The following is a 56,834-nucleotide window of genomic DNA, read 5'->3' as shown; positions in this document are numbered from 1 at the left end:
CTCACCGCGCGCGAGGCGTTCGGACGCTGCGCGCAGCCCTGGGAGGTGGCCAACGTGATCGTGTTCCTGGCCTCGGGCTACTCCTCGTACCTGACCGGAGAGGTCGTCTCCGTCAGCAGTCAGCACCCCTAGGACCACAATGGGTGCCGTGCCGACCAAGAAGAACCCCCAGGTGACCGCCTCCGCGCCGGAGCGCCGCCACGAACTCCTGCGCACTGCCGCCGAGGTCTTCGCCGAACAGGGGTACAACGCCACCACCGTCCGGACCATCGCCGACCACGCGGGCATGCTCGCGGGCAGCCTCTACTACCACTTCGACTCCAAGGAGTCGATGCTGGAGGAGATCCTGCGCACCTTCCTCGACGAGCTCTGGGACGGCTACGACACCGTCCTGGACGCCGGGCTCGGGCCGCGCGAGACGCTTCGGGCACTGGTCACGGAGTCGTTCCGGGAGATCGACCGGCACCGCGCGGCCGTCGCGATCTACCAGAAGGAGTCCAGGCAACTGGCGGCGCAGGAACGGTTCGCGTTCCTCGCCGAGTCGCAGCGCAAGTTCGAGAAGGCGTGGCTGTCCACGCTGGAACGCGGGGTCGCCGACCGGGTCTTCCGGGACGACCTCGACGTCCGGCTCACCTACCGGTTCGTGCGGGACACCGTGTGGGTCGCCGCGTCCTGGTACCGGCCGGGCGGACAGCACAGTCCGGAGGAGATCGCCGGGCAGTACCTGTCGATGGTGCTGGACGGGATCGCCGTACGCACATAACTCGCAGACCTTGCTGGGGAGTCGCCATGGCCGAGGCCTACATCGTCGAAGCGCTCCGCACGCCCGTCGGGCGGCGCGGGGGAGGGCTCAGCGGGGTCCACCCGGCCGACCTGGGCGCGCATGTGCTCAAGGAACTGCTCGCGCGGTCCGGCGTGGATCCCGCGGCCGTCGAGGACGTCGTCCTCGGCTGCCTGGACGCGGTGGGGCCGCAGGCCGGGGACATCGCGCGGACCTGCTGGCTGGCGGCCGGACTGCCCGAGGAGGTGCCGGGCGTGACCGTCGACCGGCAGTGCGGGTCCTCGCAGCAGGCCGTGCACTTCGCCGCGCAGGCCGTGCTGTCCGGGACGCAGGACCTGGTGGTGGCCGGGGGCGTGCAGAACATGTCGCAGATCCCCCTCGCCTACGCCACCCGGCAGGCCGCCGAGCCGCTCGGCTTCACCGAGGGCCCGTTCGCGGGCAGCGAGGGCTGGCGCGCGCGGTACGGGGACCGGCCGGTGAACCAGTTCGCCGGGGCCGAGATGATCGCCGCGAAGTGGGGGATCAGTCGGCGGGAGCAGGAGGAGTTCGCGCTGCGCTCGCACCGGCGGGCGGTGCGCGCGATCGACGAGGGGCGCTTCGCCCGCGAGACCGTGCCCTGCGCGGACGTGTCCGTCGACGAGGGGCCGCGACGCGACACCTCGGCCGAGAAGATGGCCGCGCTGAAGCCGGTCGTCGACGGCGGCACGGTGACCGCCGCCTGCTCGTCGCAGGTGTCCGACGGCGCGGCGGCGCTGCTGCTGGCCTCGGAGCGGGCGGTGCGCGAGCACGGGCTGACGCCGCGGGCGCGCGTCCACCATCTGTCGGCGCGCGGCGAGGACCCGATCCGCATGCTCACCGCGCCCATCCCGGCCACCGCCCACGCACTGAAGAAGACCGGACTCACCCTCGACGCCATCGACCTCGTCGAGATCAACGAGGCGTTCGCGCCCGTCGTCCTGGCCTGGCTGAAGGAGACCGGCGCCGACCCCGGCAAGGTCAACGTCAACGGCGGCGCGATCGCCCTGGGCCATCCGCTCGGCGCGACCGGCGCCAAGCTGATGACCACGCTCCTGCACGAACTGGAGCGCACGGGCGGGCGGTTCGGGCTGCAGACGATGTGCGAGGGCGGCGGTCAGGCCAACGTGACGATCATCGAGCGGGTCTGAGCACCGCCAGGGACTTCAGCACCGCCTCCGCCTCCTCGGTGATCCGCTCCACCAGCTCCGCGCACGAGGGCAGGTCGTCGATGACCCCGGCGACCTGGCCGGAGGCGATGACCCCGAGATCCGTCCGGCCGTCCACCATGGACGCCTTCAGCAGCATCGGCGTGTTCGCGGCCAGCAGGACCTGGCCCCAGGTCAGGTCCTTGCCCCGCTTCATGGCGAGGCCGTCCTGGAGCATACGGCGCCAGGTGAGTCCCGAGATCCGCCGGAAGCCGGCCGCGCGATGGACGGCCCGCAGGAGCCGGACGGCCCGGCCGGACCTCTCCAGGGCGTCGACCAGATCGGTGCGCAGCATCCGGTGGGGCAGGCCGTCGATCGCCGTCGTGACCGTGACGTCCCGGACGGCGGCCGCCAGATACCTGGCCTTCACCGCGTCCGGCACGGTCGAGTCCGACGTGAGCAGGAACCGTGTCCCCATGGCCACGCCCGCCGCCCCGTAGGCCAGCGCCGCGACCAGCCCGCGCCCGTCGAAGAAGCCGCCGGCCGCCACCACCGGGATGTCCACGGCGTCCACCACCTGCGGCAGCAGCACCGTCGTCGCCACCTCCCCGGTGTGCCCGCCGCCCTCACCGCCCTGCACGATCACCGCGTCCGCGCCCCACGCCGCGACCTTCTCGGCATGCCGGCGCGCGCCGACCGACGGGACGACCACGAGGCCGGCCTCCTTGAGGGCGTTGATCAGGTCACGTGAGGGGGCCAGGGCGAAGGACGCGACCCGCACCCCCTCCTCGATCATGATCTGCACCCGGTCGGCCGCGTCCCGCGCGTCCGCGCGCAGGTTGACCCCGAAGGGGGCGCTCGTGCGCGCCCCGACCTCCCGTATCGCCTCGCGCAACCGGTCGGGCGTCATCGTGGCCGACGCCAGGACGCCCAGCGCTCCCGCGTTCGCCGCCGCGGAGACCAGGCGGGGGCCCGCGACCCAGCCCATCCCGGTCTGCACGATCGGGTGCCGCACGCCGACCAGCCTGGTGAACGCCGTCTCCATCAGGCCCGCACCTCCCGGTCCCGGCCGTCCGCCGGGTCGAGCACCTCGCGGATCAGACGAAGCTCGTCCGGGGTGGGCGTGCGGGTCGCCGGTACCTCGGACGGGATCGTCAGCGCGAAGCCGGTCGCCGCCACGACCTCCTCGACGCTCACTCCCGGATGCAGGGAGGCGAGCCGCATCGAGTGGTCAGGGGTCGCGAAGTCGAGCACGCACAGGTTCGAGACGACCCGGCCCAGACGGTGGAAGCGCGCCGTTTCCGGATGGCGGGCGGCGCGGTCGTGGCCGACTCCGCACACCATGTCGACGCGCTCCACGAACACTCGGCGGGAGTGCCGCGGGATCCAGTAACTCGTAGGGTTGTTGAGCGTGTTGACCGGCGCGCCGCGCACCCCGAGCAGCTGCCGGGACGGCTTGGCCCAGTCGCCGACGCAGGAGATGTTCTGGTTGCCGAAACGGTCGATCTGGGCGGCGCCCATCATGACGTGGCGCCGGCCGCCGGTGACGTGGGCGAGGTGCCGGCGGTAGGGCAGCCAGCCCTCGGCGGCGCCCTCGGCGTCCACCAGCGTCGCCTCGCCGTCGGTGAGCAGCAGGTCGGGGGCGAAGGTGTGCCGCGCGAGCCGGGCACTGAGGGAGGGGATCAGTCCCATGGGGCTCGCGAGCACCTCACCGGCACCGCGCCAGGCCTCGGCGCAGGCGATCACGCAGTACTCGGCGCGGGTCGGTGCGGGGACGGGCGCGACAGCGGGCCCGGGCGTCGCCGGGTTCATGAGCGCTCCTCGTCGCGTGGACGCCCGCCGGTCTTCTCGTCGCGGGGGCGCTCCTTGTCACGCGGGCGCCCGCCGGTCTTCCCGTCACGCGGGCGCCCGCCGGTCTCCTCGTCGCGCGGGCGCCCGCCGGTCTCCTCGTCGCGTGGACGCCCGCCGGTCTCCTCGTGCCAGGCGTCGACGGCGGAGCGGTACGCCCGCTCGTCCCCGGTGAGGAACCGCGCGGCGAACTCCGGCCAGGGCGTGGTGGCGTAGTGCTTCTGGAAGGCCTCGTCCCGTGCGTGGTCCGGCGCGCACGACGTGAAGTGGGCGCCGCCGGGGGCCTCCACCACACCGGTCACCGTGTGCCGGGGGACGAGCAGTGTCTGGGGTGCCGCCTCCTTCGTCAGCTCGGCCGTGTCCACGATCCGCTCGCACGAGACGTACGCCGCCCCGGCCGCCGCGCAGAACAGGTCGTCGAAGTAGGGATCGGGGCCGAGGTACTGCCCGTTGCCCCGACGGTCGGCGCGGTTCACATGGACCAGGGCCGCGTCCAGGCGCAGGGCGGGCATGGCCACGAACGTCTCCCCGTCGTCGTACGGCGAGGTGACCGTGCGCAGAGCGGGGTTGACCCGCATGACGTCCGAGCCGATCCCGGCCCGCACCGGCAGGAACGGCAACCGGTTCGCCGCGGCCTCCAGTCCCCACAGGAACATCGCCTCGTCGACCTCCATCAGCGCGAACGCCCCCCGCTCACGCGCCGCGCGGTAGTGCGGTTCGAGCGGGACGGAGTCGAGGGTGGTGAAGGCCGCGACCAGCTTGCGGATCCGGCCGGCGGCGGCGAGCATGCCGACGTCCGGGCCGCCGTAGGAGACCACGGTGAGATCGGTGACGGAGGTGCGCAGCAGCGCTCTGACCAGTGCCATCGGTTTCCGCCGCGAGCCCCAGCCGCCGATGCCGAGGGTCATGCCGCTCTCCAGCCGGCTCACCGCCTCGTCGGCGCTCATCGTCTTGTCGGCCGCGGTCGACGTCACTGCGGTCCCTCCTTCGCTGCCGTACCGAACGTGCTCCGCACCCGGTCCGCGACCCCGCTGAGGCCGGCCTCGAAGGTGAAGCCCTGCTCGAACCGGTAGCTGCGGCGCACGTCGACGGGGTCGATGCCGTTGATCGCGGCCTTGGCGAGGCGCAGCAGCCGGCTGTCCTTCGCGGCGATCTCGCGGGCCAGCTCCAGGGCGGCGGCGTCCAGTTCCGCACCCGGCACCACCCGCCACACCGAGCCGTGCGCGTGCAGCTCGGCCGCGCTCGCCGTGCGGGAGGTGTAGTACAGCGCGCGCATGAGGTGCTGCGGGACCAGGCGGGCCAGGTGCGTGGCCGCGCCGAGGGCGCCCCGGTCGAGCTCCGGCAGGCCGAAGGTGGCGTCCTCGCTCGCCACGATCGCGTCCGCGTTGCCCACGAGCCCGATGCCGCCGCCGAGGCAGAAGCCCCGCACGGCCGCCACGACCGGGACCTCGCACTCGTACACCGCCGTGAAGGCCTGCGCGCAGCCGGAGTTGGCGCCGAGCAGGGCGTCGGAGCCCCGTGCCTGCAGTTCCTTGATGTCCACTCCCGCGTTGAAGCCGCGCCCCTCGGCGGTCAGCACCACACAGCGGACGCCCGGGTCCCGCCCGGCCGTGCGCACCGCGTCCGCCAGGGCGTACCAGCCGTGCACCGGCAACGCGTTCACCGGGGGGAAGTCGACCGTGACGACGCAGATCCCCTTTTCCGGGGACGAGGTGGAGACACCCATGGCCGCATCAGCTACCTTTCCACCAAACATTTGTTAGGTGTGACGCTTCGAAGCTAGCAGCCGCCGATAAAGCGGGGGAGCCCCTGTGGACAACACCGACCCTGTGGACAGTCCGCGGTCACCCGAGCTCCTCGGCCGGACCGTCGTCGTCACCGGCGGTACGCGAGGGGTCGGCGCCGGGATCGCGCGGGCCTTCGCCGCGGCCGGCGCCGAGGTCGTGACCTGCGCCCGACGGCCGCCCGAGGTCCCCGTGGCGGGCGCCCGGTTCGTCCCCCTCGACCTGCGGGAGCCCGCCGCCGTGCGGGACTTCTTCGCCGCCCTGCCCCGGCTCGACGTGCTCGTCAACAACGCCGGCGGCACGCCGTACCGGCTCCTGACCGACGTCGACGCCGAACGGCACGCCCGGGTCGTCGAGTTGAACCTCCTCGCCCCGCTGACCGCGTCGCTCGCCGCGTACGAGCACCTGCGGCGGGCGCGGGGGTGCGTGGTGATGATCGGCAGCGTCAGCGGGGGCAGGCCGTCACCGGGGTCGGCCGCGTACGGCGCCGCCAAGGCCGGGCTGGAGAGCCTCGCCCGGTCGATGGCCGTGGAGTGGGCGCCCGACGTACGGGTGAACACGCTCGTCGTCGGCATGGTGCGTACCGGCCTGTCGCATCTGCACTACGGCGGCGAGGACGGCCTCGCCGCCGTCGCCCGCACGGTTCCGCTCGGCCGGCTCGCCGCACCGGCCGACGTCGGGGCGGCCGCCGTGTTCCTGGCGTCGGACGCCGCGTCGTACATCAGCGGGGCCGGCCTGCAGGTGCACGGCGGCGGCGAGCGCCCCGCCTTCCTGGACGCCGCCACCGCCCACGGAAACCCTCAGGAGGGATGAGATGAGCGCGAGCCGCATGTGCGAAGGGCGCGTCGTGGTCGTCACCGGGGCCGGCCGGGGGCTCGGGCGGGCGCACGCACTCGCCTTCGCCGACGAGGGGGCGAGGGTCGTCGTCAACGACCTCGGGGTCGGGCTGGACGGCCGCCCCGGCGCCGGCAGTCCGGCCGCCCGGGTGGTCGCCGAGATCCGTGCGGCGGGCGGCGAGGCCGTCGCGCACGCCGGTGACATCGCCACCACCGAGGGCGCCGCCTCATTGATCGGGACCGCGCTGGAGACGTACGGCCGGCTCGACACACTGGTCGGCAACGCGGGCTTCCTGCGCGACCGGATGCTCGTCAACCTCGACGAGGACGACTGGGACGACGTCCTGCGCGTCCATCTCAAGGGGCACTTCCTGCCGTTGAAGCACGCTGCCGCGCACTGGCGGGCCGAGGCGAAGGCGGGCCGCACGCCCGCGGCCCGGATCGTCGCCACCAGCAGCGGGGCCGGGCTGCTGGGCTCGGTCGGGCAGGGCAACTACAGCGCCGCCAAGGCCGGGATCGTCGGGCTGACCCTGGTCGCGGCGGCCGAGCTGGCCCGGTACGGCGTGCAGGTCAACGCCATCGCCCCGGCGGCGCGTACCCGGATGACGGAGCGGACCTTCGCCGCGGCCATGGCGGCGCCGGGCGGCGGCTTCGACGCGATGGCTCCGGAGAACGTCTCGCCGCTGGTCGTCTGGCTGGGCTCGGCGGCGAGCGCGGGCGTCACCGGCCGGGTGTTCGAGACGGAGGGCGGCCGGATCACCGTGATGGAGGGCTGGTGTCCGGGGCCCACCGCCGACAAGGGGGCCCGCTGGGACGTGGCCGAACTCGACCAGGTGGTACGGGAACTGCTGGCCGGCTCCCGGACACCCGCACCGGTGTACGGCGCCACCACCCTCTAGTGCCGCGTCAGCCGGAGTTCGTCCCCGTCGCGACGTCCGGCACGCCCTCTCGCCGCACCGTTCGCACCGGACGCCGCTCCTCACGGGCGAACCCTGACTGACGCGGCACTAGGTGTCGCATTCCAGCACCGACCGGCACAGCGCGCACCGCGCCCGCACCCGCCCGCGCACCGGCACCCGGATCCGCTGGTGGCAGGTGGGGCAGGGGAACGACACCCGCAGCGGGCCGTCGGCGTCGGGGGAGAAGGCGTACGGCGAGCCCGGCGGGCCGCTCGGGGTGTGGTGGCTCTGGGCGTGGCGGCGGTCGCGGGCGTAGCGGCGGCGGCCGGCCCAGCCCGCCGCGGTGAGCGGTGGCTGCTGTGCGTCGTGACGGGCCAGCGTCATGCCCTTGACGTAGGCCGTGTACGCCTGCGGGCTGGTGAACCACGGCGAGGGGTCCTCATCGAAGACCAGGGCGCGCTTGGCGAGGACGTACCCGAACTCCTCGGGGGTCAGATAGCCGAGCTTCTGGCTGGAGTCCGCGTCCTCCCGGTAGGCGTCCAGGAGCAGCCAGCCCGCGCCCAGATACGTCGTCGCGGTGTCCGTGAGGATCTCGTTGTCGCGCGTGCCGGGGAACGACAGGTCCAGGCGATGCAGGTAGACATGCATGATCTCGTGCGCGAGCGCCGCGCCGATGTCCCGGCGGTGGGTGCGGAACCGATCGTTCAGTTCCACGAAGTACTCGGGACCCGCGGTGAGTTCGACGTTCGCCGCGTACTGCATCTCGCGGAAGCTGACGATCAGGCGGGCGTCCGGCAGTCGGTAGTGCCTCACCAGTTCCCGGGCCACGCGCTGGGCGCCCAGATACAGGTCGTCGGTGTCGCAGAAGGCCACGTCGGCCGGCAGGACGCTGACCCCGAACGTCTGGATCGTGTCGTACGACAAGCGCCGGTACAGCGCCGTCACGGCGGCCCGCACCGTCTCCAGGTGTGGGTAGCCGTGCTCGACCGGTCCGTCGTTCGCCACGCCCGTACCCCCAAGACGCCGTGAACCCGATTCCACTCTACGAGGGAGAGAGCGGAATTTCGCTCGACGGGTTGCGCGGGTCCTGCGTGAGATCAGTCCTTGTCACGGTGGCGGCCCGATCTTCATACTGGCGAGCCGCTCAATCCGCCACGAAGGGAAGTACGTTGACCCGTAACGCGACGACGAGAAGCGGTCTGACCCTGGTCAAAAGAGCCGCGGCGGCCGGTGCCGTCGCTCTCGCGGTCGCCAGCCTCCAGCCCGTCAGCGCGCACGCCGCGGACACCCGCGTCATCGGAGGCAAGCCCGCCGTACAGAACGAGTTCCCGTTCATGGTCCACCTCTCGATGGGCTGCGGCGGTGCGCTCTACAAGAAGGACGTGGTCCTGACCGCCGCCCACTGCATGGAGGGCTCCGGCAACAACACCCGCATCACGGTCACCGCGGGCGTCGCCGACCTCAACTCCTCCGCCGCGATCAAGGTCAAGTCGACCAAGGTCAAGGTGGCGCCGGGCTACAACGGCGTCGGCAAGGACTGGGCGCTGATCAAGCTCGCCCGGCCGATCGACAAGCCCACGCTGAAGATCGCCACCACCAACCGCTACAACCGCGGCACCTTCACCATCGCCGGCTGGGGCGACACCCGCGAGGGCGCGAACACCGGCACCACCAAGCTCCAGAAGGCCTCGGTGCCCTTCGTCAGCGACCGTGCCTGCAAGTGGCACTACGGCAGCCGCCTGACGACGAAGGAGGAGCTGTGCGCCGGCTACCAGAGCGGCGGCATCGACACCTGCCAGGGTGACTCCGGCGGCCCCATGTTCCGCAAGGACGACGCCGGCAAGTGGATCCAGGTCGGCATCGTCAGCTGGGGCGACGGCTGCGCCCGTTCCGGCGTTCCCGGTGTCTACACCGAGGTCAGCCACTTCGCGGCGGACATAGCCCGGGCCGCGAGCGCGCTGTAGGACGGCGGTTCGGTGGGGCGGCGGCGCGTGCCGGGGGTCCACCGAACACGCCTCGGGCACCGCGTCCCTCCAGGTCGGCGGCGAGAACGGCGACCTGGAGCGGCGCCGCGGAGCGGAACCCACCGCATGCGGGGCGACTGCCGGACGCGGGCGGGCGAGAGGCGGACGGGGACCGGCGCGAGGCCGTCGGCCGCCGAGGCAGGACCCGCACTTCACCGCGGCCGGACAGCTGCCCGCCGCGTAGGGTGGGCGCCCATGACCACCAGCAACACCACCCCCGGTGACGTGGACCCGGCCGTCCGCGAGGAGCTCTCCCGGCTGCGCGACAGCATCGACAACATCGACGCGGCCGTCGTCCACATGCTCGCCGAGCGGTTCAAGTGCACCCAGCAGGTCGGCCGCCTCAAGGCCCTGCACCGGCTGCCGCCCGCCGACCCGGCCCGCGAGGCACGGCAGATCGACCGCCTCCGCTCCCTCGCCGAGAGCGCCAAGCTCGACCCCGGATTCGCTGAAAAATTTCTCAATTTCATCATCGGCGAAGTGATCAGGCACCACGAGCGCATCGCCGAGGACACCGCGAACGCCGCGCCCCCGGCAGCCGATTGACCTCGGCGAACACGGCCGCCCCCGGCCGGCGCACGGTCCGTCCGGTGCGCCCCGCGCCCTGCACTGATCGTCAACCGGCCGCCACTCCCCGTCAGCACCTCGCATACTCTGGACTCCACGCCGGAGGGAGTTCGGGCATGGGGTCGGACGCCAAGATCCTCATCGTCGACGACCACGAGGACACGCTGTACGCGCTGGAGAGCGCCCTGGCCCCGCTCGGCTACGACCTGGGCCGCGCCACCAGCGGGGACGAGGCGCTGAAGCAGGTGCTCCGCGGCCACGTCGGCCTGCTGCTGCTCGATGTGCGCATGCCCGGCGTCAGCGGACTGGACGTGGTGCGCTACCTGCGCCGCCTGGAGCAGACCCAGCACATCCCGGTCGTCCTGCTCACCGGCTACGGCGCGGACCACGAGCTGACCTCCACCGCCTTCGGCCTCGGCGTCGCCGACCTGCTGACGAAGCCGGTCGACCCCTGGGCGCTGCGCACCAAGGTCCGCTACCTCTACGACGCCCACCAGCGCCACCAGGCCCTGGAGCGCGAGATCCGCGAGCTGCGCGCCCTCGACCGGCCGCGGGAGCGCGGGCGCCGCCGGGCGCACGGGGGCTCACCGGCGGCCGAGGAGTCCGCGGCGCAACCGGAGGAACCGGGCGCACGCCTGCCCGTCCAGCGCGACCGGCGCGGGTCGGCGGCGCCGACGCAGGACCACACGTAGCCACCCGGAGCCGCCCGCCCCTGTCCTGCCGTCACCGGCATCAGGCAGCATGTGATCCATGTCCGTACTCACGCGCGACGAAGCGCAGACCCGTGCCCAGCTCCTCGACGTCCGTCACTACCGGGTCGACCTCGACCTGACAGCGGGTGACGAGACCTTCGCCTCCCGCACGGTGATCGGGTTCACCGCGCGTACGGACGCGGACACCTTCGTCGAGCTGAAGCCCGCCGAACTGCGCTCGGTGACCCTGGACGGACAGCCCCTCGACCCCGAGAGCCTCGACGGCAACCGCCTGCTGCTGAAGAACCTCGCCGCCGGCGACCACGAACTGCGCGTCGACGCCGCCATGCGCTACTCCCGCACCGGCGAGGGCATGCACCGCTTCACGGACCCCACCGACGGCGAGACGTACGTCTACACCCAGCTGTTCCTGGACGACGTGCAGCGCGTCTTCGCCGCGTTCGACCAGCCCGACCTGAAGGCCGTCTTCGAGGTGTCGGTGACCGCGCCCGAGGGCTGGACCGTGCTGTCCAACGGCATCACCGCGCACAGCGGCGGCGTGTGGCGGGCCGGGCCGACCCCGCCGATCTCCACCTACCTCGTCGCCGTCGCCGCCGGCCCCTGGCACACGGTGCGCACCGAACACCGCGGCCTGCCCTTCGGCATCCACTGCCGCCGCAGCCTCGCGCCGTACCTCGACGCGGACGCCGACGAGATCCTCGACGTCACGCGCGCCTGCTTCGACCGCTACCACGAGAAGTTCGAGGAGCCGTACCCCTTCGACTCCTACGACCAGGCGTTCGTCCCCGAGTTCAACGCCGGTGCCATGGAGAACCCGGGCCTGGTCACCTTCCGCGACGACTTCGTCTACCGCTCCGCCGTCACCGAGACCGAACGCCAGACCCGGGCGATGGTCATCGCCCACGAGATGGCCCACATGTGGTTCGGCGACCTCGTCACCCTGCGGTGGTGGGACGACATCTGGCTGAACGAGTCCTTCGCCGAGTACATGGGCTACCAGACCCTCGGCGAGGCCACCCGCTTCCTCGGCGCCTGGACCGAGTTCGGCGTCGTCCGCAAGGGCTGGGGCTACGACGCCGACCAGCGCCCCTCCACCCACCCCGTCGCCCCCGAGTCCGTCGACGACACCGCCGCCGCCCTGCTCAACTTCGACGGCATCTCCTACGCCAAGGGCGCCTCCGCCCTGCGCCAGCTCGTCACCTGGCTCGGCGAGAAGGACTTCCTCGCCGGCATCAACACCCACTTCGCCCGGCACCGGTTCGGCAACGCCACCCTCGCCGACTTCATCGACTCGCTCGCCGCCACCACCGAGCGCGACGTGCACGCCTGGGCCGCGGCCTGGCTGCGCACCACCGGCGTCGACACCCTCACCCCGCGGATCACCAGCGGCGACAACGGCGTCTGCACGCTCACCGTCGACCACCACGGCAGCCGCCCGCACCGCGTCGCCGTCGGCCTCTACGACCACGACCTCGGCGACGAGGGCCGCCTCGTCCTGCGCGAACGGCTCGACCTCGACGTCCCGGACACCGGCGACCGCCCCCTCGGCAAGCGCCCCGCGCTGCTGCTCCTCAACGACGGCGACCTCACCTACGCCAAGGTCCGCTTCGACACACGGTCCTTCCGGACGGTGCGCGACGCGCTGTCCGGCCTGCCCGACCCGCTCACCCGCGCCGTGGTGTGGAACGCCCTCAGGGACGCCGTCCGCGACGCCGAACTGCCCCCGGCCACCTACCTGGAGACGGCCCGCGCGCACCTCCCCCACGAGACCGACCTCGCGCTCGTCCAGGCCGTCCTCGATTTCTCCGCCCGCCAGATCGCCGGCCGCTACCTCACCCCCGAGGAGCGCCCCGCCGCCCAGGCCGCCCTCTCCTCCCTCTGCCGCGACCTGCTGCGCCGCACCGAGGACGGCGACAACCCGGGCCTGCGTCTGCTCGCCGTCCGCCACTTCGTGGACGTCGCCGCGCATCCCGACACCATCGCCGCCTGGCTCGCCGACGGCATCGTCCCCGGCGGACCCGAGCTCGACCCCGAGCTGCGCTGGCGCGTCCTCGGCCGGCTGGCCGTGCTCGGCGCGACGGACGAGGCCGCCATCGCCGCCGAACTCGCCCGCGACCCCAGCGCCACCGGCCAGGAGGGCGCCGCCCGCTGCCGCGCCGCCCTGCCCGACGCCCAGGCCAAGCGGACGGCGTGGGAGGCCATGTTCACCCACGACGAACTGTCGAACTACCTGTTCAAGGCCACCGCCCAGGGCTTCTGGCAGCCCGAACAGGCCGACCTCGTACGGGAGTACGTGCCGCGCTACTACGAGGACGCCGTCGCGCTGGCGGCCCGTCGCGGCCCGGCCATCGCCGAGGCGGCGGGCGCCTGGGCCTTCCCCGCCCACGCCGTCGACCCCGAGACGCTGCGCCTGGGCGAGGAGTGCCTGCGTGCGGCGGACCCGGTGCCCGCGCTGCGCCGGAAGCTCACCGACCAACTCGACGACTTGGCGCGCGCGTTGCGCGTGCGGGAGGTGGCCGGCGCCGACCACAGGCCCTGACGCCGGTCCCCGGACCGTCCCTGGGGGCGGGGGAACACGCACACGCCACGTACGTACCCTCTTTCGGGTCGTTCTGCCGGTACGTTTCGGGCGCGTCGCCGCATCCGCGTACAAGCTGGGTCCATGCCCACGCCGCCCCTCGCCTCCGGCCCCGACGGCCCGGGCGCCCTGCGGCCGTTGCTCGGCACCGTGCTCGACGCGCTGGCCGCCGGCGGCCGGGCACGCGGCGGCCCGCTCCCCGCGGGCGGCCCGCGGGCGGTGACCGCGCGGATGCGGGACGCGCTCGGGGACGTCCTGCCGGACGAGGGCGACCCGGACGCCCTGCGCGTGCTCGTGCAGGCGCTCGCCGAGGGCGCCGCCGACCCGGCAGACCCCCTGTGCGCGGGCCATCTGCACGCCCCCCCGCTCGCCCTGGCCGCCGCCGCCGACCTCGCCGCCGGTGTCCTCAACCCCTCCCTGGACTCCTGGGACCAGGCCCCGGCCGCCTCCGCCCTGGAGTCCCTGGTCACGCGGGCGCTCGCGGCCGAGACCGGCGCCGCCGACTGCCTCGTCACGACCGGTGGCACCGAGTCCAACCTGCTCGCCGTGCTGCTCGCCCGCGAGGCGCACGGCGGCACCGTGCGGCTCGTCACCGGGGCCGGCGCCCACCACTCGCTCACCCGCGCCGCCTGGCTGCTCGGCCTGCCCGCGCCCGTGACCGTCCCCGCCCCGGACGGCACCCTCGACCCGGCCGCCCTCGACGAGGCCCTCACCCGTCTTTCCGGCCCGGTGCTGGTCGCCGCCACCGCGGGCACCACCGACGCCGGGCTCATCGACCCGCTGCCCGCGATCGCCGCCCTGTGCCGGGCGCACGGGGCCCGGCTGCACGTCGACGCCGCCTACGGGGGCGGGCTGCTGTTCAGCCGACGGCACCGCCACCGGCTCGGCGGCCTCGACGCCGCCGACACCGTCACCCTCGACCTGCACAAGCTCGGCTGGCAGCCGATCGCCGCCGGTCTGCTCACCGTCCGGGACGGCCATGACCTGGCCGGTCTGCACCAGCGCGCGGACTACCTGAGCGCGCCGGACGACACCGACGCCGGCTTTCCCGACCTGCTGGGCCGTTCCCTGCGCACGACCCGCCGCCCGGACATCCTGAAGATCGCCGTCACGCTGCGCGGCCTCGGCCGCAACGGACTCGGGGCGCTCGTCGACCAGGTGTGCGAGCGCGCCGAGGAACTGGCGGGGCTGATCGCCGCGCACCCCGGCTTCGAGCTGTACGACCGGCCCACCATCAGCACGGTCCTGTTCCGGCCCGCCCGCGCCACCGACGACACCGTGGCGGCCGTACGCCGAGACCTCCTCGGCCAGGGGCGCGCGGTCCTCGGCCGCGCCCGGCTGAACGGCCGGCTCTGGCTCAAGGCCACCCTCCTGAACCCCCGCACCCGGCCGGCCGACCTGGCCGCCCTCCTGACCCTGGTGGAAGGACACACCCCCCGATGACCCGCCCGACGAACCCGCCGACCCCGCCGCAGGCCACCGCGCACGTGAGCCCGTACGCCGCCGCGCAGGCGGTGTCCCACGAACCCCAGGCCCCCCGTGACGTGGTCGGCATCGGCATCGGCCCGTTCAACCTCTCCCTCGCCGCACTCGCCCACCCCCTGGCCGAGCTCGACGCCGTCTTCTACGAGCAGCGTCCCGCCTTCGACTGGCACCCCGGGCTGCTGGTCGACGGGGCCACCGTCCAGGTCCCCTTCCTCGCCGACCTGGTCACGCTCGCCGACCCCGCCAGCCCCTGGTCCTTCCTCAGCTACCTCAGAAGCTGCGAGCGGCTCTTCCCGTTCTACTTCGCCGAGCGCTTCCACATCCGGCGCAGCGAGTACGACTCCTACTGCCGCTGGGTCAGCGAGAACCTGCCCGGGCTGCGCTTCGGTCACCAGGTCGACGCGGTGCGCTGGAACGCCGACCGCGACGTCTTCGAGGTCGACTTCACCCAGCTCGACGCCGACGGGGAGGGCGAGTCCCTCGGCCGCACCTACACGAGGAACCTCGTGCTCGGCATCGGCTCCGAGCCGCACGTCCCCGATCCGCTCGCGCCCCTCGTGGAGGCGCCCGGCGTGCCCGTGATCCACGCCGCCGACTACCTCGAGCACCGCGCCGACCTGCTCGCCGCCGAGCACATCACCGTCGTCGGGTCGGGGCAGTCCGGCGCCGAGGTCTTCCTCGACCTGCTGCGGCACCGCCCCGCCGGCCGTGAGCGGCTGCACTGGATCGGCCGGAGCGAGGCGTTCGCGCCCATGGAGTACTCCAAGCTCGGCCTGGAGCACTTCACCCCCGACTACACGCGCTACTTCCACGCCCTGTCCGAGCCGGTCCGCGAGCAACTCGTCGCCTCGCAGGGGCAGCTGCACAAGGGGATCGACGCGGGCACCATCGCCGCCATCCACGACGAGCTCTACCGGCGCAACCTGGGCGGCGGCTGGCCGGACGCCGTCCTCACCCCCGGCGTGCTGGTCCGCACCGCCGGCCGGATCGCCACCACCCAGGTCGAGCTGCACCTGGAACACATCCAGCAGGGCACCCGCTCCCGGCTCACCACCCACGCCGTCGTGCTGGCCACGGGATACCGCGAGCGCTCCCTCGACCGTCTCCTCGCGGGCCTCGACCCCTATCTGCGCCGCGACAGCCGCGAACGCCCCCGGATCGACGAGGAGTTCCGCCTGGTGCTGGACCCCTCCGTGACCGGCACGGCATTCGTTCAGAACGCGTCGCTGCACACCCACGGTGTCGGCAGCCCCGACCTGGGCCTGGCCGCCTGGCGCAGCGCCTCCATCCTCAACGCGCTGACCGGCAAGGAGCCGTACCCGCTGCCGCACCGCACCGCGTTCACCAGCTTCGGACTGGAGCCGCAGCGCTCCCAGGTCCCGCCCGCCCGGCACCCGGGCACGCTCACCCCTCTGCGGGACGGGACCTGACGTACCCCGTTGGGCCGGTCCGGAGCGGTGCTCAGAGCACCGGCGTGCCGTCCCGGGTGAGCTTCCAGTCCGCCGACGCGAAGTCCTTCGGGTCCAGCACGCCCTTGGCGGTCACCCACTCCGCGATCCGGGTGCGGATCTCCGTCGACTCCGACCACAGCTCCGGCGCCGACGCCACGTGCGGGAACGCGCCGCCGCCGTTGGCCCGGTAGTTGTTCACCGCCAGCACGAACTGCTGGGCGTCGTCCAGCGGGGCACCGCCGAAGGACAGGTTCCGGATCCGCGACCCGGCCGGCTGGGCGATGTCGATCTCGTACGTCAGTCCCGACACGTAGTCGTAGTTGTAGTCCGGGCGGCCGCCCGCGTTGGTCAGCTTGTCCACGTCGACCGGCGCGCCGGCCGCCGTCTGCACGAAGTACTCCGCCGAGTACTCCAGGTACGCCCGCAGCTGCGCGCCCGTCATCAGCTTGGCGACCAGCGTGTTGTCGTACACGTACAGGCTCGACAGGTCCCGGATCGTCACCTCGCCGGCCGGGATCTCGGACGTCCGGGAGAACGGCGACGCCTGCGCGAGCACCGGCAGCGACGCGTGCCCGGTGCCGGCCAGGGCGGCCTTGACCACGTCCTCCTGCACCGTGGTGATGAGGTCGATGATCGGCGCGTCCGTGTAGCGGGCGTCGACCGTCGTCAGCGTGGCGGTGGCGGTGCCGACGACCTGGTTGACGTACTCCACGACCTTCGCGTGCTCGTCCGCGAGCAGCCGGGTGATCCGCGGGTCGTCCTCGACCGTGTTCGCGTTGCGCAGCGACGCCTTGACCGACGCGACCTGCCACCTGCCCCTGTCGAGGACCAGCTCGAAGTCGAACAGCGTGAGCCGCTCGGCGTAGCACAGCGGTTCGGACAGGACGACCGTCCTGCCGGTCCGCTCGTTGGTGACCAGCAGTTCCTCGATCTCCACGTGCGCGTGGCCGACCAGGATCGCGTCGATGCCGGGCACCTTCCGGGCCACGTCGGCGGCGGCGTTCTCGACGTGCGGCAGCTGGTCGCCGTAGGACGATGTGCCCGAGGAGCCGCTGTGCGCGGAGACGACGACCACGTCGGCGCCCATCGAACGCAGCTTCGGCACCCACTTCGCCGCCTGCTCCTCCAGGCCCGGGAAGACCAGCTTGCCCTGCACGTAGGCCTTGTCCCAGATCGCGATGCCCGGGTTCGTCAGCCCGAGCACGGCGACCTTGACCGGCGGGGCGCCCGGCACCCGGAAGGTCTTCATGAAGTACGGCGGGAAGGCGGGCCGCAGGGTCTTCGCGTCGACGGCGTTGGCGCCCAGCAGCGGGAATCGGCACTGCTGCTCGAACCGGCGCAGCGTCTCGATGCCGTAGTTGAACTCGTGGTTGCCGAGCGCCACGGCGTCGTAGCCGATGGCGTTCATCGCCTGCGCCATCGGGTGCACGGGGCCGCCCTCGGCGGTGATCGGGTCGACCTTCGCGTAGAAGTACGTGAGGGGGGTGCCCTGGATCGTGTCGCCGGCGTCCAGCAGCAGCGTGTTGCGGCGGCCCTTCTCCTCGCGCACCTGGTTCACCAGGGTCGAGACCCGGGCGAGGCCCTGGGCGTTGCCCGCGGTGTCGGAGTACTCGGCGTCCTTGAAGTAGTCCCAGTTGAAGACGTGGCCGTGCAGGTCGGTGGTGCCCATGACGGTGAAGGAGTACCGCTTGGGGTGCTTCCCGTGAGCCGGTGCCGCCTGCGCGGGAACGGTCGCCGCGCCGGCGACCGCCACCCCCGCCCCGGCCACGGCGGACTTCCTCAGGAACTTCCGGCGGTTCAACGGCATGTGCAGCACTCCCGGTCGGTCTGGAACCACAACGTCGGTCTGGAACAACAACGCGCGTAGATTCTGACCCGGACATGACCATCACCGACAGGCCCGGTACGTTGCGATCTGGTGACCGGCCGGAGTCGCACCCTGCGAGCGGTGACAGAGTGGGACGTATGACCTCACCCGCCGAGGAACCCCAGCAGCCCGCCGTCCCCTACGGGACCCCCGACGCCCCCCGCATCGCCGTCCGCGGTGAGGCCCGCCTGGAGGTCGATCCCGAGATCGCCCGCATCGGCATCACGGTGAGTGCGCGCGGCCGCGACCGGCGCTCCGCGCTCGACGACCTCACCCGCCGCAACGCCGGCGCCCTCGACCTGGTCAAGTCCTACGGCGATGCCGTGGAACGGGTGGAGACCGGCGCCTTCTCCATCACCCCCGAGCTCACCAAGCACGGGCGCGGCGAACGCATCCGCACCTATCACGGCGTCGTCCACGTCACCGCCGAGCTCACCGACTTCACCGCCCTCGGCGAGCTCACCTCCCGCCTCGCCGACCTCGACCTCACCCGTGTGGACGGGCCCTGGTGGGCGCTGCGCCCCGACTCGCCCGCCCACCGCGACGCCCGCCGGCAGGCCGTCCGTGAGGCGGTGCAGCGCGCCCGTGAATACGCCGACGCGCTCGGCACGACCCTGTCGGCGCTGGTGGAACTCGCCGACATCGGCGCCGAGAGCCCGCAGCCCTATCCGGCGGCCCCGAGCGGCCGGATGCGTTCCGTGGCCTACGCGGCGGCCGCCGAGGACGCGGCCGCGGCCCCCCTCGACCTCGAACCCCAGCGGCAGCATGTGCACGCCCAGGTCAACGCCCGATTCACCATGGTGCCGCCTCGACTGTGAGGAAATTCGGAAAAAAATACCTGAGTGAATACCTGACCGGAGCATGGCCCTTACCGACCGGAAAAGGGGCCTGGGCTGCGAAATGCTCATAGGAGCGCGCCCATGCACAATTCAACACTTGTCAACACCCCTTCACGCAAAGGTTGTTGAGTAGTCATGCCGGGCCAATTGTCTACCCGCCGGTAAGGCCTAGGCTCGCCTCATGCGCCGAGCAAAGATCGTCTGTACTCTGGGCCCCGCCACCGACTCGTACGACCAGATCAAGGCACTGGTCGACGCCGGAATGGACGTCGCCCGATTCAACCTCAGCCACGGTGGATACGCCGAGCACGAGGAGCGCTACCAGCGCGTACGCAAGGCCTCCGACGAGACGGGGCGCAGCGTCGGGCTGCTCGCCGACCTTCAGGGCCCGAAGATCCGGCTCGGCCGTTTCACCGAGGGGCCTGTACTCCTTGAACGCGGCGATTCCTTCACCATCTCCGTCGAGGACGGCGCGCGAGGCGACCGGCAGTCGTGCGGAACGACGTACAAGGGCCTGGCGGGCGACGTCACCCCCGGTGAGCGGATCCTCGTCGACGACGGCAAGGTGTGCCTCCAGGTCACCGAGGTCGACGGGCCCCGGGTGCACACCGAGGTCGTCGAGGGCGGCATGGTCTCCGACAACAAGGGGCTCAACCTCCCCGGCGTCGCGGTCTCCGTCCCCGCGCTCTCCGAGAAGGACGAGGCCGACCTGCGCTGGGCCCTGCGCACCGGCTTCGACGTCATCGCCCTGTCCTTCGTCCGCAGCGGCCGGGACATCGAGGACGTCCACCGCATCATGGACGAGGAGGGGCGCCGCCTCCCGGTGATCGCCAAGGTCGAGAAGCCGCAGGCGGTGGACGCCATCGACGACATCGTGGCGGCGTTCGACGGCATCATGGTGGCCCGCGGCGACCTGGGCGTCGAGATGCCGCTCGAACAGGTCCCGATCGTCCAGAAGCGGGCGATCAAGCTGGCCAAGCGGAACGCCAAGCCGGTGATCGTGGCGACCCAGATGCTGGACTCGATGATCGAGAACTCCCGGCCCACCCGCGCCGAGGCGAGCGACGTCGCCAACGCCGTCATCGACGGGACGGACGCGGTGATGCTCTCCGGGGAGACCAGCGTCGGGAAGTACGCCGTCGGGACGGTGCGGACGATGGCGAAGATCGTCGAGGCGGCGGAGGAGGACATCCTCGCCAAGGGCCTCTCCCCCCTGACCGAGCTGAACAAGCCCCGCACCCAGGGCGGCGCGGTCGCCCGGGCGGCTGCGGAGATGGGTGACTTCCTCGGCGCCCGGTTCCTGGTCGCCTTCACCCAGTCCGGCGACACGGCCCGCCGTCTCTCCCGCTACCGCTCGCCGATCCCGCTCCTCGCCTTCACGCCGGAGCCCGCGACCCGCTCGGAGCTGAGCCTGACGTGGGGTGTGGAGACCTTCCTCGGCCCGCACGCGGACTCGACGGACGCGATGATCGCGCAGGTGGACGAACTGCTGACCCGGTACGGCCGCTGCCGGCCCGGCGACACGATCGTCATCACGGCCGGCTCGCCCCCCGGAAAGACGGGAACCACGAACCTGGTCCGGGTGCACCACATCGGCGAGACCGCGCGCTAGGTGTACTCGGCCGGCGCGGCAGGCCCGAGGTGACAAGAGGCGGAGTCCCACCCGTGGGTGAGTCTCCGCCTGCTTTCGTGGTGCCGGGTGCGGGATTCGAACCCGCAAGCCCTCACGGGCAGATGTGTTTGAGACATCCGTGTATGCCATTCCACCAACCCGGCAGGACCGGCTGACGGAAGCATACCGGGTCACCGCAGGTCGCCGCCTCTAGGTAGGCTGCATACGCAGCAGTACTCGCCGGCCCGCACCAAGGAGCCCCCGTGACCGCCCCCGAGTCGCCCCAGCCCGCCCACGTGCCCGAAGAGGACAAGTCGCACGTGCCTCCGCTGACGACCCGAGTCGTCATCGCCGAGGACGAGGCCCTGATCCGGCTCGACCTCAAGGAGATGCTGGAGGAGGAGGGCTACACGGTGGTCGGCGAGGCCGGTGACGGTGAGCAGGCCGTGGAGCTGGCCCGGGAGCACCGCCCCGACCTGGTGATCCTCGACGTGAAGATGCCGAAGCTGGACGGTATCTCCGCGGCGGAGAAGATCACCGAGGAGTCCATCGCGCCGGTCCTCATGCTCACCGCCTTCTCGCAGCGCGACCTCGTCGAGCGTGCCCGGGACGCCGGTGCCATGGCGTACCTGGTGAAGCCGTTCAGCAAGAGCGACGTCGTCCCGGCCATCGAGATGGCCGTCTCGCGGTACACGCAGCTGAAGGAGCTGGAGAAGGAGGTCGCCGACCTCAGCCAGCGGCTGGAGACGCGCAAGCTGGTCGACCGCGCGAAGTCGGTCCTGCAGACCGAGTACGGGCTGACCGAGCCGGCCGCGTTCCGGTGGATCCAGAAGACGTCCATGGACCGGCGGATGTCCATGCAGCAGGTCGCCGAGGCGGTCATCGAGGACTCCGCGGAGAAGAAGGCGGCCAAGAGCTCCGACAAGGGCTGAGCCCACGAGCCGAACGAGGCCCGCGCCCCCTGTCGACCAGGGGACGCGGGCCTCGTCGTACGCGCCGAGGGCGCCGGAGGACTAGTCCTCGCCCAGGTACGCCTTGCGCACCGACTCGTCGTGCAGCAGGTCCTGGCCCGAGCCGGACAGCACGATGCTGCCCACCTCCATCACATGGCCGTGGTCCGCCAGCGACAGGGCCGCCTGCGCGTTCTGCTCGACCAGCAGGATCGTCGTGCCCTGCGACTTCAGCTCGGCGATCGTCGCCATGATCTTCTGCATCATGATCGGCGAGAGGCCCATGGACGGCTCGTCCAGCATGAGCAGCTTCGGCTGGGACATCAGGGCGCGGCCCATCGCCAGCATCTGCTGCTCACCGCCCGAGAGGGTGCCGGCGGCCTGCTTGCGCCGCTCCCCGAGGATCGGGAAGAGGTCGTAGGCGCGCTGGATGTCCTTCTCGATGCCGGGCTTGTCGTTACGCAGGAACGCGCCGAGGCGCAGGTTGTCCTCGATCGTCATGCGCGGGAAGATGTGCCGGCCCTCGGGGGAGTGGGCCAGCCCGAGCGAGACGATCTGGTGCGCGGGGGTCTTCTTCAGCGACTTGCCGTTGAAGCGGATCTGCCCGCCGACCGGCTTGAGCAGGCCCGAAAGGGTGCGCAGGGTCGTGGTCTTGCCCGCGCCGTTGGTGCCGATGAGGGTGACGACCTCGCCGGCGTCGACCTTGAACGAGATGCCCTTGACGGCCTCGATCTTGCCGTACGCGACCCGGAGGTCCTCGACTTCGAGCAGTGCGGTCATCGGTCGTTCTCCTTGCCGGACGACGTGCTGTCGGCCTTGGCCCCGGAGGCCTGTGCCTCGGCGGCCTCGACCTCCGCCACCTCGGCGGTGCCCGGGTCGCCCTCGAACGGCTCGCCCAGGTACGCGGCGACGACCCGCTCGTCGCCCTGGACGGTGGCGCTGTCTCCCTCGACGAGCTTCTCGCCCTGGACCAGCACGGCGACGCGGTCGCACAGGTTGAAGATGAACCGCATGTCGTGCTCGATGACGAGGACGGCGATGCCCTTGTCGCGGATGGCGAAGACCAGTTCCTCGGTGGCCCGGGTCTCCTGCGGGTTCATGCCCGCCGTGGGCTCGTCGAGCAGCAGCAGGCCCGGCTCGCTGGCCAGTGCCCGCGCGATCTCCAGCTTGCGCTGCTCGCCGTAGGGCAGGTTGCGGGCGAGGTGCTCCGCCTTGGACGCGAGGCCGACGAACTCCAGGAGTTCCATGGCGCGTTCGCGGGAGGCGGCCTCGGCCTTGTGGAAGCCGGGGCCGCGCAGCAGCGCGGACCAGAGGCCTTCCTTGGTGCGGGTGTGGCGGCCGACGAGCACGTTCTCCAGGACCGTCATGTTGGCGAACAGACGGATGTTCTGGAAGGTGCGGGCGATGCCCGCCGCCGTCACCTTGAAGGACTTCGGCGGCAGGACGGTGCCCTTGTAACGGACCTCGCCCTCGGTGGGGATGTAGAGGCCGGTCAGGCAGTTGAAGAACGTGGTCTTGCCGGCGCCGTTGGGGCCGATGAGGCCGACGATCTCGCCGCTGTTGACCTGGAGGTCGACGCCCCGGACGGCGGTCAGACCGCCGAACCGCATGGTGACGCCGCGGGCGTCGAGGACGGTCTCCCCGGTGGTGATGGTGTCGGTTGTCATGGGTCAGGCCCCTGCCTTGCTGAGGACTGTGGGTGCTTCCGTCTCTTCGTGGAACTCGAGCTGACGGCGCCGGTTGGGGATGAGCCCCTCCGGACGGAAGCGCATCAGCAGGACCAGTGCGAGACCGAAGGCGAAGAGCTGGTAGTCGCCGAGGAACTGGAGCTTGGCGGGGATGAGGTAGAGCAGCGCGGCGCCGACGAGCGGACCGCTGATCGTGCCCATGCCGCCGAGGACCACCGCGGCCAGCAGGAACGCCGAGTTGGGCGGGACCACGTGGGCGAACTGGTACTGCTCCGGCGTGACGGTGTAGGTCACATGCGCCTGGACCGTGCCCGCGAGACCGGCGAGCGCGGCGCCGAGGGCGAAGGCGATGAGCTTGACCCGGAAGCCGTTGATGCCCATGGCGAGGGCGGCGGTCTCGTCCTCGCGGATGGCGATCCACGCGCGGCCGATGCGGGAGTCGCTGCTGCGCCGGAAGACGACCACCACGACCAGCGTGATGAGCAGCATCAGCAGGAAGTAGTTGGCGAACCGCGCGATGGTGAAGCCCGCGATGGTGTGCTCCTGGCCGAAGTCGAATCCCAGGATGTTCAGGTTGGGGATCGACGAGATGCCGTTGGAGCCGTTGGTGATGTCCGGGCCGGAGGTGCCGTCCATGTTGAGGACGGTGATCCGGAAGATCTCACCGAAGCCGAGGGTCACGATGGCGAGGTAGTCGCCGCGCAGCCGCAGGGTCGGGGCGCCGATGATGACACCGAAGACCATGGCGACGGCGGCGCCGAGCAACGCCGAGGCCCAGAAGGGCAGCTGGATGTCGAACGGCGAGGAGGGCGAGCCGGAGACCATCGCCGCGGTGTAGGCGCCGACGCCGAGGAAGGCGACGTATCCGAGGTCGAGCAGGCCCGCGAGGCCGACCACGATGTTCAGGCCGAGGGCGACGGTGGCGAAGATCAGGATGTAGACGCCGATCGTCGCGTACTGGTCGTCGGACTGGGTGAACGGGAAGGCGGCCGCCGCGACGAACGCGCCGATCATCGTCACGTTGCGGTGCTTGCCGGTGAGCGCCGAGACGCGGCCCACGAGGCCGGCCTTGGCGGCCGCGGCGAAGCCGAAGCCGGCGGTGATGAGGAAGCCGACGAACAGCTCGTCGTACTCGGTGCCGATGCCGTACGTGAAGACGATCAGGCCGAGGGCGAGCGCCGCGACGATGACGAGGATCTCGGCGTACGCCGGCAGCTTGCGCGCCGGGGTCGCGGTGCCGGTGGCGAAGGAGGCCTTGAAGACGGCGAAGCCGTGCCGCCAATGGTGACGCAGTCGCTCCTGGGCGGTGTCCTCGGGGTCCGCCGGTTCCCGGTCCGGCCACGTGAACGGCAGGGCGAACGCGCCGAGTGCGGCGGCCAGGGTGGCGACCCCCGCGATCCAGGCGCCGGGTTCGAGGTTGACCAGTCCGCCGAGCTGGACCGTGATCGCGATGATCGTGTACCAGACGGTGGCGAAGGCGCCCAGCGCGGACAGCTTCAGGGCGCTGTCGGCGCCGGCGGGGGTGAGCCAGCCCAGGCCCTTGACGCCGTAGGAGGCGAGGCCGAACAGGGTGGTGAGGAGCCCGCCGACGAGGACGAGGACCTGGAGGCCGCCCGGGTAGCCGTAGACGGTGAGGTCACCGGGGAATTCGGACGTCCAGGTCCAGGCGAGGAAGGTCGAGACGATCGTCAGGACACCACCGGCGGTGGCGACGGCGCGACCGGCCTGCGGGGGGATTCCGATGAGTCCGGCGTGCTTGCCGGCGTCGACCTGGCGAGGGGTCTCCGGTGCTGTGGTCTGTGTGGTCATCGGTGGATCACGCCCTGTCCGCGACGCGCTCGCCGAGCAGACCCTGAGGCCTGAACAGGAGTACGAGGATGAGGAGTACGAACGCCCAGACGTTGGCCCAGGACTGGCTGCCGAACTGTTCCATGCCCGGGATGTCGGAGATGTAGGCGGTCGACAGGGCCTCGGCCACACCGAGGACCAGGCCACCGAGCATGGCGCCGTAGATGTTGCCGATACCGCCGAGGACCGCGGCGGTGAAGGCCTTCAGGCCGAGGATGAAGCCCATACGGAACTGGACCTCGCCGTACTTGAGGCCGTACGCGACGGCCCCGACGGCGGCGAACGCGGCACCGAGGGCGAACGCGACCACGATGATGCGGTCGGTGTTGATGCCCATCAGCTTGGCCGTGTCCGGGTCCTGCGCGGTGGCCTGCATACCGCGGCCGGTGCGGGTCTTCATCACGAAGTAGGCGAGGATCGCCATGCTGATCGGGGCCGCGACCAGGAGGAAGACGTCACCGGTCTGGATCGTGACGCTGCCGAGCTCGAAGGGGCCGCCGTGGATCTGCGGGAACGTGATGGCGGAGCGGGCGTCGGGGTACCAGGCCCACACCGCCTGCTGCAGCGCGAGGGAGAGGCCGATGGCCGTGATGAGGGGCGCCAGGCGGGGGGCCGTGCGCAGGGGGCGGTAGGCGAACCGTTCCGCTCCCACGGCGGCAAGGACGGCGACGATGATGCCTCCGATGAGCATCAGCGGGAGCGCCACCCAGAGGGACGTGCCGTCGGGCAGCACGTACAGGTAGACGGTGAGGGCGCCGAAGCCACCCATCATGAAGATCTCGCCGTGGGCGAAGTTGATGAGCTGGACGATGCCATAGACCATCGTGTAGCCGATGGCGACCAGCCCGTACATGGATCCTAGTAGCAGGCCGTTGACCAGCTGCTGCGGCAGTTCGTTCACCGCATGTCCTCCGAGACTTCGGATGATTCGTCGACAGGGGGCCGGATGCGAGTCCGCGCGGGGCGCCAGTGATGCAGCGCCCCGCGCGGCTCGGTCAAGTGGTGCGGGTGGGGATCAGCCCTCGTAGGTGCCGGACTTGGCGGCCTTCCAGGCGCCGTCCTCCACGGAGTACACGGTGAGCTGCTTGTTGGTGGCGTCACCGAACTCGTCGAAGGAGACCTTGCCGGTCACACCGTCGAAGGAGACACCCTGCATGGCCTCGGTGACCTTGGCGCGGGCGTCGTCCGGCAGTTCGCCGTTGTTGCCCTCGACGACCTGCTTGACGGCCTCGATGATGGCCCAGGCCGAGTCGTAGGAGTAACCGCCGTAGGCCTCGTAGGCCTCCTTGTAGCCCGCGGCGTCGTAGTTGGCGACGAACTCCTTGGCGGACGGGAGCTCCTCCACCGGGGCGCCGACGGAGGTGGCGAGGTCGCCGGTGCCGCTGGCGCCGGCCAGCTTGATGAAGTCGGCGCTGTAGATGCCGTCACCGCCGACCAGCGGGATCTTGGCGCCCGCGGCCTTGATCTGCTTGCTGAGCGGGCCGGCCTGCGGGTACTCGCCGCCGTAGTAGACGACGTCCGCGCCGGTGCTCTTGACCTTCGTGGCGACCGCGGAGAAGTCCTTGGTCTCGGGGTCGATGTGCTCGGTGCCGACGACCTTGCCGCCGAGCTTCTCGAACTCCGCGGAGAAGGTGGCCGCGAGGCCGGCGCCGTAGGTCTTCTTGTCGTCGATGACGAAGACCTTCTTCTTCTTGGCGTCGTTGTAGACGTACTGCGCGGCGAACGGGCCCTGGATGGCGTCCGTGGTCGCGGTGCGGAAGTACGACTTGTACGTACGCGCCTTCGAGGTCTGCCAGTCCGGGCCCTGGGTCAGCGCCGGGTTGGTGTTGGCCGGCGAGACCTGCACGAGCTTGGCGTCGTCGAAGACCTTCTGCATGGACTCGGCCACCGAGGAGTTCAGCGGGCCGACCACACCGAGGACGTCCTTGTCGGCGACGAACTTGGTGGCGTTCTGCTGGCCCGCGGAGGGCTGCGCCTGGTCGTCGAGGGCCTCGACCTTGAAGGTCACCCCCTCGACGTACTTCTCCTTGTTGGCCGTCTTGGCGGCCAGGTCCACGGAGTTCTTGATGCCCAGACCCAGAGCGGACAGGTCGCCGGTCAGCGGGGCGTCGATACCGATGACGACGGTGGTGCCGCCGCCGGAGTCCGAGCCGCCGTCCCCGTCACGCGAACCGCAGGCGGTGAGAGTGAGCGCTCCCGCCGCCAGAGCGGCGGTCATGGCGATGAGCGAACGTTGACGCACGATCAGTCCTTTCCCTGGCGCGGCGCTTCCCCGTGGAAGACGCCGAGTCGAGCGCTCGGGCCGAAGAGATGCCCAGTGACGTCGATTCCGACGGCGCGGTGACTGGCCGTGACTCTAAGCGTGTGCAGGGAACGTGGAGGAGAGTCTGACCAAGGCTGTGACGCTCTTGTTATGACACGACGTAATGCAGAGCGGTACTGAGCGGGTGGAAGCGCGGAATTCCGGCCGATTCGCCCAGTCCACATGATGAGACGTGCAGGACTGCCCGCTCTCCATCAGGAGTGTTTTCGATGTTTGGTGATGGCAAGAAGTCGTTGCCACAGGCTACTTGAAGAGCGGTCGAGAGGTCTTGCGCATAGCGCTCACCCAGGATGAAACTGTGTGCTTCCATTGCGCGCGTATTACGCAGGGTTACATCCAGGAAAGGGAGTCCGGCGTTCCGCGGCACTTTTCCGCAATCGGTGACCTTCATGGCGAGCTCGATCCTGTGCGGGATTCCGGTCCGCATACGGAAAGGCGCACGGGGATTCGCCGTCACCGAAAGCCCCTCGTACGGCTGGCTTATCCGGGTCACCGTCACGGGCGGGCCGGAGCGCGCGGTCACCGCCACCGTGAAGCGGAAGGCGACGGCCGGCCCACCGGCGGGAAGCGGGCCGACGTAGGCGAAGTGGACCGTCTGGGACGGGGGTGGCGGTTCCGCCGGGGGCGGGTCCTCGGGGCGGGTGGCGTGCAGGAGAACCCCGGCGGCCGCCAGGGCGGTGACCGCACAGGACGCGAGGAGGGCCCGGCGGCGCCGTGCGCACCCTCGCACCACGCGTCCCCGTGGACGCCCGGTTGCCGAGGGGGTGGGGGTCGGCTCCCACGCGCGTGTGCCCTCGCCCGGCTCGACCGGGCCCACGCCGCTCAACTCCACGGCCCCGCGGTGGGAATGCCGTCGCGGTACCGCTGCGCGCAGCGCTCCCGTGCCTGACGCCCGATCAACCGCTCGGCCGCCGCCCGGCCTTGGCGCCGCCGCTCGGCGCGGGCGGCGTCGACGACGTCACGCAGGATCTCGTACTGCCCGTTCGAGAGACCCATCGACTGGTAGTCGCCGTACGTGCCGTCGTCGAGGACCTCCCGGGACCAGTGGGTGATGATCCGGGCGCACACCTCGGCGGGCGGGGTGGTGCGCGGGGACGGCGCGGAGGGCGGTACGGCGGGACTGCGGGGGGCCGGACCGGCGCATCCCGTCAGGAGCGCGCCGGTCAGCAGTGCCAGCCCCAGGGCCGTCGGTCGGGTGGGTCTTCCCGCTGCCATGTGCCGACGCTACGGCGCCGCGTGCCGGGCGGGCAACGGCAAGGGAGCCGGGACGGGTCAGCCCGCCGCGCGCACCCGGTCGGCGTCCTTCGGGCCGGCGTCGCGCAGCAGGCACGTCAGCCGGGCGGTGCACACCCGGCGGCCGTCCTCGTCGCTGATCACGATCTCGTACGTCGCCGTGGAGCGGCCCCGGTGCACGGGCGTGGCGACGCCGGTCACCAGGCCGGAGCGGGCGCCGCGGTGGTGGGTGCAGTTCAGGTCGACACCCACGGCGATCTTGGAGATGCCGCCGTGCAGCATGGAGCCGACCGAGCCCAGGGTCTCGGCGAGCACGGCCGACGCGCCGCCGTGCAGCAGGCCGTACGGCTGGGTGTTGCCCTCGACGGGCATCGTGCCGACGACCCGGTCCGCCGAGGCCTCCACGATCTGCACGCCCATCCGCGTGCCCAGATGCCCGGCGGAGAACAGGGCGGGCAGGTCCACGCCGAGTGCCGCGTACTCGTCGATGACCTCTTGCGGGAACTTCACCTGGTGCTGCTCGCCCATCGGGACCGGCTCCGTTTCGTCTTCGGCGTCCTCGTCGGCGTCCTCGTCGTGGGACGCGCCGTGGTCGGGCGCGCCGCGATCCGGCGCGCCCTGCTGAGCAAACGCTCAGTCGGTCGCCGATTGTTCCAGACGGACCACGACCGACTTGCTGGCCGGGGTGTTGCTGACGTCGGCGGTGGCGTCCAGCGGGACGAGCACGTTGGTCTCGGGGTAGTAGGCGGCCGCACAGCCCCGCGCGGTGGGGTAGTGCACGACCCGGAAGCCGGGCGCCCGCCGCTCCACGCCGTCGGTCCACTCGCCGACGAGGTCGACGTACGACCCGTCGGCGACCTGGAGTTCGCGGGCGTCCTCGGGGTTCACCAGCACGATCCGGCGGCCGTTCCTGATGCCGCGGTAGCGGTCGTCGAGGCCGTAGATCGTGGTGTTGTACTGGTCGTGCGAGCGCAGCGTCTGCAGCAGCAGCCGGCCCGCGGGCAGCTTCGGGAACTCCACCGGCGCGGCGGTGAAGTTGGCCTTGCCGGTGGCCGTGGGGAAGCGCCGCTCGTCGCGCGGCGCGTGCGGCAGCGCGAAGCCGCCGGGACGGGCCACGCGCGCGTTGAAGTCGTCGAAGCCCGGCACCACGCGCGCGATGCGGTCACGGATCGTGGCGTAGTCCTTCTCGAACTCCTCCCACGGCGTGGCGCTCTCCTCGCCGAGCACCCGGCGGGCCAGCCGGCAGACGATGGCCGGCTCGGACAGCAGATGGCCGCTCGCGGGCTCCAGACGGCCGCGGGAGGCGTGCACCATGCCCATGGAGTCCTCGACGGTCACGAACTGCTCGCCGCCGCCCTGGAGGTCGCGCTCGGTGCGACCGAGGGTGGGCAGGATCAGCGCCCGCGCGCCGGTGACGACATGGCTGCGGTTGAGCTTCGTCGACACGTGCACCGTGAGGCGGGCGCGCCGCATCGCCGCCTCGGTGACATCGGTGTCGGGGGAGGCCGAGACGAAGTTGCCGCCCATGGCGAAGAACACCTTCGCCTCGCCGTCGCGCAGGGCGCGGATGGCCCGTACGACGTCGAAGCCGTGCTCGCGCGGGGGAGCGAAGCCGAACTCCCGCTCCAGGGCGTCCAGGAAGGCGGGTGCCGGGCGCTCGAAGATGCCCATGGTGCGGTCGCCCTGCACGTTCGAGTGGCCGCGCACGGGGCACACGCCCGCGCCGGGACGGCCGATGTTGCCGCGCAGCAGCAGGAAGTTGACCACCTCGCGGATGGTGGGCACGGAGTGCTTGTGCTGGGTGAGTCCCATGGCCCAGCAGACGATGGTGCGCCGCGAGGCGAGCACCATGTCGAGCGCCTCCTGGATCCGCTGCCGGTCCAGGCCGGTCGCGGTGAGCGTCTCGTCCCAGTCGGCGGCCCGGGCGGCCGCGGCGAACTCCTCGTAGCCGTGCGTGTGTTCGCGGACGAACTCCTCGTCGACGGCGCCCTCGGTCTCGACGATCAGCTTGTTGAGCAGGCGGAACAGGGCCTGGTCGCCGCCGATACGGATCTGCAGGAACAGGTCGGTGAGGGCGGAGCCGCTGGTCAGGCCCTTGGGCGTCTGCGGGTTCTTGAACCGCTCAAGGCCCGCCTCGGGCAGCGGGTTGACACTGATGATCCGCGCGCCGTTCGCCTTCGCCCGCTCCAGGGCGGAGAGCATGCGCGGGTGGTTGGTGCCGGGGTTCTGGCCGGCCACGATGATCAGATCGGCCTGGTGGAGATCGTCCAGCAGGACGCTGCCCTTGCCGATGCCGAGGGTCTCCGACAGGGCCGAGCCCGACGACTCGTGGCACATGTTCGAGCAGTCGGGCAGGTTGTTCGTGCCCAGTTCGCGGGCGAAGAGCTGGTAGAGGAACGCGGCCTCGTTGCTGGTGCGCCCCGAGGTGTAGAAGACCGCCTCGTCGGGAGAGGCGAGGGCGGTGACCTCCTCGGCGACGATGTCGAAGGCGCGCTCCCAGGAGACCGGCTCGTAGTGCTCGGCCCCCTCCGGCAGGTACATGGGGTGCGTGAGCCGGCCCTGCTGGCCGAGCCAGTAGCCGCTGCGGTGCGCGAGGTCCGCCACCGGGTGCGCGGCGAAGAACTCCGGGGTGACCCGGCGCAGGGTGGCCTCCTCGGCGACCGCCTTCGCGCCGTTCTCGCAGAACTCCGCCTTGTGGCGGTGGTCCGGCTCGGGCCAGGCGCAGCCGGGGCAGTCGAAGCCGTCCTTCTGGTTGACGCTGAGCAGCGTCAGCGCGGTGCGCCGCACACCCATCTGCTGCTGGGCGATGCGCAGGGTGTGCCCGATCGCCGGGAGCCCGGCCGCCGCGTGCTGCGGTTCGGCGACCTGCGGCGCGTCCTGAACCGGGTCGGCCTTGGGCGGCTTCGTTGCCATCGCCCGCTCTCCTTCGCCTAGCACGTGTGAGCTATGTCTCCGATCCTCGCACGTGGCGATGACAGCGGGGGAGGCCGGTCCCGGGGGAACGCGATCACCGTCGCCGGTGCGTGGCGGGTCCCGTCCTCGCGTTCCGGTGCACGGCGGGAGGCCGGAGCCGACCGTCGGTGCGTGGCGGGAGGCCGGGTCCGACTGTCGGTGGGGCGTGGCAGGATCGGGGACGTGGCAGAGACAGCATCGAAGAAGACCGACAGCACCCCCGGCGACAGCCGCCCGCGCCTGATGCTCATGGACGGGCACTCGCTGGCGTACCGCGCGTTCTTCGCGCTGCCCGCGGAGAACTTCACGACCGCGACGGGTCAGCCGACGAACGCGATCTACGGCTTCGCGTCGATGCTGGCCAACACGCTGCGCGACGAGGCGCCCACGCACTTCGCGGTGGCCTTCGACGTCTCCCGCAAGACCTGGCGCTCCGAGGAGTTCACCGAGTACAAGGCGAACCGCTCCAAGACCCCGGACGAGTTCAAGGGCCAGGTCGAGCTCATCGGCGAGCTGCTGGACGCGATGCACGCCCCGCGCTTCGCGATCGACGGGTACGAGGCGGACGACGTGATCGCCACGCTCGCCACGCAGGCCGAGGCCGAGGGCTTCGAGGTGCTGATCGTCACCGGCGACCGCGACTCCTTCCAGCTCGTCTCCGAGCACACGACGGTGCTCTACCCGACGAAGGGCGTCTCGGAGCTGACCCGGTTCACCCCGGAGAAGGTCTTCGAGAAGTACGGATTGACGCCCGCCCAGTACCCCGACTTCGCGGCGCTGCGCGGTGACCCGTCGGACAACCTGCCCGGCATCCCCGGCGTCGGTGAGAAGACGGCCGCGAAGTGGATCAACCAGTTCGGTTCCTTCGCGGAACTGGTCGAGCGCGTCGACGAGGTCAAGGGCAAGGCCGGGCAGAACCTGCGCGACCACCTGGAGGCGGTGAAGCTGAACCGCCGGCTCACCGAGCTGGAGCGGCAGGTGGAGCTGCCGAGGACGGTCACGGACCTCGCGCGCGCGCCCTACGACCGCAAGAGCGTCGCCATGGTGCTGGACACCCTGGAGATCAGGAACCCCTCGCTGCGCGAGCGGCTCTTCGGCGTCGACCCGGGCGCCGAGGAGGCCGAGACGACGCCGGTCGTCACCGAGGGCGTGGAGGTGGACGGCACGGTGCTGGGCACGGGCGAGCTGACGCCGTGGCTCACCGAGCACGGCACGGGCGCGCTCGGCGTCGCGACCGTCGACACCTGGGCCCTGGGCGCGGGCTCGGTCGCCGAGGTGGCGCTCGCCGCGCCCGGGGGAGCGGCCGCCTGGTTCGACCCGGCCGAGCTGGACGAGGCCGACGAGAAGGCGTTCGCGGCCTGGCTGGTCGACGCCGGCCGGCCCAAGGTCTTCCACAACGCCAAGGGCGCCATGCGGGTCTTCGCCGAGCACGGCTGGACCATCGAGGGCGTCGCCATGGACACCGCGCTCGCCGCCTACCTGGTCAAGCCGGGACGCCGCTCCTTCGACCTGGACGCGCTGTCGCTGGAGTACCTGCACCGGGAGCTGGCCCCCGCCGCCGCGGCCGACGGACAGCTCGCCTTCGGCGCGGACGACGGTGCCGAGGCCGAGGCGCTGATGATCCAGGCCCGTGCCGTCCTCGACCTGGGCGAGGCCTTCGAGGGCCGGCTGGCCGAGGTCGGGGCGGCGGACCTGCTGCGCGACATGGAGTTGCCGACCTCCGCCCTGCTGGCCCGGATGGAGCGCCACGGCATCGCGGCCGACCGCGCCCACCTGGAGGCCATGGAGCAGATGTTCGCCGGTGCGGTGCAGCAGGCCGTGAAGGAGGCGCACGCGGCGGCCGGGCACGAGTTCAACCTCGGCTCGCCCAAGCAGCTCCAGGAGGTCCTCTTCGGTGAGCTGGCGCTCCCGAAGACGAAGAAGACCAAGACCGGCTTCACCACCGACGCCGACGCCCTGGCCTGGCTCGCGACGCAGACCGACAACGAACTGCCGGTGATCATGCTCCGGCACCGTGAGCAGGCGAAGCTGCGGGTCACGGTCGAGGGCCTGATCAAGACCGTCGCGGGTGACGGCCGGATCCACACCACCTTCAACCAGACGGTCGCCGCGACGGGCCGGCTGTCGTCGACCGACCCCAACCTGCAGAACATCCCGGTCCGCACGGACGAGGGCCGGGCCATCCGCCGCGGCTTCGTCGTCGGCGAGGGGTATGAGTCGCTGATGACGGCCGACTACAGCCAGATCGAGCTGCGTGTCATGGCCCACCTGTCCGAGGACGCCGGCCTGATCGAGGCCTTCACGTCCGGGGAGGACCTGCACACCACGGCGGCCTCGCAGGTGTTCGCGGTCGAGGCGACGGCCGTGGACGCGGAGATGCGCCGCAAGATCAAGGCGATGTCGTACGGCCTGGCGTACGGGCTGTCGGCCTTCGGCCTCTCCCAGCAGCTGAACATCGAGGCGGCGGAGGCCCGCGCCCTGATGGACGCGTACTTCGAGCGGTTCGGCGGCGTGCGGGACTATCTGCGCCGCGCCGTCGACGAGGCACGGGCGACGGGGTACACGGCGACGCTGTTCGGGCGCCGGCGCTATCTGCCGGACCTCAACAGCGACAACCGCCAGCGGCGCGAGGCGGCCGAGCGGATGGCCCTCAACGCGCCCATCCAGGGCACGGCGGCCGACATCGTCAAGATCGCGATGCTCAAGGTCGACGACGCGCTGCGCGAGTCCGGGCTCCGGTCCCGTCTGCTCCTCCAGGTGCACGACGAAGTCGTCCTGGAGATCGCCCCCGGCGAGCGCGAGGCGGCGGAGGCGCTGGTCCGCCGCGAGATGGCGGGCGCGGTGGAGCTCCGGGCACCGCTGGACGTCTCGGTCGGCGTGGGACCCGACTGGGAGTCGGCGGCGCACTAGCGGCCCGACGTCCCGCCCGATGCCTCCGGCGCCTCTGCCGGAGGCCTCGTTCGCGTCCTGCGGCTGCCCGTGGCTGGGTCGCCACCGGGTGCGGCGGACACCGCGGCGCCGACGCGTGGGCCCGGTCCGGCCCTGGCGCGCGGCGGCACGGGGCCGCGCCGCCGCCGGACGGTCCCGGCTCAGCCCCCGCCGCATGCCGTCGGCGCGGTGGGCTTCCGGCGAGGTCCCTCCGCGCACGGCGTGCGGTGCGCCGTCGGTGGATGGCCCCTGACGGGGGGCATCCCGGTACGCGACGGCCGTCCGGCGGCGGCTCGCGGCCATCCTTGCGGGGCCCTGACGGGGGAAACCCCGGCACGCGAGGGCCGTCCGGGGCGGCTTGCGGCTGCCTGTGCGGGGCCCCGGACCCCTGCCCTGTGGGTTGTCCGTCCGGCGGCGGCTCCCGTCCGCCCCTGCGATGCCCTGCCGTGGATCCCCGCTCGGTGAGTTGTGCGGCGGCGGCTCCGATTCGCCTGTGCGGGGCCCCGTACCCCTGCCCGGTGGGGTTGTCCGTCCGGCGGCTTGCGGCTGCCTGTGCGGGGCCTGCCGGGACCCCGCCGGGGTCGTCCGGCGGCGGCTCCCGTCAGCCCGGGGCCCTGCCGGGTCCCCGCTCGGTGGGTTGTCCGGCGGCGGCTCCGGTCGCCTGTGCGGGGCCCCCGCCCGGTGGGTTGTCCGGCGGCGGCTTGCGGCCGCCTGCGCGGCGGTCTCGCCCCGAACCCCGCCCGGACGGTCGTCGCCGGTTCCAGCAGCGTGTGGGGCCCCGCCCCGGACGCCCGCCCGGGTCGTCCGGCGGCGGCGTCGAGCCGCCCCTGTGGGGCCCCAGCCCAGACCGCCGCCCGGGGCGTCCGGCGGCGGCGTCGGCCCGACCGTGTGGGGCCCCGCCCCGGACGCCCGCTTGGGTCGTCCGGCGGCGGCGTCGGGCCGCCCATGTGGGGCCCCGTCCCAGACCCCGCCCCGGTCGTCCGGTGACGGCTCCCGGCCGCCCCGGTCGGGCCCCGCCCGGGACCCCCGTTCCTCGCACCCTCCTCGGAGAGGCCTTCACCCGCGTGGCCCCCGCGGAAAAGCCCCGCGGTGCTCGCGCCCGTCAAGATGCCGCCATGGGTATACGCATGCTCAGCCGCCGGACGGCCCCGGCTCAGCCCCCGCCCGCGCCCCAACCGCACGCGCCCGGCGCGAGCACCGCCCGCATCCCTCTGGGCCCGGTGAGGGCCCTGTGTCATGCCGCGGGGGATCTCCGCCGCCGCGCCGCCGTCGACTGGGAGAGACGGAAGACCGCCGCCTTCCGGCCCTGCGACACCGCCGCGTGGCGCCTGTGGGCCGAGCTGGCCCGCAACTACCTGGCCCTCTGCCTCACGCTGCTGCCCCGCGCCCCGCGCCCGCCCCGCACGTTCACCGTGTTCGTCGCGCCACTCCCCACCGCCGCCGGAGTGATCAAGCCCCCTGACGGCTCCGGTCCCGCTCCCTGCCGCCGCCTCCCGAACCGCTAGCGGCGCGGGCCGGCCGCCACAGCCGCACGGCCACCGCGTACGCGGGTACCGCGAGCGCCAGCCCCGCCCCGGCGCCGAAACACAGCGTCGGGATCAGCTCCCAGGGCTTGGCCGAGGACCCCCAGTACGCCCACCACCGCGCCGCCCGATGGGCCGCCGCGAGCAGTGCGCAGCCGCCGATCACCAGCGCGGCGAGCCACCGGTCCCGGACCGGCAGCACGGGAACACCCACCGGCTCGGCCGCGGGCGTCCGCCGCAGCGCCACCGCCACGAACACGGCGATCACGACGGCGGCCACCGCGGAACCGCCGTACTGGAGGTACCAGTACAGCGGGGCGCCCGCGATCTCCTCGCCCAGCACGGGAAACAGCCGCATCCCCCACCGGCCGGGATGCGTGAACGCGTCCCAGACGACGTGCGTGAGCCCGCCGAGCACGGCGGACACGTACCACCACGCCACCAGAGCGGGCCGTACGCGCCCGCGCGGCGCCCCGCAGCGCACGAGCGCGGCCACCCGGCGCCGCCGCCGGCTCGGCAGCAGCGCCACCAGGGGTTCACGCACCAGCAGCCAGAGCCACACCAGCGCCCAGGTGATGAGCACGTCGACCGTGAACACCCCCGCGAAGGAGTGGGTCACCGCGCCGAACTCCATCGCGCCGGACAGCACACTCGCCAGGTAATAGGTCATGTCGGGCGCGAAGGACCCGGCGACGAGTACGGCCGGCACCAGTGCGCCACGGCCGGTTCCGTCCGGGCGGACGACGGGCAGCACGGCTGCCGCATGACTGAGGGTGAACGGCAAGGGTGCTCCCCACGACGTGCGTTGACGTCCCAGTATCCGTGAGCGCGCGTCGTCCCGGTGCGGGGGCCGAGGCCCCAACGCCGTATGGCCAAGCGGTGAAGAGCAGGCGGGAACGGGTGACCGCGCGAACGAAGTTGCCGTAGGGTCGCACGGGTTGACGTACGGGGAGTGCGGCGTCGACGGAGCGGTGGCAACAGGGCATATGCGGGCGACTCGGACGCCCACGGGAGGGGTTCACTTCATGGCGGCGCATTTCGGCAGGAGGCTTCGCAAGGGCGCGGCGAACACCGCCGTCGCGGCGGCTGTGGCGGCGGCACTGGTCGCCTCCCAGGCCCCGGGGGTCGAGACCGACGACGCCGGCAGACAGAGCACCACCGGCACCCAGCCCTCGCCGGACACGCCCACGGACGACAGCGCGACCGGCAACTCGCCGTACTACACGGACCTGCCGCCGCTGCAGAGCCCGAGTCCCGCGCCCACCGTCGGCCCCACCGCCGACCCGGCCGTCACGGGTGACGCCGCCGCGGGCATCCCCGCGACCGTCCTCGACGCCTACAGGAAGGCGGAGGCCGCCCTGGGCGAATCCAAGCCCGGCTGCAACCTGCCCTGGGAACTCCTCGCCGCGATCGGCAAGGTCGAGTCGGGCCAGGCGGGCGGCGGCAACGTCGACGCCGCCGGCAACACGATCACCCCGATCCTCGGCCCCGCGCTGAACGGCGAGGGCTTCGCGCACATCAGCGACACCGACAACGGCGCGTTCGACGGCGACCACACGTACGACCGGGCCGTGGGCCCGATGCAGTTCATCCCCACCACATGGGCCTGGGCGGGCCGCGACGGCAACGGCGACGGGACCGCGAACCCGAACAACATCTACGACGCCGCCCTCGCCGCCGGTCACTACCTGTGCCGTTTCGGCTGGGACCTCTCCACCGACGACGACCTGCGCCGCGCGATCCTCAGCTACAACAACTCCACGGACTACCTGAACACCGTCCTGTCCTGGCTGGAGTTCTACCGCAAGGGCACGCACGAGATCCCCGACGGCACCGGCCCCCTGCCCGGGAACCGCAGCGACGTACCGGGGGCGAGCCCGTCGCCCACGCCGCCGCGCCACCCCGGGACCGGCTCGCACAGCCCGTCGCCCAAGCCGCCGTCGTCCAGGCCGCCGTCGGGCGAGCCCTCCACGCCGCCGGAGCCCAAGCCGCCGGTGACCCCGCCGACCGCCACCGACACGGTGCACCACCTGGAGGACGGGGGCACCGCGCAGCTCACGGCGATGGCGGGGGACGCGTTCGCCGAGCGGGTCAGCACCCGCGCCGAGAGCAAGGTGGGCAAGGGCGTCGCCAAGGTGCGGGTCCGCTTCACGATCGTCGGCGACACCGACGCCACCTTCACCGGCGGTGAGAAGGTCGCCACGGTGGTCACGGGCACCGCGGGTGTCGCCGTCGCGCCGGCCCTGAAGGCCGGCGAGAAGACCGGCTCGTTCACCGTGCGGACCACGGTCGTCGGCCGGTCCGTCCCCGGCGTCGACTACACCGCGACCGTCACGGCCCGTGCCGCGGACGCCCTCGCGCGCACCGGTGACGCCCCGCTGACCTGCCCGGTGGGCGGCGAGTTCGCCGACCAGGTCGAGGTGAAGGCGACGTACCAGGGCGCCGCGGCGGACGGCGTGGCCGTCACGGCCACCCTCATCAAGTCGGTGCTCGACCCGACCGAGAACGACAAGGGCCCGTACTTCAAGGACGCCGAGGGCAATCCCGTGCGCACCCTCACGGCCCTGAAGACGGACGCGAACGGCCTGCTGAAGCTGCCCAAGCTGTACGCGGACGACAACGCTGGCTCGTACATGCTCCGCCTCACCACCGAGGGCGGCGCGACGCTGAACGTCCTGCTCGACGTGAAGGCGGCCGAGACGCCCGCGCCCAGCCCGTCCGCGAGCCCCGGCGAGTCGGCGTCCCCGAGCGCCTAGCTCCCCGCTCCGCACGCACCCGACGGCGGCGCCCCTCCCGTAAGGGCGGGGCGCCGCCGGCGTGTGCGACGTGTTCTCTTCTCGCCCGCTCGTTGCTACGGTGCCGGATCTGACGAACTATCAGCTCCAGCTCGTCCGGAGGCACGCATGCGCGCCCTGATCGCCGCCGCGACCGGTCTCGCCGTCGCCGTCGCCCTGGTGCTCACGATCACGGCCATGGGCGCGCCGACGGGCGGGACCTCCCCGAAACCGCTGCTGACGACGGTGCCCGCACACCCGTGACCCCGGCGGAGGGAGACCGAGATGCGCCGCAGGACCAGCCTCCTACTGCTCGCCCTCGCCGTGTTCTTCGCGGCGCTCTCCCCCCTGCTGCGCTGGTACGCCTTCCCGCGCCTGGCCAAGATCCCGCCGAACCAGTACCAGGAGATGGTCCTGGAGGCGAAGGACGCCACCCTCCTCGACTACGGCACCATGCGGGCCCGCAAGGTGCCCAAGGTGACCATCGTGCAGACCCTCAAGGGCAACGTGGAGGCCTCCGAGCGGATCGAACGGACGGCGGGACGTGACGTCGTCGTCTGGGACGGCCTGTCCTATGTCCAGGGCCCCGACGGCGAGATGGTCTCCCGGATCCCCGAGCGGTACATCTTCGACGCCCACACCCAGGAACCCGTCCACGCCACCGGGGAGACGGTCGACGGCGACCCCGTCCGGCGGGAGGGCATCGAGTTCAAGTGGCCGTTCCTGACGGAGAAACGGAACTACGAGTACTTCGACGCGCAGGCACGGGTCACCGCACCCATCCACTACAAGGACACCCGGACGTTCCGCGGCGTCGAGGTCTACTACTTCGAGCAGACGATCCCGTGGACGAAGGTCCCGTTCCCCAAGGTCATGCCCGTGGCGGGCATCACCCCCGAGTCCGTCGCCGCGACGGGCACGACGCGCTGGTACACCACGGTGCGCAGGTTCTGGGTGGAGCCACTGACCGGCGCCCCCGTCTACGGCGAGGAGATCCACAAGGAGGAACTCCGCGGCGGCACCCTGCTCGGCGACCGCGACAGGGTGACGGCGTTCGCCGGCCACGTGAAGATGCGCGAGGACTACATCGACCACACGGTGGACCTGGTCGACTCCCAGCGCACCCTCGTCCTGCTGCTGACCTCGTACCTGCCCTGGGGCTTCCTGACGGTCGGCGTCCTGCTGCTCGCCCTCTCCCTTTACCTGGAGGCCCGTGCCCGCCGCCCCGACGGCCCCGCCCCCGGACGGACGACGGAACCGGAACCGGTCACCGCCTGAGCCGCGCGTTGGTGTGCCGGGTCGGCTCGGCCGTGGCCGGGTCCTCGGGCCACGGGTGCTTGGGGTATCGGCCACGCAGCTCCGCCCGTACGCCCTTGTAGCCGTCCCGCCAGAAGGAGGCCAGGTCGGCGGTGACGGCGGCCGGACGGCCGGCGGGGGAGAGCAGGTGCACCGTCACGGGGACACCCGCGAGGACGGGCGAGCGCTGCGCCCCGAACATCTCCTGCAACTTCACGGCCAGGACGGGCCGTTCCGGATCCCCGTAGTCCACCCGGATCCTGGACCCGCTCGGCACGGTGATCCGCTCGGGGGCGAGTTCGTCGAGCCGCGCCGCCTCCCCACCGGCCCAGGGCAGCAACCGGGCGAGTGCCTCCCCGGCGTCGATCCTGGCGAGATCACCCCGCCGCCGCGCCCGGCTCAGCTCAGGCTCGAGCCACTCCTGCACGCGCGCATGCAGCGCCTCGTCCGACACGTCCGGCCACGGTTCCCCGAGGTGCGTCCGCACAAAGCGCAGCCGCAGCCGCAGCACCTCCGCGTCCGGGGACCACCGCAGCAGCCCGAACCCCTCCCGCCGCAACCCCTCCACCAGCGCGTCCCGTACGAGGCCGGGAGCCGCCTCGGACAGCGGACGCACCGCCAGCTCCACCGCCCCGAGCCGCTCGACCCGCCGCGCGACGACATCGCCGTCGGCCCAGTGGACCTCCTGCGCCTCGGTGCGCAGCGCCCCCGCGGCCGAGCCGGCGATCCCCTCGTCCACCTCGGCGGCGAGCCGCACGCGCGCGAGCCCCCTGCCCAGGGGCCGGTCGGCCACCGCGACCGCGAGCCAGGACGCGCCCCGCAGCGGTGAGGCCTCCCCGACCTCGGCCCGGGTCCCCGAGACCATGAGATACGACCCGCCCTCCGCCCTGGCGACCCGCTCGGGGAAGGCGAGGGCGGCGACGACCCCGGCGGCCACCGCGTCGACGTCCCCGTCCGCCGGCCGGGGGCGACGGGCGGGCGGTCCGGCGGACTCGCCGAGAAGTCCGCGCAGCCTGCGGACCTCGGCACGCCACCGGCCGGCATAGGCGTCACCGCCACGCCGCGCGGTCCGCAGGGCCGTGGCCAGATCGTCCCCGTACTCCCGAGGGGGTTCCTCACTGAGCAGGGCGACGACCTCGGCGGACCGCTCGGCCCCGACCTCCGCGGCCGCGTCGAGCAAGGCCCGCCCGAGCCGCGGGTGCAGCCCCAGCCGGGTCAGCCGCAGCCCCCGTTCCGTCGCCCGGCCGCCGGAGTCGACGGCCCCCACCGCGCGCAGCACCTCCCGCGCGGCCGCCATGGCACCGGCCGGCGGCGCGTCCAGCAACGCCAGCCCGGACGCCTCCGGATCGCCCCAGCAGGCCGCCTGGAGCGCGAACGCCGTCAGATCGGCCACCTGGATCTCCGGCGCCGGGAAGCGCGGCAGACGGGCGTCCTCGGCCTCCGCCCAGCACCGGTACACGGCCCCCGGCGCTTCGCGCCCGGCCCGCCCCGCCCGCTGCCGCCCGGCCGCCTGCGAGGCCCGTACCGTCGTCAGCGCGCTCAGCCCGCGCGCGTGGTCCACCCGCGGCTCACGCGCCAGCCCCGCGTCGACGACCACGCGGACCCCGGGAACCGTCAGGGACGACTCGGCCACCGCCGTCGCCAGGACCACCCGGCGCCGCGCCCCCGCCGCCAGCACCGCGTCCTGCACGGCAGCGGGCGCCCGCCCGTGCACCTGGAGCACCTCGACGTCCCCCAGGTCCCCGAGCTGCCCGGCGACCCTCGCGATCTCCCCGACACCCGGCAGGAAACACAGCACGTCCCCCGTCCGCTCGGCGAGCGCCCGCCGCACCACCGACGCCACATGGCCGAGCAGCGCCGGATCGACCCGCATGCCGTGCGGCGGCCGTACGGGGCGCGCGGGCGGCGCCCACACGACCTCGACCGGGTACGCGGCGCCCTCCGCCGCGACCACGGGGGCGCCGCCGAGCAGCCGGGCCCAGCCCTGCGCGTCGGTCGTCGCCGACGCGGCCACCAGCCGCAGCTCCGGCCGCAGCGCCTCCCGTACGTCCCACAGGAACGCCGCCACCGTGTCCGCGTCCAGATGCCGCTCGTGGCACTCGTCGAGGATCACCACGTCGACGCCGCCGAGCTCCTGGTCCCGCTGGAGTCGTTGCAGCAGTACACCGGTCGTGACGACCTCCACGCGCGTGTGCGGCCCGATGACGCGTTCCCCCCGCACGGTGTAGCCGACGCGCTCGCCGACCTCCTCGCCCAGCAGCCAGGCCATCCGCCGCGCCGCCGCCCGGGCCGCGATCCGCCGCGGCTCGGCCACGACCACCCGCCGGGCCGGCCCGGCGCCGAGCAGCCCCGCCAGCGCGAGCGGCACCAGCGTCGTCTTCCCGGTGCCCGGCGGCGCGACGAGGACGGCCGTGCCCGGCCCCTCCAGGGCCTCGCGCAGGGGCGGGAGAGCGGTACGTACGGGCAGCGCGTCCAGGGCGTCGTAACGGATCACGCGCCCCAGTGTCGTACGACCGCGCGCACCCTCCCGCGCGCGGGAGGGTGCGTGGGGCACGCGGGAGGTGCGTGGGGCAGGGGGGCGGGTCTCAGTCCCGTTCGCACACGAAGATCGCCGTGCCGGGGATCAGGTTCCCGCGCAGCGGCGACCAGCCGCCCCACTCGGAGGTGTTCCAGGCCGGCCACTGCGGCTCCACCAGGTCCACGAGCCGGAACCCGGACGCCACGACGTCCCGGACCCGGTCGCCCAGCGTCCTGTGGTGCTCGACGTACACCGCCCGGCCCTGTTCGTCCTGCTCCACGTAGGGCGTGCGGTCGAAGTACGACCCCGACACGCTCAGCCCCTCGGGACCGGGCTCGTCCGGGAACGCCCAGCGGATCGGATGGGTCACCGAGAACACCAGGCGGCCACCCGGCCGCAGGGTCCGCCGCACCTCGCGGAGCACCATCCGCGGGTCCGCCACGAAGGGCAGCGCCCCGTACGCCGAGCACGCCAGGTCGAAGGAGGCGTCCGCGAACGGGAGGGCGGCCGCGTCGGCGCACACCAGGGGGAACGCCCCGCCGATGCGCAACGCATGCTGGAGCTGGCGGTGGGAGATGTCCAGGGCGACCGGGTGGGCACCCTGCGCGGCCAGCCAGCGCGCGCACTGGGCCGCGCCGGCGCCGATCTCCAGGACGTGCTTCCCCTTGAGCTCCTCCGACGGGCCGAGCAGTTCCGCCTCCACCTCGTCGAGGCCCTCGGGGCCCCATACGAAACGGTCGTCGCCGAGGAACGTGCCGTGCTCGGTCTGGTACTCGTCCGCGTTGCGGTCCCACCAGCCCCGGTTGGCCCGGGCGCTCTCCGTGACATCCGCGGTACGCCGGGTGGCTTCCGGCTCGAACGCTTCCGGCTCTTGGATGATCGGCTCCCTCGTCGTAATGTGCCGTCCAACCCGTCCCGGGGGTGGCGCGGGAGGGGCGCGTCACGGCCCGCGTGGCCTCAGACGACAGGTTTTGTGCCGGTTATGGGGTGATCCGCCCCGGGTGTGCGCCTTCGCGCATTGACCCTGTCCGGCTGCCCCCGTATGCTACAAGTTGCGCTGCGGGCCTGCGCACCTCAGACGTAGCAGGCTGCGCTCGCATCTGTTGTATGTCCCCTCGGTTGTCGAGGCGCTGCCACCTTTTCCCGGTGGGGCGCTTCCTTGGCTGTCCGGCTTCTGCAGAGCGAAACGGGCTCCCGGCGTAAGCAGTACCTACGACTTCAATGTCCGTACCGGAGCCCTTTCCCACATGACGAGCAGCACCGAGACCACCGCCACCACCCCGCAGGTAGCGGTCAACGACATCGGTAACGAGGAAGCCTTCCTCGCCGCGATCGACGAGACGATCAAGTACTTCAACGACGGCGACATCGTCGACGGCGTCATCGTGAAGGTCGACCGGGACGAGGTCCTGCTCGACATCGGTTACAAGACCGAAGGCGTTATCCCGAGCCGCGAGCTCTCGATCAAGCACGACGTCGACCCCAACGAGGTCGTCGCCGTCGGTGACGAGATCGAGGCCCTCGTCCTCCAGAAGGAGGACAAGGAAGGCCGCCTGATCCTCTCGAAGAAGCGCGCCCAGTACGAGCGTGCCTGGGGCACCATCGAGAAGATCAAGGAAGAGGACGGGATCGTCACCGGTACCGTCATCGAGGTCGTCAAGGGTGGTCTCATCCTCGACATCGGCCTCCGCGGCTTCCTCCCGGCCTCCCTGGTCGAGATGCGCCGTGTCCGCGACCTCCAGCCCTACGTGGGCAAGGAGCTCGAGGCCAAGATCATCGAGCTGGACAAGAACCGCAACAACGTGGTCCTGTCCCGCCGTGCCTGGCTGGAGCAGACCCAGTCCGAGGTCCGCCAGACGTTCCTCACGACCCTCCAGAAGGGTCAGGTCCGTTCCGGCGTCGTCTCCTCGATCGTCAACTTCGGTGCCTTCGTGGACCTGGGTGGCGTCGACGGTCTGGTCCACGTCTCCGAGCTGTCCTGGAAGCACATCGACCACCCCTCCGAGGTTGTCGAGGTCGGCCAGGAGGTCACCGTCGAGGTCCTCGACGTCGACATGGACCGCGAGCGCGTCTCCCTGTCGCTGAAGGCGACCCAGGAAGACCCGTGGCAGCAGTTCGCCCGCACCCACCAGATCGGCCAGGTCGTGCCCGGCAAGGTCACGAAGCTGGTTCCGTTCGGTGCGTTCGTCCGCGTGGACGAGGGCATCGAGGGTCTGGTGCACATCTCCGAGCTGGCCGAGCGCCACGTGGAGATCCCGGAGCAGGTCGTCCAGGTCAACGACGAGATCTTCGTCAAGGTCATCGACATCGACCTCGAGCGTCGTCGCATCAGCCTCTCGCTGAAGCAGGCCAACGAGTCCTTCGGTGCCGACCCGGCCTCGGTCGAGTTCGACCCGACCCTGTACGGCATGGCCGCGTCGTACGACGACCAGGGCAACTACATCTACCCCGAGGGCTTCGACCCCGAGACCAACGACTGGCTCGAGGGCTACGAGACCCAGCGCGAGGCGTGGGAGGGCCAGTACGCCGAGGCGCAGCAGCGCTTCGAGCAGCACCAGGCCCAGGTCATCAAGTCCCGCGAGGCCGACGCCGCCGCGGCGGCCGAGGGCGGCGACGCGGCGGGTGCGGCTCCGGCCGCGTCCGGCGGTTCCTACTCCTCCGAGGGCCCGGACAACTCCGGCGCGCTGGCCTCGGACGAGGCGCTTGCCGCGCTGCGCGAGAAGCTGGCGGGCGGCCAGAGCTGAACGCTCACCGCTGAGGCTTAGCCGATAGCCAAGGGCCCGTACCTTCGTGGTACGGGCCCTTGGTGTTGCCCGGGCTGGGTCCTCGGTGTCTACAAGGGCGCGAACTCGGCTCCTTCGACGATGTGTTCGCCGGCTACGGCTTGCCCTGATCTTGGCGCGGCGGACGGGAATGCCCGTCCCGTGGGTGGCGTTGTCGAGAACGGACACGAGGAGGAGCGGTCACTGTGCTTGATCCGCAGGGTTTGTACACGTGGGAGCCGAAGGGGCTGGCCGTCGTCGACATGGCGCTCGCCCAGGAGTCGGCCGGACTTGTCATGCTCTATCACTTCGACGGATACATCGACGCGGGCGAGACCGGCGACCAGATCGTCGACCGGCTCCTCGACGCCTTGCCCCACCAGGTGGTCGCCCGTTTCGACCACGACCGGCTCGTGGACTACCGCGCCCGACGCCCGCTGCTGACCTTCAAGCGCGACCGTTGGACCGACTACGAGGAGCCCACGCTCGCCGTCCGGCTCGTCCAGGACGCCACCGGAGCGCCCTTCCTGCTGCTGTCCGGTCCCGAGCCGGACGTCGAGTGGGAGCGCTTCGCGGCGGCCGTGGACCAGATCGCGGAACGCCTCGGCGTCCGCCTCGCCGTGAACTTCCACGGCATCCCCATGGGCGTCCCGCACACCCGCCCGGTGGGCATCACGCCGCACGGCAACCGCACGGACCTCGTACCGGGCTACCCCAGCCCCTTCGACGAGGCCCAGGTGCCCGGCAGCGCCGAGTCCCTCGTCGAGTACCGCCTCATGCAGGCCGGGCACGACGTCCTGGGCGTCGCCGCGCACGTCCCGCACTACATCGCCCGCTCCGCCTACCCGGACGCGGCGCTGACCGTCCTGGAGGCCATCACCGCCGCCACGGGGCTGGTGCTGCCCGGCATCGCGCACGCGCTGCGCACGGAAGCCCACCGCACCCAGACGGAGATCGACCGGCAGGTCCAGGAGGGCGACGAGGAACTCACCGCGCTCGTACGGGGGCTGGAGCACCAGTACGACGCGGTCGCGGGGGCGGAGAGTCGCGGCAACATGCTCGCCGAGCCGGTGGAGATCCCGTCCGCCGACGAGATCGGGCAGGAGTTCGAGCGGTTCCTGGCGGAGCGTGAAGGGGAGAACTGAGCCGGCCGGCGGCCGTGCCGCGGGGCGTCCACGCAGGGTGCCTCGGTTGGCGTTGCCGCGGGGTACTTCGGTTGGCGTTGCCGCGGGGTGCTTCGGGGGCGTTGCCGCAGGTTCCTTGGTGCCGGTGGGTGCCACCGCACCGGCTGGCCGTATCCGCACCGGCCGGGTGTACCGGCACCGGCAGGGCCTAAGCTTCCGCTCATGCTGAAGGTGGGCCTGACCGGCGGGATCGGCGCCGGCAAGAGCGAGGTGTCGCGGCTGCTCGTGGAGTGCGGAGCCGTGCTGATCGACGCGGACCGCATCGCGCGCGAGGTGGTCGCGGCGGGCACGCCCGGTCTGGCGGCGCTGGTGGAGGCCTTCGGCGAGGAGGTGCTCGCACCGGAAGGCGGACTGGACCGGCCGAAGCTCGGCTCGATCGTCTTCTCCGACCCGGAGAAGCTGGCCGTCCTGAACTCGATCGTGCATCCGCTGGTGGGAGCCCGGTCCCGTGAGCTGGAGTCCGCGGCCGCCGAGGACGCCGTCGTCGTCCACGACGTACCGCTCCTCACCGAGAACGGCCTGGCGTCGCTGTACGACCTGGTGATCGTCGTCGACGCGGGACCCGAGACCCAGCTCGACCGGCTCGTACGGCTGCGCGGCATGACCGAGGAGGACGCCCGCGCGCGTATGGCCGCCCAGGCGACCCGCGAGGAACGCCTGCGGATCGCGGACATCGTGATCGACAACGAGGTCCCGCTGGAGGAGCTGCGGGAGCGGGTCACGCAGGTGTGGGCGGAGCTGGTCCGCCGGGCACACGCCTCTCAGGGGTGACCGACGGCTGCCCCGGGGAATAGTGGTCACGGGGGCGGGCGTTGAATCGGTGCAGTAAGGGAAGGACTCTGCCGTGCCCGAGACCAGCGGTTCGACCGGACGTTCGCCGGAGACGCATGTCATCGACTACCGCGCCGCCGAGCAGCTGCTCGCCGCGCGCGATCCGCGGGGCGCGGTGAAGCTGCTCGACCCCGTGATCGCCGCCCACCCCGAGAACACGGCGGCCCGGCTGCTGCGGGCGCGCGCGTTCTTCGCCGCCGCGCAACTGCGCCCCGCGGAGCTGGAGTTCACGATCGTCCTGGAGCGCGAGCCGGACAACGCGTTCGCGCACTTCGCGCTCGCTCGAACCTATGAGCGGCAGGGACGGCCCGATCAGGCCAAGCGACATTTCCGGCTGGCGGCCGCGCTCGATCCGAATCCGGAGTACCTGAAGGCCGCGCGCTTCGACGGGTAGGTCGGGCCGGCCTGGCGGAGGCGTCCGGGTTGCCTCAGACGTCTTTGGTGTCTCCGTTGTCTCTGTTGTCTCCGGTGTTGTTGGTGCCTCTGGTGCCTCTGATGCCTGAGGTGTCTGAGGTGTCTGTGGGTGGCACCGTGCGGCCCTCCACCGGTCGGTAGGGCGGGACGTCCCGGCCTGGCTGGAAATGCGGCCCCTCGCGGATGTGCCGGACGATGACCGCCAGATCGATGGTGATCACCAGCCACAGCACGCCGCAGGCGATGGCCCATCCCGGGCGGCCGACCAGCAGGAAGGCGACCGTTCCGAAGATCGCCCAGGCCAGCCCCCACACGCTCAGCCAGAACCGCGCCCGCAGCGCACTGCGCGCGGTCGTCGGCTCACTGCCCGTTCGCATCGGGGTCATCACTCCTCACTCGCAACGTACTCTCCGGTGCGTCCGTACTCCAGGCGCGCGGGTGTCGAGGCGTGTGGCTTGCCGGGCAGGAGGCCCGGCCCGGTGTAACCGGTGTGACCGCTGCGCTCACTCGAACGGGTGAACTACGGGTGGGTGGGAACGGCTGTGCGGAGGCGGGCCGTTGGGCGGGCATGGAGCTGAAAATGCGAGCGGGACATCAGGGGACGGGACCGGGGGCGATCACGCCGGACGGGTGTGCGGTCGAGCTCTACTCACGGCTTCCGGTGGGGGACGAGGCGGAGGTCGTCGCCGGTGTGGTGCCGGCAGGGTCGCGCATCCTGGAGCTGGGCTGCGGGGTCGGCCGGATGACCCACCCGCTGCTGGAGCGGGGTTACACGGTCACGGCGGTGGACGAGTCACCGGACATGCTGGAGCGCGTTCGCGGGGCGCGCACGATATGCGGCCCCATCGAGGAGCTGGACCTGGGGGAGAGGTTCGACGCGGTGCTGCTGGCGTCGTTCCTCGTACACACCGGGGACGAGAAGGTGCGGCGTGGTCTGCTGGGGGCCTGCGTGCGGCATCTCGCGGAAGACGGCTGCGTGCTGATCCAGCGGGAGGGCGAGGACTACCACACGAACGTGCCGCGTGAGCGGGTCGACCCGAGTGGCTTCACCGTGCGGATCGTGTCCTCGGTGCCGCTCGGTGACGGCACGAACTCGGTGCACGCGGAGTACGACTTCCCGGACGCGGCGTGGACGCAGACGTTCCGGGCCCGGCCGCTCACCGAGGAGGAGTTCGAGGCCGCGCTGGGGGAGGCGGGCCTGAGAGTCGAGGCGTACCTGACGGAGGATCGGGTGTGGGTGAAGGCCGTGGCGGCGCAAGGGGGCTGAAGCGGGGGAGCGGACGAAGTGGTGAGCGGGATTCCGGCCGAAGGGCGATGAGTTCCCGACCCGCGGTGGGTCTGACCTGTGACAGCAACGCACCCCGCTTCGCACAGGAGAACCCCATGTCCGAGACCACCGCGTCCGTAGCCTCCGTCACGTCCCCCGCGTCCGTCTCGCCCACTGCGTCAGCTTCTGCGTCGTCCGTCGTGGTGGCCGAGTCCGCGACCGCTCGCGGGCGGCGGGCCCGTATCGCCCTGCGGGCCCTCCAGGTGGTCCTCGCACTCTTCTACGCCGCCGCGAGCGCGCTGCCGAAGCTGATCGCGCACTCCTCGGCCACGGGGACCTTCGCCGACATGGGCTGGGGCGACGCCGGGATGTACACCATCGGCGTCCTGGAACTGGCCGGTGCCGTCGCCCTGTTGGTGCGGCCGCTTCAGTCCGTCGCGGCGATCTCGCTGGGCGCGCTGATGGTGGGCGCGTTCATCACGCAGCTCACGGTGTTCGACGGGCAGAACGCGGCGACACCGGTGATCCTGCTGGTGCCACTCGCCCTGATCGCCTGGGCGCGGCGGGGACAGAACACGGATTTGCTGCGGATGCTGCGGCGACGGGAGTGACGCGGACGACGGGGGTGACGAGGCCGACGACGGCGTAGGTCAGCGCCCTCCGGTACGGCCGCCGCGACCTCCCGGCCGGCCGGAGCCGCCGCCCGGACCGCCTCCGAGCCCGCCCGTGCCGCCCAGTCCCCCGAGTCCGCCAGGGCCTCCGCCCAGACCGACCGAGCCGCGACCGCCGGGACTGCCCTTGCCGCCCGGCTTTCCCCGGCCACCGGCGCCGCCAAAGCCACCAGAACCACCCAGCCCTCCCGGTCCGCCCGGTCCACCCAGCCCTCCCGGTCCGCCCGGTCCACCCAGCCCGCCCGGGCTGCCCGGCCCGCCTGGAACCGCTGGGCCGCCGAGGCCGCCCAGGCCCCGCAGGCGCTCCAGTTCGCGGCGGTCGCGCTTGGTCGGGCGGCCCGCGCCGCGGTCTCGGACACCGGCGGGGGCGAGGACCTCGCGGGGCGGACGCGGTGGGCTGTTGTCGACATAGCACTCGACGGCGACCGGGGGGCCGACCCGCTTGCGGATCAGCCGCTTGACGACGACGACACGCTCCCAGCCCTCCTGCCGGAGCCGTACCTCGTCGCCGACGCGTACCGCGTGGGCGGGCTTGACCCGCTCGCCGTTCAGCCGCACGTGCCCGCCACGGCAGGCCGCCGCGCCCTGGGAGCGGGTCTTGACCAGCCGTACGGACCAGATCCAGCTGTCGATGCGGACGCTCTCGCCGTTCGCCGGACCGGCGGCCCGTGCGGCGGCGATCGCCGCGGCGGTCGCGGCGGCGGCCTGGGAGTCGTCGGCGCCCTGAGCCTCGGCAGCGCCCTGATCTCCTGCGGCGCCCTGATCCTCCGGGACGGCTCGGTCGTCCGGGGCTGCCTGCTCCGCGAGGGAGGCCTGGGTCCGCGCGGCGGCCTGGCCCTCTCGGGTTCGGGAAGTCCCAGGGGCAGGTTCGTGGGCCGGAGCCGGAGACGGGGCCTCGTTCGGCGTGTGCCGGCTGGTCCCGCCGCTGCCCGCCTCGTCCATGCGATCGGAAGCCATGCCCCCGACCATAGCCCCCCTGGCCCGGTGCGCTGGAGGGCTTTTCTCCGGCCCGGGCCCTGGGCGGCGACCGAGGCGGTCGACACGGCACCGGGGCACGGATCTACGGTGGACGCATGGAGAGCAGCGTCCCCGCCGGCCTCGCCGGCCTCGATGAGCGGATCGCGGGGTGTCGGGCCTGCCCTCGGCTGGTCGCCTGGCGTGAGGAGGTGGCCCGTACCAAGCGCGCCGCCTTCGCGGACTGGACGTACTGGGGACGCCCGGTGCCGGGCTTCGGCCCGGCGGACGCCCGGCTGCTGATCGTGGGCCTCGCCCCGGCGGCACACGGTGGCAACCGCACCGGCCGGATGTTCACCGGCGACCGGTCCGGGGACGTGCTGTACGAGGCGCTGTACGACGTGGGACTCGCGTCCCGGCCCACGTCGGTGACGGCCGACGACGGCCTCGAACTGTACGGCGTGCGCGTCACCTCGCCCGTGCACTGCGCGCCGCCCGCCAACAAGCCCACGCCCGGGGAACGCGACACCTGCCGGCCCTGGCTGGTCCAAGAACTGGGCCTGCTGCGGCCGACGTTGCGGGCGGTGGTCGTGCTCGGCGCCTTCGGGTGGCAGGCGGCGTTGCCGGCGTTCGCGGCGGCGGGCTGGGTGGTTCCGCGACCCAGGCCCGTCTTCGGGCACGGCGCACGGGTGAGGCTGGCCGCGCGGGCCGAGGGCAGCGACGACCCCGCCGTCACTGCCCCACCCCCCGGCCGACCGTCCGCCCTGGACCTCTTCGGCTGCTTCCACGTCAGTCAGCGCAACACCTTCACCGGCCGTCTCACCCCGAAGATGCTGAGGGACGTGCTGAGCGAGGCGGGACGTACGGCAGGTCTGGCGGTGCGCGACCGACGGACCGGGACCGGCCGGAGCTGACGGGAGGGGCCGTCCGTTGTCAGGGCCGCCACACGTACCGGACGTCCGGCTCGCTCTCCTCGTTGCCGCTGCCGTCGGTGCGTTCGACGGCGACGAATCCATGGCGCTCGTAGAAGCGGTGGGCGGGGGTGTTGACCTGGAAGGTCCACAGGGTCAGGCCGTGCGGGCGGCGCTGCCGGGCCATGTCCAGGAAGCGGTCCCCGACGCCCCGTCCGCGCCAGTCCGGATCGAGGTAGAGCTGGGAGAGCTGGTCACCGTCGAGCACCATGACGCCGATGAGGTCCTGCGCGGTCTCGGCGACCCAGGTCTCCCGCAGCGGTACCACCACGTCCCGGAAGTGCGACCGCACCTCGTCGTCGGAGCGCGGGCGGACGACCGTCGGCAACGCGGCGGCGAACGACCGCAGCCAGACGTCCGCGGCGGCCCCGGCATCGGCCGCCACGGCACGGCGGAGCACGACCCGGCTCACCCTGAGGACCCGTCGGGGACGACGGCCGTGGCCGTGATCTCCACCAGCTGTCCCGTGTACCCGAGACAGGCCACCCCGAGAAGGGTCGACGAGTGCGGACCGGCGCTCAGCCCTGACGCCTCGACGACCTCCCACACGGCGGACAGCATCGCGGGCTCCCCGCTCACGACGTACACCTCGGTCGACAGCACATGGGCCAAGTCACTGCCCACGGCCTGAAGTTGCTCCTCCAGGTTGGCGACCACCTGCCGCGCCTGCCGCACGGCGTCCCCCTCCCCGACGAGCTTCCCTTCGGCGTCGAGAGGTACGGCCCCGGCCAGGAAGGCGAGCTTCGTGCCGGCCTCGACCACCGAGGCGTGCGAGTAGGTGGGGGGAGGGAAGAGGGAGGGGACGGTGACGCGCTTGATCACGTGCTCGCTCCTGAGGACGACGGGGCGTACGGGCATACAGCTGCTGCCCTTGGACACCGACCGCCCAGGGCCTTCGGCACCGGCGTTCGGCGACCGATCCGCCGATCATCCGCGCCCGCACCGGCGCACGCACCCCAATTTCTCGGAACCGTGGCTCACGACTCCGTACGCTGCGCCCATGCCCACCCCGACCGACGACACCACGTTCCTCGACACCACCGCCGACCGCCTCGCCTCCCTCCCCACCGTCCGGGCGGTGGCCCTCGGTGGCTCCCGTGCCCAGGGAACCCACCGACCCGACAGCGACTGGGACCTGGCGGTCTACTACCGCGGCCCCTTCGACCCGGCCGACCTCCGGGCCCTCGGCTGGGAAGGAGAGGTGTCCGAGGTCGGCGAGTGGGGCGGAGGCGTGTTCAACGGCGGCGCGTGGCTCACGATCGACGGGCGACGGGTCGACGTCCACTACCGCGACCTCGACGTCGTGGAGCGGGAGTCGGCGCAGGCCGAGCAGGGCCGGTTCCGGGTGGAGCCACTGCTGTTCCATCTCGCCGGCATCCCCACCTATCTGGTCGTCGCCGAACTGGCGATCAACCAGGTCCTGCGCGGACAGGTGCCGACTCCGGTCTCGTACCCGGAACCACTACGCCGCACGGCGAGCCACCGCTGGTACGGCACCGCCCGCGCCACCCTCGCCTACGCCAAGGCCCACCACGCCCCGGCCGCCCGACTCACCGAGACGACCGGCGCCCTCGCCACGGCAGCCGTACAGACGGGCCACGCCGTCCTGGCGGCACGGGGTGAGTGGGTGACCAACGAGAAACGCCTGCTGGACCGGGCCGGGTTGCGCGGCATTGACGGTGTGGTCGGCGGCCTGGCGGCCCGGCCCGATCGATTGGGCCAGGCAGTCGCCGACGCCGAGTCGTTGTTCGAACGGACGGTGGACGCGGCGGGCATTGATGGGTGACCTCTGGCGTCAACTCCAGGGTCCGGCCGCTCCGTCAGCATCCGGGAACGTCACGCCGACGTGTGAATTCGCCCTGCTCCGCTTGGCTGGAAGCTGACCTTCCTGGGCTCCGGGTGGCGAGTGCCCGAGCCGTTGCTCGCGGGCAACCGGCCATCGCGGTGGCCGTACGGCGGAGCGTCGAGACGCCTCGGCCCCCCACTTGGCACGCCGGTGCTGTGCCTGGATCTCTCCAGTCCCTGGGCTTTCCTACGCCGCTTTCCGGTCGTTCTTGATGCATTCCGCCACATGTACAGTCCGGCTTCCGCCAGAAGGCGACGTACGACGTGCGCAGACGCGACAGGAACACGGGGAGACACATATGAAGAAGGCCCTGCTGACCACTGGGCTGGCCGCCACTCTGGTCGTGGGGACGGCTGTGCCGGGAATGACTATTTCCGATACCGGTTCGACGACGCTGCCCGGCACGGGTGCGAAAGTCGTGGCCAATGCCTGGCACTGCAACGCCTACGCCGACAAATGCTCGTTCAAGACGTCCACCAAGACCACGAAGGGTGGAGCGAAATACAAGGTCAGCAAGATCACCAATGTGGCGACGGTGAAGGCCAACGGATGGCAGGCCACTCTCTCGCTGAGCCCCAGCGGCACACAGGTCAGTGAGAACACCCGCCAGGTCAGCTGGACCAACCAGAACACGTGGATCGCCGACATCAGCGGCATCGCCGATCCCGGCGGATCGATGAACACGAGCATCACGACCTGCTCCGACGGAGGGGCCTTCAAGGCGGGCGTCAAGGCGTTCGCTTCCGCCTGTGCCAACGACTGACCGGCGGTCCGACGTGAAGAACGGCCTTCGCCGTCCCGGGGAACAGAAGCGTCGTCGCACCCAGGTGCTCGCCGGCGTCGCAGTGGCGGTAGCCGCGGTGCTGGGCGTCGCGATGCTGGCCGGCGGGCAGGTCGAGCGACCCGGCCCGCCCGGAGGTGACCTCGCCGAGCAACTCGACGCGTTGCGCGGTGCCAATGATCTCGTGCGTGCCTCACGTGCCGATGCGGGACGGGACCCCGCGCTGTATCCGACCGCCTACGGCCGTCTGGAGGCCGCCGTGCCGGGCGGCCGGACCGGCGATCCCGTGCCGGCGGTCCGCCTCGCGGCCCTGGCGGATCTCGCCCGGACCGACATGCTGGACACGCCCGCCTGGCGCGCCCATTACGTGTGCTTGTCGCTGTCCGGATCCTCGGGACCCGGGGGCTCCGGGCAGGATGCGGCCGGCGTCCTGACCCGGGCCGGACTGCGCGAGCGGGCCGAGCGAGAAGCCCACGCGTACGTACGAGCGCCGGATGCCGCAGACGACGCCCCGACCTCGCTCGCCACCCGCGCGGCGTTTCTGAGCACCTTGACGTGCCTGCACCGCGAGAGCGAGGTGTCACGCGCCGACCTGGACCGCCTTGCGGCGGACACCGCTCGCGCCGACCAGCCCGTACCGGTGCTCTACGCGGTCGAGGCCCTGCGCGCGGTCGGCGTACACGGGCAGGCGACACGCGCTCTCCGCGACGCCGACGTCCGGTTGGAGGGCGGCTGCGCCGTCCTCGACCCGATCCAGCGAGCGGCTCTGGCCCTGTTGCGGCAACGGCTGCCGGAGCCGACACGCACGTGTCTCCAGCTCGCGTTGCGCGACCCGGACCCTCAGACCCGGTGGCTGGTCCGGCGTGCGCTCACCATCGGCGCGTCCGAACCCGCCTCCCTCCCCGCTCCGGTGAGCAGCGTCCGGTCCGACGGCCTCGTCGCCAAGTCCCCGGCCCAGTTGGGGACGCTCACCGCCACCTACAACGCCGCACGCGCCCTGACGGCACGTGCCCAGCAGGTACAGGCGCCGGGTTGGTTGAAGCAGCGGCTGCGGAAAATGGGGGCGGATCGTCGTCTCGATCCGTCCGACCGGGTCCTGCTCGCCATGACGTGCCACCGGCTGGCACTGTCCTGTGGGCCGCAGGCCGAGATGGGCGCGGAGGAGGCGGGCGGGCTGACGGTCCCGGCACGCCTGACGACGGAGAATCAGCGCGGCTGGTACGGCGCCATGGCCGCGCGCGCCGAGTTCGGACTCGGTTGTCGTCGAACCTCCGTCGCCCTGCACCCGGACGAAGGCCCCACGCTCTCCTCGAATTCGCTCCGCATCGTCGGCCTCCTGGCCGACGCGGGCTGTGCGGACCAGGCGGCACGGCTCACGGAGGGGACCGACCTCGTGGCACAGGCTCGCAAAGCCCTGTCAGACGGTGATCTCGTGGCCGCGTCCGACGCCGTTCAGGCAGCACTCGTCTCCGACCAGCGCATCCCGCAGGGCTTCTGGGATGAACTCCCCGGCCTGATGAAGCCGTATCGCGACGCAGGCTTTCCAGATCTGTACGCCCCCTCCCCGGGCGCTGCCGCCTCCGCCGAGGCGACAAGAGCGGCGTACTACCTCCTTGCGTGAGGGGTCACGGCCCGCGGGTTCCGGGCCCCGATCCACCCGAGCTTCCTGTCAGAAGGGCACCCGTCGTATGACAACCTCCCCACCGCCGGACACCGTCCCCCCGCCTGCCGTCGAGGCGGAGGGCCTCGCCTTCACCTATGCCACCGGCGCCGGACTCACCCGCGTCGACCTCACGCTGCGGTCAGGAACCATGGCCGCGGTCGAGGGACCTTCAGGTTCCGGCAAGAGCACTTTGCTCGCTCTGCTCGGTCTGATCCTTTCACCGGCCGAAGGCTCGCTGCGTATCGCCGGTACCGACACCGGGTGCCTGGCCCCGTCGGAGCAAGACCTTCTGCGCCGGCGTTCGATCGGCATCGTTCTCCAGGACCTGGGGCTGCTGACGTTCCTCAACGCGTGGGAGAACGTCGCCGCCGCCTTCGGCCCCCGCCTGGACCGGCACCGTACGGCTGCCCGCGATCTGCTCGGCGACCTCGGTATGGAGCGACTCGCCGACTCTCCGGTGAGCGAACTGTCCGGCGGCCAGCGGCAGCGAATCGCCGTCGCCCGTGCCGCCGTGAAGGCACCGGTGCTCGTGCTGGCCGATGAACCGACTTCGGGGCTCGACCCCGAAAGCGCTCGGACCGTGCTGAGTTCCCTGCGGTCATGTGCCCAGCGCGGTGCGGCGGTGCTGCTCGTCACGCACGACTCCGCGGTCGCCGCGAGTTGCGACCGTCGCCATGTGCTCGACGCCGGAGTGCTGTCGGCGGGCAGCGAGGAGACCGTCGGCAGCGAGTCGGCGCGCAAGGACGCACGTCGTGCGGAGAACGCTCGCAAGGAGAAGCTCGGATGAGCCGCTGGAGTCTCTACACCTGGAAGCGGGACGGGCGTTCGCTGCGCAGGGCCGTGCCCGCCCTTGCCCTGCTCGCCATGCTGCTCACCGCCTCCGCCGGAGTGGCGGGCGGTGCTGCCGGGGCGGTCGAGCGGGACGTCCTGGAATCCGGTGGGCTCACTCAGATCGAGCTCTCCTCGTTCGAGGGCGATGCGTCGGTGCGGTCCCTCACCACGACGGCGCT

49 protein-coding genes, 1 tRNA gene and 3 pseudogenes (2 of these 53 cut by a window edge) are annotated in these 56,834 nt (G+C 72.1%); 31 read left to right on the top strand and 22 right to left on the bottom strand.

The window, feature by feature from the left end; all coding sequences use genetic code 11:
* The 3 genes in view from ACZ7LV_RS07100 to ACZ7LV_RS07090 are tightly spaced (at most 26 nt apart) and all read left to right on the top strand, a layout consistent with a single transcriptional unit that may run on beyond the window.
* A protein-coding gene (locus ACZ7LV_RS07100; protein ID WP_471936603.1) for an SDR family oxidoreductase crosses the window boundary here: on the top strand, positions 1-132 show its end. Its footprint begins 654 nt before the window's first position; only the last 132 of its 786 coding nucleotides appear in the window; its start codon lies off the left edge, out of view; it ends in the stop codon at positions 130-132.
* 16 nt (positions 133-148) lie between these two features.
* On the top strand, positions 149-763 hold the full coding sequence (locus ACZ7LV_RS07095; protein ID WP_471936601.1) for a TetR/AcrR family transcriptional regulator: 615 nt from the start codon (positions 149-151) through the stop codon (positions 761-763).
* Positions 764-789: 26 nt separating this feature from the next.
* Entirely contained in the window at positions 790-1,947 is a 1,158-nt protein-coding gene (locus ACZ7LV_RS07090) for an acetyl-CoA C-acetyltransferase (protein ID WP_471936599.1), read from the top strand.
* On the opposite strand, the gene ACZ7LV_RS07085 is transcribed toward ACZ7LV_RS07090, so the two are convergent.
* From ACZ7LV_RS07085 to ACZ7LV_RS07070, 4 genes and pseudogenes are all read right to left on the bottom strand, one after another.
* A complete protein-coding gene (locus ACZ7LV_RS07085) occupies positions 1,931-2,989 on the bottom strand; it encodes an NAD(P)H-dependent flavin oxidoreductase (RefSeq protein WP_471936597.1) in 1,059 nt (352 codons plus the stop codon). The genes ACZ7LV_RS07090 and ACZ7LV_RS07085 overlap by 17 nt on opposite strands.
* Positions 2,989-3,756: a CoA-transferase subunit beta gene (locus ACZ7LV_RS07080; RefSeq protein ID WP_471936596.1), complete on the bottom strand. Its 768-nt coding sequence runs from the start codon at positions 3,754-3,756 to the stop codon at positions 2,989-2,991. The genes ACZ7LV_RS07085 and ACZ7LV_RS07080 overlap by 1 nt, the downstream gene beginning before the upstream one ends.
* 158 nt (positions 3,757-3,914) lie before the next feature.
* Positions 3,915-4,739 (bottom strand): annotated as a pseudogene (locus ACZ7LV_RS07075) (CoA transferase subunit A); the annotation flags it as partial.
* Between the two features lie 23 nt (positions 4,740-4,762).
* Entirely contained in the window at positions 4,763-5,518 is a 756-nt protein-coding gene (locus ACZ7LV_RS07070; protein ID WP_471936594.1) for an enoyl-CoA hydratase family protein, read from the bottom strand.
* A gap of 85 nt (positions 5,519-5,603) precedes the next feature.
* Between ACZ7LV_RS07070 and ACZ7LV_RS07065 the strand changes: the two genes are divergently transcribed.
* Entirely contained in the window at positions 5,604-6,389 is a 786-nt protein-coding gene (locus tag ACZ7LV_RS07065) for an SDR family oxidoreductase (RefSeq protein WP_471936592.1), read from the top strand.
* A gap of 1 nt (position 6,390) precedes the next feature.
* Positions 6,391-7,311, top strand: a complete 921-nt coding sequence (locus ACZ7LV_RS07060) for an SDR family oxidoreductase (RefSeq protein ID WP_471936590.1) — start codon at positions 6,391-6,393, stop codon at positions 7,309-7,311.
* 108 nt (positions 7,312-7,419) lie between these two features.
* Here ACZ7LV_RS07060 and ACZ7LV_RS07055 read toward each other — a convergent pair whose 3' ends face one another.
* Complete coding sequence (locus ACZ7LV_RS07055) at positions 7,420-8,316, bottom strand: hypothetical protein (RefSeq protein ID WP_471936588.1); 897 nt, start codon at positions 8,314-8,316, stop codon at positions 7,420-7,422.
* Between the two features lie 164 nt (positions 8,317-8,480).
* Between ACZ7LV_RS07055 and ACZ7LV_RS07050 the strand changes: the two genes are divergently transcribed.
* The 6 genes from ACZ7LV_RS07050 (at position 8,481) to ACZ7LV_RS07025 (ending at position 16,108) form a co-directional block, all read left to right on the top strand.
* The gene (locus ACZ7LV_RS07050) at positions 8,481-9,275 is read left to right on the top strand and encodes a S1 family peptidase (protein WP_471936586.1); all 795 of its coding nucleotides are present in this window, start codon (positions 8,481-8,483) and stop codon (positions 9,273-9,275) included.
* 255 nt (positions 9,276-9,530) lie between these two features.
* Positions 9,531-9,881 (top strand): chorismate mutase, encoded by a 351-nt coding sequence (locus ACZ7LV_RS07045; RefSeq protein WP_471936584.1) that lies wholly within the window; start codon positions 9,531-9,533, stop codon positions 9,879-9,881.
* A gap of 137 nt (positions 9,882-10,018) precedes the next feature.
* Positions 10,019-10,594 (top strand): response regulator, encoded by a 576-nt coding sequence (locus ACZ7LV_RS07040; protein ID WP_471936582.1) that lies wholly within the window; start codon positions 10,019-10,021, stop codon positions 10,592-10,594.
* A 58-nt stretch (positions 10,595-10,652) separates the two neighbouring features.
* Positions 10,653-13,154 (top strand): aminopeptidase N, encoded by a 2,502-nt coding sequence (pepN, locus tag ACZ7LV_RS07035; RefSeq protein WP_471936580.1) that lies wholly within the window; start codon positions 10,653-10,655, stop codon positions 13,152-13,154.
* A gap of 123 nt (positions 13,155-13,277) precedes the next feature.
* Positions 13,278-14,636 carry a pyridoxal phosphate-dependent decarboxylase family protein gene (locus ACZ7LV_RS07030; protein ID WP_471936578.1) on the top strand — a complete coding sequence of 453 codons (1,359 nt, stop codon included), beginning with the start codon at positions 13,278-13,280 and terminating at the stop codon, positions 14,634-14,636.
* Positions 14,633-16,108, top strand: coding sequence for a lysine N(6)-hydroxylase/L-ornithine N(5)-oxygenase family protein (locus ACZ7LV_RS07025; protein WP_471936576.1), 1,476 nt, complete (start codon positions 14,633-14,635; stop codon positions 16,106-16,108). Before ACZ7LV_RS07030 ends, ACZ7LV_RS07025 begins: the two co-directional genes overlap by 4 nt.
* Positions 16,109-16,139: 31 nt before the next feature.
* On the opposite strand, the gene ACZ7LV_RS07020 is transcribed toward ACZ7LV_RS07025, so the two are convergent.
* Positions 16,140-17,936, bottom strand: a complete 1,797-nt coding sequence (locus ACZ7LV_RS07020; RefSeq protein WP_471936573.1) for a bifunctional metallophosphatase/5'-nucleotidase — start codon at positions 17,934-17,936, stop codon at positions 16,140-16,142.
* Positions 17,937-18,094: 158 nt separating this feature from the next.
* On the opposite strand from ACZ7LV_RS07020, the gene ACZ7LV_RS07015 reads away from it, so the two are divergent.
* Together ACZ7LV_RS07015 and pyk are read left to right on the top strand one after the other, a co-directional pair.
* Complete coding sequence (locus ACZ7LV_RS07015) at positions 18,095-18,814, top strand: SIMPL domain-containing protein (protein ID WP_401676287.1); 720 nt, start codon at positions 18,095-18,097, stop codon at positions 18,812-18,814.
* Between the two features lie 202 nt (positions 18,815-19,016).
* A complete protein-coding gene (gene pyk, locus ACZ7LV_RS07010; protein ID WP_471936570.1) occupies positions 19,017-20,447 on the top strand; it encodes a pyruvate kinase in 1,431 nt (476 codons plus the stop codon).
* A gap of 78 nt (positions 20,448-20,525) precedes the next feature.
* On the opposite strand, the gene ACZ7LV_RS07005 is transcribed toward pyk, so the two are convergent.
* A tRNA-Leu gene (locus ACZ7LV_RS07005) sits at positions 20,526-20,611 on the bottom strand.
* Between the two features lie 99 nt (positions 20,612-20,710).
* Here ACZ7LV_RS07005 and ACZ7LV_RS07000 point away from each other — a divergent pair.
* Positions 20,711-21,379 carry an ANTAR domain-containing response regulator gene (locus ACZ7LV_RS07000; RefSeq protein ID WP_471936568.1) on the top strand — a complete coding sequence of 223 codons (669 nt, stop codon included), beginning with the start codon at positions 20,711-20,713 and terminating at the stop codon, positions 21,377-21,379.
* 81 nt (positions 21,380-21,460) lie between these two features.
* Here the strand turns inward: ACZ7LV_RS07000 and ACZ7LV_RS06995 are convergent, their stop codons facing one another.
* The 8 genes from ACZ7LV_RS06995 to ACZ7LV_RS06960 all read right to left on the bottom strand — a co-directional run bounded on the left by ACZ7LV_RS06995 (position 21,461) and on the right by ACZ7LV_RS06960 (position 31,402).
* Complete coding sequence (locus ACZ7LV_RS06995; RefSeq protein WP_189698918.1) at positions 21,461-22,177, bottom strand: ABC transporter ATP-binding protein; 717 nt, start codon at positions 22,175-22,177, stop codon at positions 21,461-21,463.
* Entirely contained in the window at positions 22,174-23,064 is an 891-nt protein-coding gene (locus ACZ7LV_RS06990; protein ID WP_471936566.1) for an ABC transporter ATP-binding protein, read from the bottom strand. The genes ACZ7LV_RS06995 and ACZ7LV_RS06990 overlap by 4 nt, the downstream gene beginning before the upstream one ends.
* A 3-nt stretch (positions 23,065-23,067) precedes the next feature.
* The gene (locus tag ACZ7LV_RS06985) at positions 23,068-24,894 is read right to left on the bottom strand and encodes a branched-chain amino acid ABC transporter permease (protein WP_471936564.1); all 1,827 of its coding nucleotides are present in this window, start codon (positions 24,892-24,894) and stop codon (positions 23,068-23,070) included.
* Positions 24,895-24,901: 7 nt separating this feature from the next.
* Positions 24,902-25,834, bottom strand: a complete 933-nt coding sequence (locus tag ACZ7LV_RS06980; RefSeq protein WP_401676275.1) for a branched-chain amino acid ABC transporter permease — start codon at positions 25,832-25,834, stop codon at positions 24,902-24,904.
* A gap of 114 nt (positions 25,835-25,948) precedes the next feature.
* Complete coding sequence (locus ACZ7LV_RS06975) at positions 25,949-27,175, bottom strand: branched-chain amino acid ABC transporter substrate-binding protein (protein WP_471936562.1); 1,227 nt, start codon at positions 27,173-27,175, stop codon at positions 25,949-25,951.
* A 903-nt stretch (positions 27,176-28,078) separates the two neighbouring features.
* A complete protein-coding gene (locus ACZ7LV_RS06970) occupies positions 28,079-28,471 on the bottom strand; it encodes a hypothetical protein (RefSeq protein ID WP_471936560.1) in 393 nt (130 codons plus the stop codon).
* A 57-nt stretch (positions 28,472-28,528) separates the two neighbouring features.
* Positions 28,529-29,017, bottom strand: a complete 489-nt coding sequence (locus ACZ7LV_RS06965) for a PaaI family thioesterase (RefSeq protein WP_471936558.1) — start codon at positions 29,015-29,017, stop codon at positions 28,529-28,531.
* A gap of 105 nt (positions 29,018-29,122) precedes the next feature.
* On the bottom strand, positions 29,123-31,402 hold the full coding sequence (locus ACZ7LV_RS06960; protein ID WP_471936556.1) for an FdhF/YdeP family oxidoreductase: 2,280 nt from the start codon (positions 31,400-31,402) through the stop codon (positions 29,123-29,125).
* A 222-nt stretch (positions 31,403-31,624) separates the two neighbouring features.
* On the opposite strand from ACZ7LV_RS06960, the gene polA reads away from it, so the two are divergent.
* Positions 31,625-34,351: a DNA polymerase I gene (polA, locus tag ACZ7LV_RS06955; protein ID WP_471936554.1), complete on the top strand. Its 2,727-nt coding sequence runs from the start codon at positions 31,625-31,627 to the stop codon at positions 34,349-34,351.
* 1,133 nt (positions 34,352-35,484) lie between these two features.
* The gene (locus tag ACZ7LV_RS06950; protein ID WP_471936550.1) at positions 35,485-35,874 is read left to right on the top strand and encodes a hypothetical protein; all 390 of its coding nucleotides are present in this window, start codon (positions 35,485-35,487) and stop codon (positions 35,872-35,874) included.
* Here ACZ7LV_RS06950 and ACZ7LV_RS06945 read toward each other — a convergent pair.
* Positions 35,819-36,676: a DUF4184 family protein gene (locus ACZ7LV_RS06945; RefSeq protein WP_471936547.1), complete on the bottom strand. Its 858-nt coding sequence runs from the start codon at positions 36,674-36,676 to the stop codon at positions 35,819-35,821. The genes ACZ7LV_RS06950 and ACZ7LV_RS06945 overlap by 56 nt on opposite strands.
* A 241-nt stretch (positions 36,677-36,917) precedes the next feature.
* On the opposite strand from ACZ7LV_RS06945, the gene ACZ7LV_RS06940 reads away from it, so the two are divergent.
* The 3 genes from ACZ7LV_RS06940 (at position 36,918) to pgfA (ending at position 39,944) form a co-directional block, all read left to right on the top strand.
* Positions 36,918-38,648 (top strand): lytic transglycosylase domain-containing protein, encoded by a 1,731-nt coding sequence (locus ACZ7LV_RS06940; RefSeq protein WP_471936545.1) that lies wholly within the window; start codon positions 36,918-36,920, stop codon positions 38,646-38,648.
* A gap of 147 nt (positions 38,649-38,795) precedes the next feature.
* A complete protein-coding gene (locus ACZ7LV_RS06935) occupies positions 38,796-38,930 on the top strand; it encodes an SPW_0924 family protein (protein ID WP_401676259.1) in 135 nt (44 codons plus the stop codon).
* Positions 38,931-38,951: 21 nt separating this feature from the next.
* Positions 38,952-39,944, top strand: coding sequence for a cell envelope lipid trafficking protein PgfA (pgfA, locus tag ACZ7LV_RS06930; protein WP_471936543.1), 993 nt, complete (start codon positions 38,952-38,954; stop codon positions 39,942-39,944).
* Here the strand turns inward: pgfA and hrpB are convergent.
* Together hrpB and ACZ7LV_RS06920 are read right to left on the bottom strand one after the other, a co-directional pair.
* On the bottom strand, positions 39,934-42,456 hold the full coding sequence (gene hrpB, locus ACZ7LV_RS06925) for an ATP-dependent helicase HrpB (RefSeq protein ID WP_471936541.1): 2,523 nt from the start codon (positions 42,454-42,456) through the stop codon (positions 39,934-39,936). The two genes, pgfA and hrpB, sit on opposite strands and share 11 nt — an antisense overlap.
* Positions 42,457-42,547: 91 nt before the next feature.
* Positions 42,548-43,357 carry a class I SAM-dependent methyltransferase gene (locus ACZ7LV_RS06920; protein WP_471937772.1) on the bottom strand — a complete coding sequence of 270 codons (810 nt, stop codon included), beginning with the start codon at positions 43,355-43,357 and terminating at the stop codon, positions 42,548-42,550.
* Between the two features lie 370 nt (positions 43,358-43,727).
* On the opposite strand from ACZ7LV_RS06920, the gene rpsA reads away from it, so the two are divergent.
* The 4 genes from rpsA to ACZ7LV_RS06900 all read left to right on the top strand — a co-directional run bounded on the left by rpsA (position 43,728) and on the right by ACZ7LV_RS06900 (position 47,651).
* Entirely contained in the window at positions 43,728-45,224 is a 1,497-nt protein-coding gene (gene rpsA, locus ACZ7LV_RS06915) for a 30S ribosomal protein S1 (protein WP_471936539.1), read from the top strand.
* Between the two features lie 224 nt (positions 45,225-45,448).
* Positions 45,449-46,387, top strand: coding sequence for a PAC2 family protein (locus ACZ7LV_RS06910; RefSeq protein ID WP_471936537.1), 939 nt, complete (start codon positions 45,449-45,451; stop codon positions 46,385-46,387).
* 201 nt (positions 46,388-46,588) lie between these two features.
* Positions 46,589-47,197: a dephospho-CoA kinase gene (gene coaE / locus ACZ7LV_RS06905; protein ID WP_471936535.1), complete on the top strand. Its 609-nt coding sequence runs from the start codon at positions 46,589-46,591 to the stop codon at positions 47,195-47,197.
* A gap of 73 nt (positions 47,198-47,270) precedes the next feature.
* Complete coding sequence (locus tag ACZ7LV_RS06900; protein WP_401676245.1) at positions 47,271-47,651, top strand: tetratricopeptide repeat protein; 381 nt, start codon at positions 47,271-47,273, stop codon at positions 47,649-47,651.
* Between the two features lie 139 nt (positions 47,652-47,790).
* Here the strand turns inward: ACZ7LV_RS06900 and ACZ7LV_RS06895 are convergent.
* Positions 47,791-48,057 (bottom strand): annotated as a pseudogene (locus tag ACZ7LV_RS06895) (DUF6343 family protein); the annotation flags it as partial.
* Positions 48,058-48,239: 182 nt separating this feature from the next.
* Here ACZ7LV_RS06895 and ACZ7LV_RS06890 point away from each other — a divergent pair.
* Both ACZ7LV_RS06890 and ACZ7LV_RS06885 read left to right on the top strand, forming a co-directional pair.
* Positions 48,240-48,938, top strand: a complete 699-nt coding sequence (locus ACZ7LV_RS06890) for a class I SAM-dependent methyltransferase (RefSeq protein ID WP_471936533.1) — start codon at positions 48,240-48,242, stop codon at positions 48,936-48,938.
* Between the two features lie 116 nt (positions 48,939-49,054).
* Entirely contained in the window at positions 49,055-49,549 is a 495-nt protein-coding gene (locus ACZ7LV_RS06885; protein WP_471936531.1) for a DoxX family protein, read from the top strand.
* A 165-nt stretch (positions 49,550-49,714) separates the two neighbouring features.
* Here the strand turns inward: ACZ7LV_RS06885 and ACZ7LV_RS06880 are convergent.
* Positions 49,715-50,290 (bottom strand): annotated as a pseudogene (locus ACZ7LV_RS06880) (RNA-binding S4 domain-containing protein); the annotation flags it as partial.
* A gap of 392 nt (positions 50,291-50,682) precedes the next feature.
* Between ACZ7LV_RS06880 and ACZ7LV_RS06875 the strand changes: the two are divergent.
* On the top strand, positions 50,683-51,477 hold the full coding sequence (locus ACZ7LV_RS06875; RefSeq protein WP_471936529.1) for a uracil-DNA glycosylase: 795 nt from the start codon (positions 50,683-50,685) through the stop codon (positions 51,475-51,477).
* Positions 51,478-51,496: 19 nt separating this feature from the next.
* On the opposite strand, the gene ACZ7LV_RS06870 is transcribed toward ACZ7LV_RS06875, so the two are convergent.
* The gene (locus tag ACZ7LV_RS06870) at positions 51,497-51,946 is read right to left on the bottom strand and encodes a GNAT family N-acetyltransferase (RefSeq protein WP_471936527.1); all 450 of its coding nucleotides are present in this window, start codon (positions 51,944-51,946) and stop codon (positions 51,497-51,499) included.
* Positions 51,943-52,356 carry a RidA family protein gene (locus tag ACZ7LV_RS06865; protein ID WP_471937770.1) on the bottom strand — a complete coding sequence of 138 codons (414 nt, stop codon included), beginning with the start codon at positions 52,354-52,356 and terminating at the stop codon, positions 51,943-51,945. The genes ACZ7LV_RS06870 and ACZ7LV_RS06865 overlap by 4 nt, the downstream gene beginning before the upstream one ends.
* Before the next feature lie 178 nt (positions 52,357-52,534).
* On the opposite strand from ACZ7LV_RS06865, the gene ACZ7LV_RS06860 reads away from it, so the two are divergent.
* The 5 genes from ACZ7LV_RS06860 to ACZ7LV_RS06840 form a co-directional block, all read left to right on the top strand.
* On the top strand, positions 52,535-53,320 hold the full coding sequence (locus tag ACZ7LV_RS06860) for a nucleotidyltransferase domain-containing protein (protein WP_471936525.1): 786 nt from the start codon (positions 52,535-52,537) through the stop codon (positions 53,318-53,320).
* 358 nt (positions 53,321-53,678) lie between these two features.
* Entirely contained in the window at positions 53,679-54,143 is a 465-nt protein-coding gene (locus ACZ7LV_RS06855; RefSeq protein WP_471936523.1) for a hypothetical protein, read from the top strand.
* On the top strand, positions 54,130-55,782 hold the full coding sequence (locus ACZ7LV_RS06850; RefSeq protein WP_471936521.1) for a hypothetical protein: 1,653 nt from the start codon (positions 54,130-54,132) through the stop codon (positions 55,780-55,782). The genes ACZ7LV_RS06855 and ACZ7LV_RS06850 overlap by 14 nt, the downstream gene beginning before the upstream one ends.
* Positions 55,783-55,849: 67 nt before the next feature.
* Positions 55,850-56,611: an ABC transporter ATP-binding protein gene (locus tag ACZ7LV_RS06845; RefSeq protein WP_471936519.1), complete on the top strand. Its 762-nt coding sequence runs from the start codon at positions 55,850-55,852 to the stop codon at positions 56,609-56,611.
* A protein-coding gene (locus ACZ7LV_RS06840) for an ABC transporter permease (RefSeq protein WP_471936517.1) crosses the window boundary here: on the top strand, positions 56,608-56,834 show its beginning. Its footprint extends 970 nt past the window's final position; 227 of the gene's 1,197 nt are visible here — the first part of the coding sequence; the start codon lies at positions 56,608-56,610; the stop codon falls past the right edge of the window. The genes ACZ7LV_RS06845 and ACZ7LV_RS06840 overlap by 4 nt, the downstream gene beginning before the upstream one ends.

The sequence above is a fragment of the Streptomyces sp. NPDC107562 genome, from assembly GCF_055657325.1.
Note: the sequence above shows the minus strand (reverse complement) of the source record. Positions and strands in the feature narration are given on the sequence as shown.

What these genes read in the sequence shown, in the direction of transcription:
- ACZ7LV_RS07090 (WP_471936599.1), top strand. Translation starts at nt 790, where the DNA reads ATGGCCGAGGCCTACATCGTCGAAGCGCTCCGCACGCCCGTCGGGCGG.
- ACZ7LV_RS07085 (WP_471936597.1), bottom strand. Translation starts at nt 2,989, where the DNA reads ATGGAGACGGCGTTCACCAGGCTGGTCGGCGTGCGGCACCCGATCGTG.
- ACZ7LV_RS07080 (WP_471936596.1), bottom strand. Translation starts at nt 3,756, where the DNA reads ATGAACCCGGCGACGCCCGGGCCCGCTGTCGCGCCCGTCCCCGCACCG.
- ACZ7LV_RS07070 (WP_471936594.1), bottom strand. Translation starts at nt 5,518, where the DNA reads ATGGGTGTCTCCACCTCGTCCCCGGAAAAGGGGATCTGCGTCGTCACG.
- ACZ7LV_RS07060 (WP_471936590.1), top strand. Translation starts at nt 6,391, where the DNA reads ATGAGCGCGAGCCGCATGTGCGAAGGGCGCGTCGTGGTCGTCACCGGG.
- ACZ7LV_RS07045 (WP_471936584.1), top strand. Translation starts at nt 9,531, where the DNA reads ATGACCACCAGCAACACCACCCCCGGTGACGTGGACCCGGCCGTCCGC.
- ACZ7LV_RS07040 (WP_471936582.1), top strand. Translation starts at nt 10,019, where the DNA reads ATGGGGTCGGACGCCAAGATCCTCATCGTCGACGACCACGAGGACACG.
- pepN (WP_471936580.1), top strand. Translation starts at nt 10,653, where the DNA reads ATGTCCGTACTCACGCGCGACGAAGCGCAGACCCGTGCCCAGCTCCTC.
- ACZ7LV_RS07030 (WP_471936578.1), top strand. Translation starts at nt 13,278, where the DNA reads ATGCCCACGCCGCCCCTCGCCTCCGGCCCCGACGGCCCGGGCGCCCTG.
- ACZ7LV_RS07025 (WP_471936576.1), top strand. Translation starts at nt 14,633, where the DNA reads ATGACCCGCCCGACGAACCCGCCGACCCCGCCGCAGGCCACCGCGCAC.
- ACZ7LV_RS07020 (WP_471936573.1), bottom strand. Translation starts at nt 17,936, where the DNA reads ATGCCGTTGAACCGCCGGAAGTTCCTGAGGAAGTCCGCCGTGGCCGGG.
- ACZ7LV_RS07015 (WP_401676287.1), top strand. Translation starts at nt 18,095, where the DNA reads ATGACCTCACCCGCCGAGGAACCCCAGCAGCCCGCCGTCCCCTACGGG.
- pyk (WP_471936570.1), top strand. Translation starts at nt 19,017, where the DNA reads ATGCGCCGAGCAAAGATCGTCTGTACTCTGGGCCCCGCCACCGACTCG.
- ACZ7LV_RS06995 (WP_189698918.1), bottom strand. Translation starts at nt 22,177, where the DNA reads ATGACCGCACTGCTCGAAGTCGAGGACCTCCGGGTCGCGTACGGCAAG.
- ACZ7LV_RS06990 (WP_471936566.1), bottom strand. Translation starts at nt 23,064, where the DNA reads ATGACAACCGACACCATCACCACCGGGGAGACCGTCCTCGACGCCCGC.
- ACZ7LV_RS06985 (WP_471936564.1), bottom strand. Translation starts at nt 24,894, where the DNA reads ATGACCACACAGACCACAGCACCGGAGACCCCTCGCCAGGTCGACGCC.
- ACZ7LV_RS06970 (WP_471936560.1), bottom strand. Translation starts at nt 28,471, where the DNA reads ATGGCAGCGGGAAGACCCACCCGACCGACGGCCCTGGGGCTGGCACTG.
- ACZ7LV_RS06965 (WP_471936558.1), bottom strand. Translation starts at nt 29,017, where the DNA reads ATGGGCGAGCAGCACCAGGTGAAGTTCCCGCAAGAGGTCATCGACGAG.
- ACZ7LV_RS06960 (WP_471936556.1), bottom strand. Translation starts at nt 31,402, where the DNA reads ATGGCAACGAAGCCGCCCAAGGCCGACCCGGTTCAGGACGCGCCGCAG.
- ACZ7LV_RS06950 (WP_471936550.1), top strand. Translation starts at nt 35,485, where the DNA reads ATGGGTATACGCATGCTCAGCCGCCGGACGGCCCCGGCTCAGCCCCCG.
- ACZ7LV_RS06940 (WP_471936545.1), top strand. Translation starts at nt 36,918, where the DNA reads ATGGCGGCGCATTTCGGCAGGAGGCTTCGCAAGGGCGCGGCGAACACC.
- ACZ7LV_RS06935 (WP_401676259.1), top strand. Translation starts at nt 38,796, where the DNA reads ATGCGCGCCCTGATCGCCGCCGCGACCGGTCTCGCCGTCGCCGTCGCC.
- pgfA (WP_471936543.1), top strand. Translation starts at nt 38,952, where the DNA reads ATGCGCCGCAGGACCAGCCTCCTACTGCTCGCCCTCGCCGTGTTCTTC.
- rpsA (WP_471936539.1), top strand. Translation starts at nt 43,728, where the DNA reads ATGACGAGCAGCACCGAGACCACCGCCACCACCCCGCAGGTAGCGGTC.
- coaE (WP_471936535.1), top strand. Translation starts at nt 46,589, where the DNA reads ATGCTGAAGGTGGGCCTGACCGGCGGGATCGGCGCCGGCAAGAGCGAG.
- ACZ7LV_RS06890 (WP_471936533.1), top strand. Translation starts at nt 48,240, where the DNA reads ATGGAGCTGAAAATGCGAGCGGGACATCAGGGGACGGGACCGGGGGCG.
- ACZ7LV_RS06885 (WP_471936531.1), top strand. Translation starts at nt 49,055, where the DNA reads ATGTCCGAGACCACCGCGTCCGTAGCCTCCGTCACGTCCCCCGCGTCC.
- ACZ7LV_RS06875 (WP_471936529.1), top strand. Translation starts at nt 50,683, where the DNA reads ATGGAGAGCAGCGTCCCCGCCGGCCTCGCCGGCCTCGATGAGCGGATC.
- ACZ7LV_RS06860 (WP_471936525.1), top strand. Translation starts at nt 52,535, where the DNA reads ATGCCCACCCCGACCGACGACACCACGTTCCTCGACACCACCGCCGAC.
- ACZ7LV_RS06855 (WP_471936523.1), top strand. Translation starts at nt 53,679, where the DNA reads ATGAAGAAGGCCCTGCTGACCACTGGGCTGGCCGCCACTCTGGTCGTG.
- ACZ7LV_RS06845 (WP_471936519.1), top strand. Translation starts at nt 55,850, where the DNA reads ATGACAACCTCCCCACCGCCGGACACCGTCCCCCCGCCTGCCGTCGAG.